This is a genomic window from Actinomycetes bacterium (genome assembly GCA_024222295.1).
Taxonomy (GTDB): domain Bacteria; phylum Actinomycetota; class Acidimicrobiia; order Acidimicrobiales; family Microtrichaceae; genus JAAEPF01.
On the sequence record JAAEPF010000023.1, the window covers coordinates 173015 to 230685 of the forward strand.

A 57671-nucleotide genomic window follows, 5' to 3' on the forward strand; every position below is an offset into this window, starting at 1 on the left:
AGTTGCAGGGCTTCGTCGCTCACGGGCAGTCCGTCAGGTGCCACGAGGGCGGTCACTCCCAGCACGCTCAGCAGATTGAACAGGTTGGAGCCGACAGCGTTTCCGACGGCGATGTCGCGCTCGCCCTTCGCAGCCGCGACGAGCGAGGTGGCCAGTTCCGGCGCGCTGGTACCGATCGCCACCACGGTGAGGCCGACCACGAGGTCTGACACACCCAGGTCGACTGCGATCTCGCGCGCCGAGTTGACCAGCCAGGTCGAGCCCAGCACGAGCGCTCCGACTCCCCCGAGCACGAAGAGGATGTCGACCCAGAGCGGTTCACCCCCCGACTCGCCGTACTCGTCCTCGTACTCAGCAACTACTGCAGCCGACGCCGTCCGGGCGCTGCGCACCGTCCACGTCACATAGGCGACAATCGCCAGGAACAACAGCCCGCCCTCGATCCTGCCGATCGAACCGTTGAGTGACATCAGCAGCACCGCGAACGAGGCGGCGATCATCAGAGGTACGTCGATCCGGACGATCTTTGCGGCCACGATCAGTCCGCCTCCTAGCGCGGCTGATGCGCCGAGCACCAACAGCACGTTGGCGATGTTGGAGCCGATCACGTTTCCGACAGCGAGCCCGGTCTGCCCCTTAAACGCGGAGCTGACCGACACCGCCAGCTCGGGTGCGCTGGTGCCGAACGCCACCACTGTGAGACCCACGACAATCGGAGACAGCCCGAAGCGCACCGCGACCCGGCCGGCTCCCCGCACGAGGAACTCCGCCCCGCCGATCAGCACGACGAAGCCCAGGATGAGCAGCACCCAGGTCATGGCTCATCACCCTGCCACGCTCGATGCCGGTCCACCCAGACCTCGAATGGCGTCGGAGCCTGCTCAGCAGGTGGCCGCGGCACCCGGCACGGTGATCGTGTCGCGCAAGCTTCCTTCGACGTAGAGGTCGAAGCGGTACTCGGTCGCCACGCATGAACGCGGAGTCTGGAAGGAAGCGCCGTCGCCGGATGTGGGCGGGCCGATGTAGTAGATCTCCTCGGGCTGCACCCAGCCGGCATCGCCGCCCGGGTTCTCGTACCCGGCGATCACGATCGTGTCCTGCTCATCGAGCCCTTCGAGCTGCACGTTGACCGAGGTGATGCCCTCGTCGTACGAGGCCGTCGCGCTGGCGATGCGGGCATCCGGCGAAGCGTCGGTGCCGGCGCGGTCGGAACGGTTCGCAGTGAGGGCAGCGACAAGGTCGCTGGTGAACTCCGCCGCCAGATCAGCTTGATCGGGCGTGGTTGCCGCAACGTGCTCGAGCAGGGTGATGTACTGCGCCGCCAGCGAGCGGCCGCGCTCGACTCCCACATCGCCGAAACGCGTCACGGCCTCCTCCAACCATTCTTCCGCCGCCTCGGCATCACCCTGCGCGACGGCCACGGCCGATCGCCACAGGTACAGCTCCGCGGCCAGCTCGTTGAGGGCGATGCCCTCCTCGATCCGCGTTGCCGCCTTGTCCCAGTCGGCTTCGCCGACCGCCGCGATCGAGGCTACGGCGAGCAACAGCGGGTCCTCATCGCCGCCGGCGGCCAGTGCAGCGGCGATGTCGGCCTCCACGGCATCGAATACTTCGGTCGAGGTGTCGGTGAACGCAAGCGTGGTGAGCAGGTCCGGGTTCGCAAGCGCCATCCGGGCGAGGGCGCGCGCCTGCAGGGCCTCGACGTAGTCCGGAGTGGCTTCGAGGGCCTCGTCGTACTCGTCGATGGCCTCCTGCGCGGCACCGGTGCCCAACAGGTACTGGCCCTTGGCTGTGGCGCTGATGGATTCGGCCGCGACCTCGGGGGTGGGCTTGTAGTAGATCTGCAGTGCCCAGCCGGCGCAGATGACGGCGAGGATGAGGCCCGGTACGGCAACGGGTGGCCGGAGCTTGCGGCCCAGCACGAGGGTGAAGCCCACCAGGAAGATCGCCACTGCCAGCACGGTCAGGACCGTCTCGTACTGGGACGCCTTCGCGTTCCAGCTCACGCGCTGCTCCACCGTGAGCTGTTGTTCGAGCGACAGCTCGTTGGCGCTGATCTCGAGCTCGGCCGCGACCGTGCCGTCGCCACCGAGAGCCTCTTCCAGGCTGTCCGCTGCTTGCTGTTGGCGTTGCGCCGCCCGGTCGGGGTCAGTGGCAACTCCGTATTCCTCGGTGACCGTTGCTGCGTCGCCGAACACCGGGCGGATCGTCAGCAGCTCCAGTTCCGCGTCGACCTGGTCGAGGCCGGTGTTGACGCCCTTTGACAGCACGTCAGCGGTCTGTGACTCCGAGGCCAGCCTCGTGGCCTGGCGGGCCGCGGTGGACTCGTTGGTTGCGGCGTTGGTGGCCAGCACCGCGATCCACGCCCCGAGTACCGCGAGGGTGGCCAGCGAGATGCCGATGCGTCGCTTGAATCGCCTCTCGGCCGGCGTGGCCTGTGGCTCCTGGTCGCCCGGCTGGTTCTGCTCGTCGTCGACCATCAGAACACCAGTGAGAACGTCGTGACCGACACGACGATGTAGATGACCGAACCGACGGCGAACATCGCCCGGCGGGTGACGATGCGGGGCGTCAGCTCCGCAACTGTGTAGGCGACCACGGCGAGCAGGAGCAGCAGGGCGGCCACGCGCAGCGACCGCACCTGCTTGCGTGTGGTGTCGGCCTGGGTGGCCCATCCGTCGGGGTCGAGCACTCCCGGTGAGGTGATCCCGGTGCTGACGGCGGCCTCGTTCTCGGTGAGGGCCTGGTCGAAGTCGAACGGCACCGGCTCGGTGGGGTCAGCGACGATCTGCGCGAGGAGTGTCTGGTCGCCGAACACGCCGACTGCCTGTGCCTCACCGGTGGCGGCGGTGCGTTCGTCGTCTGCTTGGTCCCGAAGGCGTGCAGCGACCTCGGCGAGACCTTGCTCCTCTGCCTCGGCCGCCAGGTCGTCGAGGGCGGCGGCCTCGGCGAAGTCGGCCACGTATGACACATACGCCACGGAGTCGTTGATGGTCGCGAGGCCTGCCTCGCTGACCTGCTGCTGCTGGGTGATCGTCTGGCCGACCGACTGGCGGTCCTCGAACGCTGCCGCTGACGCCAGCTGGCCGGCACGCCAGGTGACCACACCTGCGGTGATGGTGACGAGGCCGATCAGCAGTGGCACCAGCCACCCGGGGATCAGCCGTCGGTGTTCGTCGGGGGGTGTGTGTTCGTCTGGGGTGGGATCGTTGTCGTCGGGCATTGGCTCAGATGCTTGCGGGGTCCTGAGTCTGCCCCGAGCGGGTGTGGTACCACAACGACCCGGATGACCTGATACCCTAGGGGGTATAAATCAGCTTACTGCTTTCCGAGGTGTCATCCGACTGTTTCTGCTTGCGCTGGCTGGTTTTGCTCTCGTAGTCGCCGGCTGTTCGAGCGACGACGAATCGTCCGGCGCCGGGTCGGATGTGCCGTCGCCCGGGGTGCCGGCCGCAGAACAGGCGCTGGCCCAGGACCGCACCGTGATTGATGTGCGCACGCCGCAGGAGTACGCGGTTGCTCACGTCACCGACGCGGATCTGATCGATGTGCAGGACCCGACCTTCGCCGAACGCATTGCCGAACTCGACCCCAGCGGCGAGTACGTCGTGTACTGCCGCAGCGGCAACCGCTCTGCTGTTGCCGCTCAGTCGATGTCCGAGGCCGGACTCGACGTGTGGGACGGCGGCGGCCTGACCGACATGGAGGCCGCGGGCTGGCCGAGCACCTCCGGCTGAACGGCGCCGCCGGCCCTCAGACCGACGTCTTGGGCTGTGGGCGCACAAGCAGTCGACGCAGCACCCTCGGTGCCTTCGACGGCCGGGCCATGAGCGGCCCGATCACGGCAAGTACCAGCACGTAGGCAGCGGCCAGTGGGCCCAGGTCGGACTCGACCGCCTGAGCGGTTCCGAGCCCGGCGATCACTATCGAGAACTCACCGCGCGCGATGAGGGTGGTGCCTGCCCTCCATCGGCCGTCGATGCCCACACCCGCTCGCGCGGCCACCACCCAGCCGGTGGCCATCTTGGTGATCACACCCACCGCGGCCAGGGCGATGGCTGCGGGCAGCACGGGCGGGAGGGTCTCGGTGTCGATCCCGAGTGCGAACGCGAAGAAGAAGATCGCGGCGAAAAGGTCGCGCAGCGGGCTGATCACGTCGGCTGCGCGCCGTTGCGCGGGCCCGGATATGGCCACCCCCACGAGGAACGCCCCGACGGCCGCCGACACGTCCACCTGCTGGACGAGTCCGGCCACGAGCAACACGGCCCCGAACGTCGACAGCAGGACGACTTCGTCGCCCACCGACCCACTGCGCCGGTGGAGCAGCTCTCCGATGTCCTCGCCGAAGCGGCCCAGCACGATCAGGATCGTGGCAACGACGGCCAGGGCGACGGCAACGTCGAGAGCGCCCTCGCTCATCGACGTGCCGACCAGCAGCACGGCCACCACCGGCAGGTAGACAGCCATGACCAGGTCCTCGAGGACCAGGAGGGTCAGGACGTGGGGCGTCTCGCGGTTGCCGATCCGTCCGAGGTCGCCGACCAACTTGGCGATGACCCCCGAGGAGGAGATGTAGGTCACGCCACCCAGCAGGATCGCGGCTACTGGATCCCAGCCCAGCAGCAGCCCTGCGAGCACTCCGGGGACACCGTTGACGACGAGGTCGAACCCGCCACCAACGGCTCCGCGTCGCAGCGCCGAGGTCAGCTCGCGCGGTGTGTACTCCAGCCCGAGCATGAACAGCAGCAACAGCACCCCGATCTCGGCCCCGAGTGCGGCGAACTGCCCCGAGTCGTCGAGCGACAGCGGTCCGCCGATGCCGGCAAGGATTCCCGCGAGCAGGTAGAGAGGGATCGGGCTGATGTGAAGCTTGGCCGCGACGAAGGCGAGGGCAGCCAGCACGAGCAGGTTGAGACCCAACTCGAGGAACGAACTCGCGACCTCTGAGGTCGTGGCTGCGAGCATCAAGCGCCGAGGAGCTCCGCCAGCTGCTCGACCGCACCGGGTGTGCCCACAGCGACGACCTGGGCGCCGGCGGTGAGCACGGTGTCGGGGCCGGGGTCGGGCACCGAGTCCCCGCGATGCAGCACGGCGGCGATGCTCGCTCCCGTGCGGCTGCGGATTTCGGCCTCACCGATGGTCTTGCCCGCGAACTCCGAGCCGGCGTCGATGCCCACCCAGTCGATCGCGATTCCTTCGAGGTTTATGAGCGTCGACGCGGCGTCACTGACACCGCTGGTGGCGCCGAGCAGTTCCGCAAGCACGTCGGTGTCGCGCTCGTCAAGGGGAACGACCGTGCTGCACATGTCGGGGTCGTCGCTGTCATACAGCAGCAGGTCGTGCTTGCCGGTTCGGTTGGCGATGACACCCAGGCGCTTACCCCCACGGGTGGTGAACTCGCGCCTGATGCCAATCCCTGGCAGTTCGGTCTCGTCGATCTCGGTCATGGGTGGACCTCCGATGAGAAGATACGCCCACCTGGGCACCCGGGGTTGCCAACAAGCGTTACCAGGCCTCGCGGCCGCCCAGTCAGCTGATGTCGTCGACTATCGCGTTGAGCGTCGCGCTCGGGCGCATGACAGCGGTCGCGCGCCCTGGATCGGGGTAGAAGTATCCGTCGAGGTCGACCGGATCGCCCTGCACGGAGTTGAGCTCGTCGACGATCACCTGCTCGGCTTGCTCCATCGCTGAGGCGATCGGCGCGAAGCGCTCGGCGATCGCCTGATCGTCGCCCTGGTCGGCCAGAGCCCGGGCCCAGTACATGGCGAGGTAGAAGTGGCTGCCCCGATTGTCGAGCTCGTTGACCTTGCGCGACGGTGAGCGGCCTTCCTCCAGGAAGCGACCCGTCGCACCGTCGAGTGCGGCGCCGAGGACCCTGGCCACCGGGTTGCCGAACGACTCGGCGAGGTGCTCCAGGCTCGCGGCGAGGGCCAGGAACTCCCCGAGTGAGTCCCACCGAAGGTGGTTCTCGGCCACGAGCTGCTGCACGTGCTTCGGGGCCGAACCGCCCGCGCCGGTCTCGAACAGGCCGCCGCCGTTCATGAGAGGTACGACGGAGAGCATCTTGGCGCTGGTGCCCAGCTCGAGGATCGGGAACAGGTCGGTGAGGTAGTCGCGCAACACATTGCCGGTGACCGAGATCGTGTCCTCGCCGCGGCGGATCCGCTCGAGGGAGTACGCGGTTGCCTTGACCGGGGCCAACACCTCGATGGTGAGGCCATCGGTGTCGTGCTCGGGGAGGTAGGCGTTGACCTTCTCGATGAGCTGGGCGTCATGTGCGCGGGTGGAGTCGAGCCAGAACACCGCAGGTGACCCGGTGGCGCGGGCACGGCTGACCGCGAGGCGAACCCAGTCGCGGATGGGAGCGTCCTTCGTCTGGCAGGCCCGCCAGATGTCGCCCTCGTTCACATCGTGGGACATGAGCACGGTGCTCGACCCGTCCACCACCTGCACGGTGCCGGCGGCCCCGATCTCGAAGGTCTTGTCGTGGCTGCCGTACTCCTCGGCCTTCTGCGCCATGAGGCCCACGTTGGGCACAGAACCCATGGTGGTGGGGTCATAGGCGCCGTTGGCACGGCAGTCGTCGATGACGGCCTGGTACACACCGGCATAGCTGGAGTCGGGGATGACGGCGAGTGTGTCCTGCTGGTCGCCCTCTGCGTTCCACATCTGTCCGGACGTGCGGATCATCGCCGGCATGGAGGCATCGATGATCACGTCGCTCGGCACGTGCAGGTTGGTGATGCCACGGTCCGAGTCGACCATCGCGAGCGGCGGCGCTGCCTCGAGCGCGGCGGCGAGCGAGGCTTCGATCGGAGAGCGTTCCGCCTCGGTTAGGTCGGCGATCTTCGCTTCCAGGTCTCCGAGGCCGTTGTCGGGGTCGATGCCGAGGCGTTCGAAGGTGGCGGCGTGCTCGCGGTACACGTCGCCGCACACGGCCATGACTGCGTGGCCGAAGATGATCGGGTCGGAGACCTTCATCATCGTGGCCTTGAGGTGCACCGACAGCAGCACGCCGGACTGCCGCGCAGCTTCGACCTGTTCGGCGAGGAAGGAGCGCAGCGCGTCGACGCGCATCACGGTGGAGTCGACCACCTCGCCGGCAAGCACGGGCACCGACTCCTTGAGCACTGTGGTGCCCGAGTCGGTGACCAACTCGATGCGCAGTGTGTCATCGGCCTCGATGGTCACCGACTGCTCGCTGGAGCGGAAGTCGTCGGCGCCCATCGTGGCCACGTTGGTCCGCGAATCGCCGCTCCACTCGCCCATCGAATGCGGGTGGCTGCGTGCATATGACTTCACGGACCCGGGTGCGCGCCGGTCGGAGTTGCCCTCACGCAGCACGGGGTTGACGGCGCTGCCCTTCACCTTGTCGTAGCGGGCCTTGATGTCCTCTTCCTCGGCGGTCGAGGGCTCCTCGGGGTAGAGGGGCACGTCGTAGCCCTTCGAGCGAAGCTCCTCGATGGTTGCCACGAGCTGTGGGACCGAGGCGGAGATGTTGGGCAGCTTTATGACGTTGGCCTCGGGCTGCTTCACGAGCTCGCCCAGCTCGGCGAGGTCATCGGCGATGCGCTGCTCGTCGGTGAGCGCCTCGGGGAAGGTGGCGAGCACACGCCCGGCCAGGGAGATGTCACGGGTCTCGACCGACACGCCGGCCACCCCTGAAAAGGCCTCGATCACCGGTAGTAGCGACCGGGTTGCGAGGGCGGGGGCCTCGTCGGTGATGGTGTAGATGATCGTGCCGGCGGAGACGCTCATTGGGGTCCTCGGTGCTTTCGCGCAGTCGTGTCGGGGCGGCCGCCGTGGGACGCGGCTGCCGCTTTGCGGGCCGAGCCACTCTATGGCGCGCGGGCGCCGAACCCCGAGCCGGAGCGATCGCCCGGGGCGCCGAGCACCTGGGCGGCGAGTCGAGGACGAACGAGTTGATGGTCACCGTGATCGAGCCGCACCTGCCGCCGGTGCCTCCCGGAATCAGCTGACGCTGGGCGCGGTCTCACCAGTGTCTACAGTGCGGTGCTCCGTAGGGGGTTCGACAACATGGCGGCAAGAGACCGTTTCACGCGAAGAAGCGTGCTCGGCGCGGGAGCGGCGCTGAGCGGTGGCGTCCTTGCCGCCGCATGCGCGCCACCGCGGCCGGGTCCTGTCTCTCCTGATGCCACCCAGCGAAGCGAACGCAGGCGTGTGGTCGTGGTCGGAACCGGATTCGGCGGTGCCGTGACCGCCCTCCGCCTCGCACAGCGGGGCGTGGACGTGACGCTCGTGGAGCGCGGAAAGCGCTGGGCCAGTGGCACGCGTGGTGCCTTCCCCACGATGTTTGCTCCGGACCGCAGGGTCTCCTGGCTGAGCGAAGCCAACACCGCCACCGAGAAGCTGTTCCCGGCCCCTCCGTGGCAGCGCTACACCGGGCTGCTAGAGCGAATCCCGGGCGACGGAATGGACGTCATGTGCGCAGCCGCGGTTGGTGGCGGGTCCGTGCCGTACCACGGCATGTCGGTGCAACCGCGCAGTGACCTGTTCGACCGGGTGATGCCCGGTGCCCTCGACTACGACGAATTCGACCAGCGCTGGTATCCGATGGTGATCGACGCCCTCGGCGCGTCTCCGCTGCCCGACGACGTGCTCGCCTCAACCAGGTACTCCTCGAGCCGCCTGTTCATGGACATCGTGCGTGACGCCGGCCTGCCGGAAGCGACCCGAACGCCGATGCCGGTCGACTGGGACGTGGTCCGCCGCGAGCTGCGCGGCGAGCTGCCTGCGGTCATCTCGAGAGGCGACGTGATCTACGGCGCCAACGGTCCGGGCAAGAGGTCACTGGACACGAACTACATCCCCGCGGCCGAGGCAACCGGGCGGGTGGAACTGCTGGCGCAACACCAGGTCCAACGCGTCCAGCGCGGCGGCGACGGTACATGGGTCGTCTCGACCGACCGGCTGGACACCGACGGCGTGGTCCAGGAGTTCGTGGAGATCACGTCGGACGCCCTCTTCCTCTGCGCCGGTTCGGCCAACACGACGAAGCTCCTCGTGCGCGCCGCAGCACTGGGCGACATCCCGGACCTGCCCGACGACACGGGCGCCTGGTGGTCGACCAACGGCGACCTGTTGACCACCCAGATCCTCGACCAGCCCACCGGCACCTTCCAGGGTGGGCCCGCCAGCATCGCCAGCTACGACCTCGACGATCCCGAAGGACCGGTGGCGGTGCTGTTCGGCCCCATCCCGTTGCCATTCGAGGCCAACGCGATGGAGGTGGTCGGGATCTTCATCCCCGATGGCCACGGCCGGTTCACCTATGACCCCCGACGCGACGAGGCCCGCCTCAGGTTCCCACCGGAAGCACACGGCGCCTCCCTCGCAATGGCTCGACGCCGGATCGCCCGGTGGGGCAGAGCTGCGGGCACGCTCACATCGATCGACATGACTGCCCGGGACCCGGCGACCTACCACCCACTCGGAGGTGCGGTGATCGGAAAGGTGTGCGATGCGTACGGCCGGGTGATGGACCAACCCGGGCTCTACGTGAACGACGGTGCGCTCATCCCCGGATCGACCGCCTGTGCGAATCCGTCGCTCACCATCGCAGCGCTGGCGGAGCGCAACGCCGCCCACATCGTGGCCAACGACGTGGATGTGCTCTTCTGAGCCTCCACGAGCTGTAACCGGTGGCTGGGTGGTGCGCGAGGAGGGACTTGAACCCTCACGTCCTTGCGGACACAGGAACCTGAATCCTGCGCGTCTGCCAATTCCGCCACTCGCGCGAGTGGAGAGCCGAGGTTAGCGCGGGCCCTCTACGGCGCCCCAACCGCCTTGCGGTGCGACGGCGGGCTGCAGGCGGCCCACAGCTAACGTGTTCGTATGGGCATCCGTGGATTCGAGAACCGACTCGAACGCGCCGTCGAAGGCACCGTTTCGCGGATCTTCCGAGGCGGGCTGAAGCCGGTGGAGTTCGGCCGGAAGCTGGTCCGCGAGATGGACGGTCACCGGTCGGTTTCGGTCAGCGGTGCCACGATCGTGCCCAACGCCTACCGCTTCGGTGTGGCCGAGCAGGACCTCGAGCAGTTCGCCGACATCCAGCAAACCCTTGTTCGCGAGCTGGCCGACGCCGCCAGGGAACATGCCCGCGACGAGGGATATGGGTTCGTGGGCCCGGTCGAGGTCGCCATCGACGCCGACTCCACCGTGCGCAGCGGCGTACTCACCGTCGAGGGCCGGTTCGTCGAGGGCGAGGGCGCCACCCCGCCGGGTTCGCTGCTCCTGTCCACCGGCGACCGGGTCCCACTGGGCGAGTACGCAGTCACGATCGGCCGTCACCACGACTCGGTGATCGTGCTGGCCGACCCCAACGTGAGCCGCAACCACGCCGAGATCGCACCGTCGGGAGACGGCTTCGTGGTCACCGACCTGGGCTCCACCAACGGCACGCGGGTCAACGGAACGAAGATCGTCGGCCCGCACCAGCTCGTCGATGGAGACGAGGTGCGTTTCGGCAACACGGCCATGCACTTCGAGGCGTCGTAGGGTCTCGCGATGCCCGAGCAGCTGCTCACGGTCCTCAAGATCTGTCTCCTGGTCCTGTTGTACCTGTTCTTCCTCCGCGTGCTGCGCGCCGTGTGGGCAGAGGTGAGTCCGCCGAAGGTCGCGGCCGAGGTTCCCCAGCAGGCTGCGGTGCAACCGAAGCCGCTCGCCAGATCGCCCCGCGCGTCGCGCAAGTCGGTGGTGCCCACGAAGTTGGCCGTGATCGAGCCGGCGGACCGGGCTGGCACTGAGTTCCCGATCGGTCCCGAGACCACCATCGGTCGGTCGTCCGGTTGCACGATCCAGTTCGACGAGCAGTACGTGTCGCAGGTGCACACACGTGTGTTCCAGCGCGAGGGCCAGGTGTTCGCCGAAGACCTGGGCTCCACCAACGGCACGTGGGTCAACGGTGTGCGCGCCGTGGGCCAGATGCCGGCACGCCTGGGTGACCGCATCCAGATCGGCAACGTGATCCTGGAGCTGCGTTGATACGCCTCGACATCGGCTCGGCGTCGCTTGTCGGCCAGGTGCGCGCCGCCAACGAGGACTCGCTCCTCGCTGCCGACGGCCTGGCGGTCGTGGCCGACGGCATGGGCGGGCACCGGGGCGGAGCAGTGGCATCGGCGGACGCGGTCGGAGCTCTCGCCGAGGTGGAGGGCAGCCGGTCACTCGATGACCTGGTGCGCACCGTTCACTGGGCCAACCGCCAGATCTCCGAACGGGCTGACGTAGACCCGGAGCTGAGGGGGATGGGCACCACGGTATGCGTGGTCGGGCTCATCCGCCGCGACGATGCTGATGAGGTGGCTGTGCTCAACGTGGGCGACAGCCGGGTGTACCTGCTGGCTGCCGGCGAGATGAACCAGCTGACCGAAGACCACTCGTTGGTCGAGTCGCTGGTGCGTGAAGGCCAGATCACCGAGCAGGAGGCCCTTACCCATCCGCAGCGCAACGTTCTTACCCGGGCACTCGGGGTGGAACCCCTGGTGACCGTGGACGCCTGGCTGCTGTCGCCCCGAGACGGCGACCGACTGCTGCTCTGCAGCGACGGACTCACCAACGAGCTCGACGACGAGCGCATCGCCGAGCTTCTCGCGGAGGGCGAGCCGGCAGATGTGACCGCCCGCCGCCTCGCGGCCGAGGCCGACGCAGCCGGTGGGCGAGACAACACCACTGCCGTGGTGGTGGACGTGGTTGGCAGCGGCGCCGATGCTGCCGCCCTCGGCGACCGGTTCCGCAAGATCACCACGCCGGCAGTCGACCTGTCCGAAGAGGATCTCGGACCTCATACCGAAACAGTGATGGCCGTGATCGCATCGCCGGATGCGCAGGCCGACTCGGACCCGCAGACTGATCCGCCCCCGGAGGAGCTGCAGGGCGACGAGGGCATTGCGGCGTTGGCCACCGGCGAGTCCGAGGAGCTGATCGCTGCGCAGGCTGCCGCCGATGCGGCTGCAAGCCGGGCGGCACGCTGGCGTACAGCGGCGTTCGTGGTGGCGATCTTCGGGGTGATCGCGCTGGCCGTCGGTGCGATCTTCTTCACGGCCGGTCGCGGTTGGTACGTGGGCGAGGACGACGACGGCTACGTGGCGCTCTACCGGGGCACGCCCGTGCTGTGGTTGCAGCCCGAGTACGTGAAGAGCTCCGACAAGCTCGTGGCCGACCTCACCCCGGCCGCACAGAGCAAGGTGGAAGAAGGACTCACGTTCAGCGACGAGGCCGATGCAATCGCGCGAATCGACAGCCTCACGGTCACCACGACCACGACGACCACGACCACGACGACCACGACCACGACCACCACGACCACCACGGTGCCCGTCATGGCACCGGCCGGCGCCCCAGCGCCGCCGGCGACTGGCGGAGGGTAGTGACAGCCCCCACCGCAAAGGCCCCCGACGTGGTCGTCGACGCGCTCGCGAAGAGGCGTCGCACCACCGAGTTGGGCCTCCTGCTGCTGGCGTTCATGGTGGTCGGTGGTCTCTACGCGCTGGCGAGCCTGGGTCGCAACGCGTCGCTACCCGCCGACGTGGGCCCGTTCCTCGCGGGCGTGCTTCTGCTGGTGGTTATCGCCCACATCGTGACCCGCAAGGTGGCCCCTGCCGCCGACGCACTGCTGTTGCCGATCGCGGCGTTGCTCAACGGCATCGGCTACGTGTTCATCGCCCGCCTCGACAAGGACCTCGCCGCCCTGCAGGCCACGTGGACCTTCGTGGGCATCACCGGATTCGTCCTCACCCTCGTGCTGGTGCGCGACATCAAGGTGTTGCAGCGATACCGGTACACGTTCGGGCTCGTGGGCCTGCTGCTTCTGATGCTCCCGCTGCTGCCCGGCATCGGACGCAACATCAACGGCGCGCGCATCTGGGTCGAGATCGGCCCGGTCAGCTTCCAGCCCGGAGAGTTCGCCAAGATTGCGCTGGCCATCTTCTTTGCCGGCTACCTGATGGAGAAACGCGAGTTGCTCGGCGTCGCCACGTTCAGGCTCGGCCCGGTCAACATCCCCGACCCGCGGCACTTCTTTCCCATCCTCGGAGCGTGGGGCGTGGCCCTCGTGGTGATGATCTTCGAGCGCGACCTCGGATCTGCGCTGCTGTTCTTCGTGTTGTTCGTGGTGATGCTCTGGGTGGCGACCGGCCGGGTCAGCTACCTCGTCGCCGGCGGGGGCCTGTTCGCAATCGGCGCGTGGCTCAGCTGGTCGCGGTTCGACCACGTGAAGACGCGTGTCGACATATGGCTCGACCCGTGGGCCGACCCCTCCGGGTCCGGCTACCAGATCGTGCAGGCCGCCTACGCGCTCGCGTGGGGTGGCACCACCGGAACGGGCCCAGGCCTCGGCATCGCGGGTCGCATCCCGTTCGAGGAGACCGATTTCATCTTCGCGATCATCGCGGAGGAACTGGGCGTGCTCGGCTCCACAGCGATCCTGTGCGCGTTCCTGCTGTTGGCCGGCAGCGGTCTACGCATCGCACGCAGGTGCAGTGACGGGTTCATGGCCCTGCTGGCGGTCGGCCTCACGACCCTGATCGCGGTGCAGGCTTTCATCATCATCGCCGGTGTGATCCGCCTGCTGCCGCTCACCGGCATCACGCTGCCGTTCGTCTCCTACGGCGGTTCCTCCCTCGTGGCCAACTATGTGTTGTTGGCGCTGCTCATGCGCATCTCCGACCAGGCATCGCGGCGGATAGCGCAGCCGGCGGTGGCGCAGTGAAGGCGACCCAACCCGAGGGCGACCGGTGAACCGCCAGATCCGTCGGCTCGGAATAGCGTTCGTGGTGCTCTACCTGGCGCTGTTCCTGAAGCTCAACCAGGTGCAGGTGTTCCAGGCCACGGCACTCAACGACCGCCCGGAGAACACCCGGGTGCTCCAGCGCGACTTCAACGAGCCGCGGGGCGACATAATCTCCGCCGACGGCGCAGTACTCGCCACCTCCGAGGAGCGCCGCGCAGCTTTGCGGTTCCAGCGGGTGTACCCCGACGGGGAACTGTTCGCGCATGTCACCGGCTACTACTCGTTCTCCCTCGGAGCCAGTGGTGTGGAGCGCCAGTACAACGACGAGCTGGCCGGCCGTACCGCAGCGCTCGAATTCAAGCAGTTCAGCGACTTCTTCAGCGCCGAGTCGTCCGAGGGCGACGTGCTGTTGACCGTCCGCAAGGACCTCCAGACCGTTGCCCGCGACGCACTCGCCGGCCAGCGGGGCTCGGTCGTCGCAATCGACCCCCGCGACGGAGCGATCCTCGCCATGTACTCCAACCCGAGCTATGACCCGAACCTGATATCGGACAACGAGACACAGCGCGCCGCGGACGTGAAGGGCCTCTACGACATCGCTGAGGGCAAGCCACTGCTCGCCCACACCTACCAGGAGCGCTACTTCCCGGGATCCACCTACAAAGTGCTGACCGCCGGCGCCGGACTCGCGACCGGCACCGTCACGGTGGACTCACCCGACTACGAAGTCGTCACCGAGTACACGCCGCCGCTCACCAGGCGGCCTATCCGCAACTTCGGCGGACAGCCCTGTGGCGGCACACTGCTCACGATCATGGCCCGCTCGTGCAACACGTCGTTCGCCCAGATGGGTGTCGAGCAGGTCGGGGCGACGCCGATGATCGAGCAGGCCGAGGCAGCGGGGTTCAACGCCGAGGTGCCCATCGACATGCCCAACCCCGCGGAGTCGTTCTACCCGACCGACTTCGGCGACATCGTGTCGAGGCCCGATGGACTAGCCCCCGTCAACGAAGACGCCCCGAAGCTCGCCCAGACGGCGATCGGCCAGAACGACGTGGCGGCCACACCGCTGCAGATGGCGATGGTGGCCGGTGCGGTCGCCAACCGGGGCGAGGTGATGGTGCCGCACGTGATGTCGACCGTGCGCGCACGCGACGGCTCGGTGGTGTCGACGTACGAGCCGGCCACCTGGCGTCGGGCCTTCACCGATGGCAACGCCGCCACGCTCTCGGAGGCAATGATCGGAGTGGTGCAGGGCGGCACTGCCAGGGTGCTGCAGATTCCCGGTGCGGATGTGGGTGCCAAGACCGGCACAGCCCAGCTCGGTACCGACCCCGCCACTTCACACGCCTGGATGATCGCCTTCGCGGGTCCGGAGGGCCAGGACCCGACTGTGGCGGTGGCCGTGGTGGTCAACAACGTGAGTGGCGCCAGCAACCAGACCGGTGGCCGTGTCGCGGGGCCGATCGCCCGTGACGTGCTGGCAAACGCCCTGCTGGTGAGGTGAATGCTGTGTATGCGCGAAGCATTCAGCGGCCGTGGTCTGCGGGCGGCGCCATTGCGGGCTCTACTGTGGGGTTCCGATGAGCGAGCAGGACTTGCGCGTCCTCGGTGACCGCTACGAGATCCACCGCCGCCTGGCGCGCGGCGGAATGGCACAGGTGTACCTCGCGCGCGACCGTAGCCTCGACCGGCCGGTGGCGATCAAGGAACTCGTGTCCGAGTTCGCGACCGACCCGTCCTTCGTGGAGCGCTTCCGGCGGGAGGCGCAGGCGGCCGCGAACCTGGCGCACCCCAACATCGTGGGCGTGTACGACTGGGGTACCCAGGACGGCACCTATTTCATCGTTATGGAGTACGTCGACGGCCCCTCGTTGTCCCAGGTGATCCGCCGCGACGGTCCGCTGCATCCGCGTCGCGCAGCCGAGTTGGCGTCCGAGGTTGCAGCAGCTCTCGGATTCGCCCACTCGCGGGGCGTGGTGCACCGCGACGTGAAACCCGGCAACGTGCTGCTCACCGGCAGCGGCCAGTCGAAGGTCACCGATTTCGGCATCGCCAGGGCGCTCTCGTCCTCCGACGAAGACCTCACCCAGGCCGGATCGGTGATGGGCACCGCCACCTACTTCTCTCCGGAGCAGGCCCAGGGCCTGCCCGTCGATCCACGGTCGGACCTCTACTCTCTCGGCGTCGTGCTCTACGAGATGGTCAGCGGTCGCACGCCATTCACGGGCGACACGCCGCTGGCCATCGCCTACAAGCACGTCCAGGACCAACCCGAGCCGCCGAGCACGGTGATCACCGACATGCCGGCCGGCATGGATGCAGTGGTCATGAAGCTGCTGTCCAAGAAGCCGGAGGATCGCTACGCCTCGGCGGAGGAACTGCGCGCCGACCTGCGTCGGTTCCTCGAGGGCGAGGAGACCAACGCTGAGGCCGCCCTTGCAGCGGCAGGATTGGCTGCCGGTGCGGTCGCCGGCGCAGCGGTCGCAGGTGCCGCTGCCGACCCGGGGGCCACCGCCGTTCAGCCTGCAGCGACAGGGGCCGCAGCGGCGGGTGCCGCGATGGTTGCCGACGAGCCGGATGGGGGCGGCAAGTCGCGCACCGGGCTGTTCCTGGGCGCAATGGTGGTGCTGCTCGCCCTCGTGGCCGGCGGCCTGTTCTGGTGGGCCAGCGGGCTCAGCAGCGATGTCGAGGTGCCCCAGGTCGTTGGTTCGCGCCTGGAGGACGCCCAGGCCCAGCTCGAGGACCTGGGCCTCGAGGTCGAGGTCGTCGAGGAGGCCAACGACCAGGTGGATCCCGGCCGGGTATCGGAACAGGATCCCGAAGCGGGCCAGACGCTCCAGAAGGGCGACACGGTTCAGCTCACGGTCAGCACCGGTACGGCGATGGTCGAGGTGCCCAACGTGATCGGCATGACGCTCGAGGACGCGCGCGCGGCGCTCGAGAGCCGAGGCTTCACCGTCGCATCCGACAGCGCCGAGAGCGAGGACGCCGAACCCGGCACCGTGATCCTGCAGGATCCCGGACCGGCGACCGAGGCCGAGGAGGGTTCTCAGGTCGGGGTCGTGGTCTCCAAGGGTCCGGGTGAAGAGATCGTGCCGGATGTGTCGGGCCAGAGCTTCTCGGCGGCCCAGGCGGAGCTGGAAGCCGCTGGCTTCCGCGTTGCCGGCCCCGAGGAACAGGCGAGCGATTCGGTCCCCTCGGGCCAGGTGATCGGAACCGATCCGGCCACCGGCACCAGCGCCGAGAGGAACACGCGCATCACGGTGATCGTCTCCAGCGGCAAGGAGCAGGTGACGGTCCCCAACGTCGTCAACCAGTCCGAGTCCAACGCCACTGCAACGCTGCAGGGCAAGGGCTTCGACGTGGCCGTGAGCACCACGGTCGTGCCGTCCGGCGACCCGTCGGTGGGTCGGGTCGTCAGCCAGAGCCCGAGCGGCCAGTCGAGGGCCGACAAGGGGTCGACGGTGACCATCACGGTCGGTGTGGCGTCCACCACGACGTCCACGTCGAGTACCTCCTCGAGCACGACGACTTCCACCACCTCACCCTGACATGGGATGGGCGCGCGGCGCCGCAGTTGTGGCGGTGACCCTTGCTGTGGCGCTGTTCGGAGCGTGGCTTCTGGGTTGGTCGTCGAACCTCGACCCGGTCGGGGCCGTCAAGGGTGAGCCTCCGGTGGTGGAGGTGCCTGACCTCGATGGCCTGGCCCGCCCCCGCGCGCTGGCTGACATCGAGTCGGCCGACCTCGTGGCTGATGTGGAGACGTCGTTCAGCCTGTCGGCACCGCGGGGAGCCGTCATGGGCCAGGACCCCGCGGCCGGCCAGCTGGTCCCGGCCGGAAGCACGGTGACCGTCGTTGTCAGCCGTGGTCTCACCAGGGTCGAGATGCCCGAGGCGGTCGGCCGCCCGATCGAGGAGGTCACGCTGCCTTTCGACGAGGTGGGGGTCGAGTACCTCGTTCAGAGCGAGGCAAGCGAGACCGTCGCGTCCGGATTGGTGATCTCCCAGAATCCCGAACCGGGAGTACGGGTGACCGAGGCGGACCAGGTCACCTTCGTGGTGTCGACCGGACCCGATCCAAGACCGGTCCCCGAGGTTGCGGGGCTCTCCGAGGACGGCGCTGCCTTCGCCCTCGGGTCCTTCGGATTCCTGGTGGGCGAGGTGGAGCTCCGCGAGGAGGCCGGCGTACCCGTTGGCGCGGTCGTGTCGACCGACCCGGCAGCAGGCACGGTGTCGCCCCGCGACACGCCTGTCAGCGTCGTGGTGTCGAGCGGACCACCGCCGGTGGCTGTGCCGCAGTTGCTCAACAGCTCCGTCGGTCAGGCCGTGGCGGCGCTCGAGTCGGTGGGACTCGTGGCCAATGTGTTCGGCGGCGGGGCGAGCCCCGGCAACGTCTCACGGCAGTCACCGGAGCCGGGCACGATGCTGCTGCCCGGTTCCCTCGTGTCGGTGGAGCTGACCGGTGGCTGAGCGCCCCCGTGTCACCGAGATAGGCGGATGGGAGACCATCGACCGGCGCAGGCATCCGCTGGCCGCTGCGATCGCGATGGGGGTGATCATCGCGGTGTTCGCCGTCGCGCTCGTGGGCCTCGGCGTGGCGATAGAGCGCGGCGACAAGCGTGTCGAGGTGGTCGACATAGTGGTGCCGTCGATCGTGGGCCTGTCCGAGGACGAAGCGCGGAGCCTGCTGGAGACCGCGGGCCTGATCATGGTCGTGGACGAATCACCGAACGAGGTCGTGGGCACCGGAGCCGTGTTCGAACAGGAGCCGATCGCCGGCGCGAAGCTCGAGGAGGGTTCCCCGGTCACAGCCGTTGTGTCGACGGGCCCGGCCGGCACGATCGTGCCCGAGACAGTCGGCCAGCAGGCCAGCGATGCAGAAGCGCTGCTGGCCACCATCGGCCTCACTTCCCAACCCGTGCCCGTGTTCGATGAGGATGTGCGCCCGGGAGAGGTGCTGGGAAGCGACCCTGCTGCCGGTCGGAGGGCACCAGCGGATCGGGTGGTGCTTCTCAGGGTCTCCAACGGTCCAGCGCCGCGCACGGTGCCCGAGATCGCCGATCGTCGCGCGGTGGATGTGCTGGCCGAGTTGGGCCGGCTGAACCTGATCCCGGACGACATCACTACCGAGACCGGCACCGACCTACCCGGCGGCGCCGTCCTGTCGATCGATCCTGTCTCCGGCACGGAGGTGCCGAGGGGGTCACGGGTCAACCTGGTCGTGGCCGGGTCACAAGAGGATCGTCCAACCGTGATGCCGTCGCTCGCGGGGCTGTTGGAGTCGACGGCATCACAAGCCGCATCCGCCGCTGGGGTGCGGGTTTCGTTCCGAACCGTGGACCTCCCGGTCGGTGACAGCCGTGACGGTCGGGTGATCCGCCAGGGAGTGGTGGCAGGTGCCGAGCTACCCGACACCGTCGTGGTTGAGGTCGTGGTCGGACTGGCCCCGCCGCCGCCCACCACCACGGCACCCCCCGAGGTTGATGACTCGGACGAGACGGACGACCCGTAGGGGTGAGGCGCAGCTCGACGCCGGTGCTCAGGTGCAGGACCGAAGGAAGTTGGCGACGAGGTCGTGGCCGCCGGCGGTGAGGACCGACTCAGGGTGGAACTGGACCCCTTCGATCGGTAGCTCCCTGTGGCGCAGCCCCATCACCAGTCCGTCATGGGTGGAGGCGGTGATCTCGAGCACGTCGGGCACCGAGTTTCGGTCCACGATCAGAGAGTGGTACCTGGTGGCCTCGAGGGGGTCGGGCAGGCCTTCGAAGACGCCCTCGCCGTCGTGGCGTATGAGCGAGGTCTTGCCGTGGACGACCTCGGGAGCCCGCACGACGGAGCCGCCGAAGGCCTCACCGATGCACTGTTGACCGAGACACACCCCGAACACGGGCACGCGTTGACCCCAGGTGGTGATCACGTCGTTGGAGAGCCCGGCATCGACCGGGGTGCCCGGGCCGGGGCTGATGAGGATCCCGTCGGGCTTGATCGACTCAACCCCTGCGAGGTCGAGCTCGTCGTGTCGGGCGACCGTGGGGTCGCCGCCCAGCTCGCCGATGTACTGCACGAGGTTGTAGACGAACGAGTCGTAGTTGTCGATCACCAGGATGCGGGAGCCCACGGCGCCAGAGTAGGAGCCGCCCGTGCCGCGCGGTAAAGGGATTGCGGCGGTCGTCGCCCTTCGTGTCGCCTCGGGGGCTCAGATACTGTGGCGATATGGGCAAGGACGCCGACACGACCAGCGCTGGCGACGAGGAGAGCAAGCCGAAGGCCGACAAGCCGCTGCCGCCCTCCGCCAAGCGGAAGAAGAAGACGGTTTCGCCCTCCGCGGGCAGTGCCGGATCGACCGACGCCGGTGGGCGTTACACGGCCCCCGTGCCTGCGTCGAAGAGGGGCCCCAGCCCGCGCTGGGTCCCGGTCCTGATGTTCGCCCTCTGGGTCGTGGGTCTGGCCATGATCCTGCTCAACTACATGGGGCTGCTGCCCGGAACCGAGGACGCCGGCAACGGTTTCTACCTGGTCGGCGGGCTGACGCTCATCCTCGGCGGAATCGTCACTGCAACCCAGTACCGCTGACCCGTCGTCAGCCCGTCAGGCCGGCAGAGTTATCCACAGAGCTGGGGAGAAGTCGTTGTCGGCTTGCGCGGCCCATGAGACCGCAATCATGGCGGATGTCACATTCGTGACGCTGAATGTGCCTCAGTATTCACTCGATGTGAATCGAAAATGTCGGTTGGGTGAAGTTGTGTGTACCAAACGTGACAACTACCAGTCTTCTCCACAGGTTGTGGAGACTTCACGGTGAGTGCCGAAACAGCCCCGTTCATGGTGCGGATATCCACAACTGGCCGCGAACCGTGGTCAACACCCGCGGTACCGTGGTTTCGTGACTGACGACGCGACCCCACCGCAAGCGGCTGGGGATCCCGACGGTCACGACCAGCCCGAGCGGTCACACGACGATCGTCCGGAGGCCGGCGCTGATCCCGTGGCTCAGCCACGCAAGCCCCTGCCCAGGGGAATCCGGACCGTCGCGTGGCTGCTCGCCATGCTGGTTGCAGCTTCACTGTTGTTCGCGCTCACCGACGCGCAGGCCTTCACCGTCATCGGAGCGGTGCTGCTGTGCGCGGTGATCCTGAGGGTCGGCTGGTTCTTCCTGCAGCAGTTCGCCACACCGCCGCCTCCGCCTCCGGACCCCGGAACGTTGCGCCGCGTGCGGCTCACCTTCCGCTGTGAGACATGTGGCGCCGAGGTGCGGATGACATCGGCGGCCACCGAGGATCCCGAGCCGCCACGGCACTGCATGGAAGACATGGAGCTCGTCGGTTCCGAGGAGTGACGCGAAGCGGGAAGGGCCGAAGCCCTCCCCGCTGCTCGCTCGCATGTCGTATCGCCGTTGTGCTGGCGCTGTATCACCTCAGTGGTGATCCAGCGCCAACGAAACCGTGTTGGTCAGCCCAGGCGCTCGATGATCGTGGCGTTCGCCATGCCGCCGCCCTCGCACATGGTCTGCAGTCCGAAGCGGCCGCCCGTGCGCTCGAGTTCGTTGACCATGGTGGCCATCAGCTTGGTACCGGAGCAACCAAGCGGGTGGCCCAGTGCGATGGCGCCGCCGTTGGGGTTGACCTTGTCCCAGTCGGGATCGTGGGCCTTCTTCCATGCCAGCACGACCGAGGCGAACGCCTCGTTGACCTCGAAGTGGTCCATCTCGCCGATCGACAGGCCGCTGCGCTCCAACACCTTCGTGGTCGCGGGGATCGGGCCGGTGAGCATGCGCACCGGGTCGACGCCCGCGAGGGCGAAGGTATGGAAGCGGGCCCGCGGGGTGAGGCCGAGCTCGGCCGCCTTCTCCGGGGTCATGATCAGCGCGGCCGAGGCGCCGTCGGTGATCTGGGAGCTGTTGCCGGCGGTCACCTTGCCGTCGGGCACGAAGGCGGGCTTCAGCTTGGCCAGGGAGTCCATCGACGTGTCGGGCCTGATGCCTTCGTCGCGGGTCACCATCTCGCCATCGAGGACCTTGACCTCGCCGGTCTCTTTGTCCTTGATCTTGGACACCACCGGGATGATCTCGTTGTCGAAGCGGCCTTCCTCGGCTGCCCGGGTGGCGAGGCTCTGTGAGCGCACGCCGAACTCGTCCAGGTCGTCACGGGTGAGGTCGTTCTCGTTGGCGATGATCTCCGCAGAGATGCCCTGGCCCACCAGGCCCTTCTGGCCCGGGTAGAGCTCGACGTCCGCATAGCGCTCGAACGCGGATCCGAACGGGAATCCGACACCGGAGCCGATCGAGGCGCCCATCGGAACGAGGCTCATCACCTCGACGCCGGCGGCAATCACGACGTCGTAGGCGCCGGCCATCACGCCCTGGGCGGCGAAGTGAGCTGCCTGCTGGGAGGACCCACACTGGCGGTCGACCGTGGTCGAGGGAACCGTCTCGGGCCAATCGGCGGCGAGCACGGCATTGCGGCCCACGTTGAGCGCCTGGGCGCCGGCCTGCATGACGCAGCCCATGATGACGTCCTCGACGACCTCGGGATCGAGGTTGTTGCGCTCGGCGAGCGCCTTGAGGGTCTCTGCTGCGAGATCGACCGGATGCCATCCGGAGAGGGCGCCGTTGCGCCTCCCGCCGGCGGTCCTGACGATGTCGACGATCACTGCTTCGGGCATGTCCCGCTCCCTTGTTGGGCCACGAATGGCTGCTCTGGGTGTTGGTTGTTGGGTTGTGGGTGAGTGCTGTTCCGGACAACCGCAACGCTGCGGCAATCACTCCCGGTCCCCCCGGAGACCGGACAAACTAGACCGATCGGTCAAGAGTCTGTGCCGCTGTGGTGCGTCCGGTCAATGTGACACATTCCGGCGGCGTTGTCGCCGGGCCGGTCCTCTGCACCCGGGCACCCTTGTGTGGCCCGGCCGCCGGCCGTCGGCAAGGTCGGGGACACCCACCGTCGCATGGGCGTTACAGTGACGGGGTTCACAACCACCGGGGGCGGTCCTGTGGCCGCGACCGGGAGTCGACAGGGGAGCACACAGTGAGCGAGCTGACAGCTGAAGACATCAACGCACAGATCGAGGGCCAGACCGTGGCTTCCGCGTTTCTCGAGTTGGCGGCTGCGAACGCCTCCAAGACCGCACTGCGTTCGATGGTCGGTGAGGACGAGTGGGAGCAAGTCACCTTCGAGCAGCTGCTCGACAACGTGGCGCGCGCGGCCAACGGCCTGAAGTCCCTCGGGGTCGGCCCCGGTGACCGGGTCGTGCTCATGATGCGCAACATCCCCCAGTTCCACTGGCTCGACCTGGCCGCGCTGTTCCTCGGCGCCACGCCGGTGTCGATCTACAACTCGTCGGCCCCCGACCAGGTCGAGTACCTGGCGGGCCACTGCGCTGCGAAGGTTGCGATCGTCGAGAACGAGGGCTTCCTCAACAACTTCCTGAAGGTGCGCGACGACCTGCCTGCGCTCGAGACGATCGTGGTGCTGGTGGCGCCCGACATCCTCCCCGAGGGAGTGCATGGGTACGAGGTGCTGAGTGAGGCCGAGCCCCTCGACCTCGAGGAAGCCGCCAAGACCGGCAGCCCTGACGACCTGGCCACGATCATCTACACCTCCGGTACGACCGGCAACCCCAAGGGGGTGATGATCTCCAACCGCAACGTCTTGTTCACGTTCGTCTCGCTGCTCAGCACCTACGGGTGGACGAGGGAGGAGATCGCCGGCAAGCGGGTCGTGTCGTACCTGCCGATGGCACACATCGCAGAACGCATGGTCTCGCACTACTCGCTGTTGCTCGCCGGACTCGAGGTGACCACCTGTCCCGAGACCTCCCTGCTCACCGCATACCTGGGCCAGACCCACCCCAACATCGCATTCGGTGTGCCGCGGGTGTGGGAGAAGGTCAACGCAGGCGTCACGGCCCTGCTCGCGGGCGATCCCGAGGGTGCAGAGAAGTTCAACGCAGCCGTGGACGAGGCCATGCCGTTGCGCGAGAAGATCGACTGGGATCGTGCGACACCCGAGGAGATCGAGCGGTACAACACCCTCGATGCCGAGAACTTCGCTCTCGTGCGTGCCCTGCTGGGCCTCGACGAGCTCGAGCTCGCAGTCACAGGTGCAGCGCCGATTCGGGCAGACCTGATCCGCTGGTTCCGCACAGTCGGCATCCCCATCGCAGAGGTCTACGGGATGAGCGAGAACACCGGCCCCATGACCTTCGAACGATTCAAGGTCAAGCCAGGAACGGTGGGCAAGGCGGTACCCGGTGTCGAAGTGAAGATCTTCGACGACGGGGAGGTCTGCTGCCGGGGCGGAATCGTGTGCCAGGGCTACCTCAACGACCCGGAGAAGACCGCCGAGACGATCGACGAGGACGGCTGGCTGCACTCCGGCGACATCGGCGAGATCGATGACGAGGGCTACCTGCGCATTGTCGACCGGAAGAAGGAACTGATCATCACCGCAGGCGGCAAGAACCTGTCGCCCGCCAACCTCGAGACGGCCCTCAAGTCGGTGCCGCTGATCGGCCAAGCGGCTGCCATCGGCGACAACCGGCCGTTCGTCTCTGCCCTCGTGGTGATCGACGGCGAGGTGGCTCCCGGCTGGGCAGCGAAGAACGGTATCGACTTCACGAGCCTTGCCGAGTTCGCCAAGCTGCCACAGGTGGTCAAGGCGATCAACGACGGCGTCGACGAGGTGATGTCGGAATTCAACAACGCGGAGCGCGTGAAGAAGATCAAGATCCTCACCGAGGAGTGGATGCCCGACTCCGACCTGCTGACGCCCACATCGAAGCTGAAGCGCCGGGGCGTCAACGCGGTGTTCGAACAGGAGATCGAGGACCTCTACAACTGAGGCCGTGCTTCGCCGGCTGTTCCGGCCGGCCGCTTCGGTGGTCGGCCGGCGAGTTGGTCAGTCGTAGAACTCAGGCGGGATCTCGACGCCGATGGTGTCCAGGAACTCCTTGAAGCCCGGTGCGTCGTTGTTGAGAAGAGCCACCGCCGCGAGGCCCCCTACCGCGCCATAGATGGCGTTGGGGTCATTGAACGTCTGGGGAGCAATTAGTTCCCCGAGGCCCGGGATCAGCAGCAGTGCCGATCCGAGCGAGGTGGCGACCACTTCGGGGTCCTGGAAGGCCTCTTCGAACAGTGCGCCCACGGCGGGGCGCTCGAGCAGGCCGATCGCCGCACCGATGCCCCGGATCGCGAACGGTCCGAGTATCCGCGTGATGTTGTTGAGCCGGTCGACCAGCTCCGGGCGCAAGGTCGTTGCCAGGTTTGCCACCCAGGTCAGCAGGCCGCGGAATCGAGGATCGAGGTCGCCGGCGTTGGCGAGCTGTCCAAGTGCGACGGGGTCCCGCCCGAGAAGGGCACCCGTGAGAACCGCGAGCACCGAGAGTGCGCCGTTGTCTTCGGAGAGCTGGCCGAGTCCGTTGGGGTCGATGATCTCGAGGAGGGTGCCGAGCTGTGAGTTGACTGAATCAGGCACCGTCACGGCGGTGGCGACCAGGGCAGCGAGTGTGACCGGATCGATGTTGAGCGTGCCGAGCAGGGCCGCCGCCTCATCGGTCAGCTCGCCTGTGCTCGTGAGCAGTTCACCACCGCCGGCGGCGAGCAAGGCCGCGGTCTCGGGGTCGATCGCGTCTTCCTCGTCGGCGCCGATCTGGTTGAGCACGCCGCCGAGGGCTGCCACGGTCGCCGGGGTGATTCCGAGGGTGCCGAGTTCGTCGGACTGCAGGCCGGTCAGTTCCTCGAGCTGTTCGGGTGTGAGGTCCTCGAGGTTGTCGAGGATGCCAGGGTTCTCCGCGATCGCAGTGAGGAGGTTCTCGGTGGCTGCCGCACGCCGGCCGCCTGGAAGGGCACCGTTGAGGGCGCTGTTGCCATCGAGGTCCGGAATGGTGGTGCTCGTTTCGAGCGAAGCCCCGTAGCGGCCCGAGGCAGCGGACACCTCACCGGTGTCTGCGACGGACGCGCACGAAGCGGCAAGCACCGCAAATGCGACCACCGAGGCCACCGCTGTGGGAACCGCCCTACTTCGCCTCAACAGGTCCCTCCGAGTCCCCGTCCGCCCTTGCGCGCACCCGGATCCACCGGGGCGTGACAACAAGGCTACGAACTGGGGCCCCCGGCGGCAAGGTGTGCCACCCGCCACGGGAGGATCTACCCAGAGCCCGGACGGTCCCGGTAGGGATCGTGCACCACGTACCTGGGGTCGATCTCGCCCGGACGAAGGGGTCGCATCAACACGTCGATCGCCGTCCAAAGCATCCTGCTGGGGGGAAAGAACACCACGGGTCCCAGAACTGCGATGCCGATGGCCACCCAGAGCATCCATGGCCCGGGTGGATCCGGGTACGAGATCAGGTAGCTGGAGATCAACACGATGAAGAGAACTCCGAACACCGCCACCGTGTTGGTGCCGATCGAGCCGATCCAGTGGCCCTCCACCCGCTCGAATCGGAGCGTGCAGGTCGGGCACCGGTGGACCATCGTGAACCAGCGTCTGAAGAGATGGCCACCGCCACAGGCCGGGCAGCGCCCGAACAGTCCGCGTAGCAGGATCCTCGTGGGCCGCAGCCCGAGTTGCGTGGCGCTCGGGATCTCGCGTCGGGGCCTCCCGCCGCTGGTGGGGCCCCTTGGCCGGGGCGGCGGATGAGTCACGGCTTCAGGATCCCATTTCGCCCATCATCAAGTCGATCGCGGCCAGGTCGCGATCGCGGGCACCCGGCAACAGATTCGACGGGAACTGCATCGGCCCGGCGCCGAGCACGACCCTGCGCTTGCCGTCGTCGGTCTCCATCTCGTAGGTCCGCCAAGGCCCCCGCCTCACCCGGACGGCGGCCACCGCCTCCTGTCGCGTGCGGAACACCACCTTCCAGGCCACGACGTCACGCATCTCCCCGTCCGACAGGACCACGCGGCACCCCCGGGCGGCTGTGAACGCCCCGAACGCCAACGCGCCCGCGACTGCGAGTGTGACCCAGGCCGAGCCGCCCGGGTCGGTTCCCGAGCCGAACGCCCAGATGACTGTGTAGACGGCGATCGCAGCAGCGATGACCCCGAACAGAGTGAACGGTGCCGACACGAGGGTGGAGCCTCGCAGTACTGCCTTGTCGCTCTGGTCGTTGCCTGCCGGCTCGCTCACGCAATGACAGTAGGGGAGCGCCTGCCCCGAGGACTCAACGGCGCCGATGGCTTGCCGGCTGCTCAGGATGACGGCCATGTGCGTGCCCACCGCCCCTACCGTGGTCAACGTGAACGGCAGTCCGACCACCGAGCAGTCGCCGCGCATCCTCGTGGGTGACGACGACCGTGCGATCCGCGAGTCGCTGGGCAGGTTGCTAGAGATGCAGGGCTACGAGAGCGAGACGGTCCCCAACGGTGCCGAGGTGCTCGAGTCGCTGCGCACGTCACCCGCTGACCTGTTGGTACTCGATCTCATGATGCCCGGCGTTGACGGGCTGTCGGTCTGCCGTGTGCTGCGATCGGAGGGTGAGCGCATCCCGATCCTCATGCTGACCGCGCGCACCGAGACTTCTGACCGCGTGGCCGGCCTGGATGCAGGCGCTGATGACTACCTGCCGAAACCGTTCGACCCCGAGGAGCTCCTGGCGCGGGTACGAGCGCTGTTGCGGCGGACCTCGGCGGGTGAGCCGAATGAGTCCGACGCCCTGGTGGTCGCCGACCTGAAGGTCGATCCGGCTGCGCGGCGTGCGTGGCGGGGCGATGACGAGATCGAGTTGTCCAAGACGGAGTTCGACCTGCTCGAGTACATGGCCTCCAATGCCGGCATAGTGCTCGACCGGGGTGCGATCTACGACCACATCTGGGGCTATGACTTCGGACCCGACTCGAAGAACCTCGCGGTCTATGTCGGCTACCTGCGCCGCAAGCTCGACGACGGACACGATCCGAAGCTCATCCACACGGTGCGCGGGGTGGGCTACACGTTGCGCGTCGAGGGCGAGAGGTGACGCGCTGATGACGGCCGCCACCCTGTTGTGGGGAGTCGGACGATGAGCCTGCGCACGAAGCTCGTACTCGCCCTGGTGGTCTGTACGTCGCTGGCGGCCGGTGCGGTCGGATACCTCAGCTACCGGGCCACCGAACTCCGGCTCGTGGGCGAGATCGATGCGTCGCTCGAAACAGCGGTGCGGGCGCTCCAGGTCGATCTGCAGCGACGTGGTCCCGATGGTGTGGGCCGCGGCCTGTTCGGCCCTCGCGAGCTGGACGTGCAGTACGTGTCGCCGGCCGGCGAGGTTCGCTCCAGGCCGGACAATCGGCCGATTCCGGTGTCCGACGCCGACATCGAGATAGCCGGCGAGGAACAGGCCGGCGTTGGTGATTTCAGCGAGCACACGGTCGACGGGGAGCCGCTGCGGGTGCTCACACAGTCGATCGGCGGCGCCAGGGGAGCGTTCCAGGCATCGCGCAGTCTCGATGAGACCCAGAACGTCCTTTCGGCGCTGCGGAGCCGGATCCTGGTCGTGTCGCTGGCCGTCGCTGCGGTGTCGGGAATCGCAGGCTGGGTCATCGCGAGGCAGGTGACCAGGCGCCTGACGGCCGTCACCGGCGCGGCCGAGCAAGTGGCCGCCACCGGTGCGCTCGACGTGGCCGTACCTGTCGCGGGCCAAGATGAGGCGGCCCGGCTGGGCACTGCATTCAACGAGATGATGGCTGCCCTGTCGCAGTCGAGGACTGATCAGCAGCGACTCGTGCAGGACGCGGGTCACGAACTGCGCACCCCGATGACCAGTCTGCGCACCAACCTCTACACGTTGCGCAGCTTCGACTCGATGGACGCGGAGAGGCGCGGCGCCGTGCTGGGTGACATCGAGTCCGAGACTGAGGAGCTGAGCGGCCTGATCGACGAGGTCGTGGAGCTGGCCACCGACCGCCGCGGCGATGAGCCGCTGGCCGAGGTCGACGTGGTGCAGGTTGCACACCGCAGCGCGGAGCGCGCCTCGCAACGGTGGAACCGCGAGGTCACCGTCGAGGCCACCACTGCCGGACGAATCGTGGGCCGCCCGGAGTCGCTGGCCAGGGCGGTGCGCAACCTGGTGGAGAACGCGTGCAAGTTCGACCACTCGGGTCTGCCGATCGAGTTGATGGTGCAGCAAGTGCCTCCGCCGGAGTCGGGGGGAGGCCCGGCCGACCCACCGTGGCTCGAAGTCGTCGTACTCGATCGTGGTCCCGGGATTCCCGCAGGTGACCTGGCGCATGTGTTCGAGCGCTTCTACCGGTCGGACTCCGCGCGCGCCGAGCCCGGAAGCGGCCTCGGGTTGTCGATCGTGGCCGAGATCGCAGCTGCACACGGTGGAACGTGTGGGGCGGCCAACCGTGCGGGGGGCGGAGCAGCAGTGTCGTTCCGGATCCCGCCGGAGCCCCCATCGGACGGGGTCTGAACCGACCGTCGCCGGCTGTCGCCCGCCTCCGCATCCTGGCCCGCGCTTCACACCCGGTCCTTACCTTTGTCCCGTATTCATCTAACCGGTGCCCGCCACAGTGGTTCCTGCGACGACACAGACCCCCACCGGGGAAGGACAAGGAGACAGTGATGGAGATACACAAGAAGCTGGCAATCGCAGGAATCACCGCAGGCCTGGTCGGTGGTGGCGCCGCGGGTGCCGTACTCACCAGCGCCGGGGTGAGCGGTGCCGAGCCCGCCTCGGTCACCCAGGACGAGGGCGAACAAGCGCCCGAGGAAGGGGCGCGGCCCGACAAGGGCGACTTCCTCGCCGAAGCCCTGGCCCCGCTGGTCGCGGACGGCACGATCAACCAGTCGCAGGCCGATGCGGTGATCGAGGCCCTGAAGGAGGCCCGTCCCGAGGGCCGCAAGGGTCATGGCCACAAGGGCATCAAGGGTGGCGAAGCCGCCGCTGAGGCTCTCGGCATCACGACCCAGGAACTGCGCCAGGCGCTGCGCGACGGTGCCACGATCGCGGAGGTCGCCGCGCTGCAGGGCGTTGACGTGCAGACCGTTGTCGACGCGATGGTCGCCGAGGCACAGGAGCGGCTGGCTGCTGCGGTTGCTGACGGCAAGCTCACCCAGGAGGAGGCCGACGAGAAGGCCGCCGAGCTGACCGAGAGGATCACCGACGTGGTCAACAACGGCCGGCCAGAGGGCGAGCGCGGTCCCCGTGGGCCTCGTGGACCCGGGGGTCAGGGCGGTCCCGGCAGCCAGGACGCACCCGCCGAGGGTGAAGGCGAGAGCTGAACCCCGGACGAGACCAAGAAGATCCAACCTCCAGGAACGGAAAGGGGCCGGGCACCAGCGCGGTCCCTTTCCGCGTTCGCACCCTCGGCGGGCCGCGGGGCGGCGGGGTCCGTCGCCCACCTGTTTTGTTGGCGCTGGATCACGCCAGGCGTGATCCAGCGCGAACAGAACACCGGGTGACATGCCATCCGGGTGACACACGACATAGTTAGCCTAGGTAATTAGTCTGCTATACTGTTCGCATGGCTAAGGAATCAGCGGCTGAACACAACGAGAAGCCTCACGAAGACTTCGACGATGCCTACCGCCTGCAGCTTGCGATCACCCGGCTGGCACGAATGCTGCGCCAGGAAGTCGACGCCGGGCTCACGCAGAGCCAGATCTCGGCGCTGTCCACCATCCGCCGCGACGGCCCGATGACCCTCGGCGACCTGGCCGAGGCCGAACGCGTGGCCCCACCGAGCATCACCCGGATGGTCGACCGCCTGGAGGCCGAGGGCTATATCGACCGCATCCCCGATTCGACCGACCGCAGGGTGTGTCGGGTACACGTGACCGAGCTCGCCGAGAAGATGGTTGCCGAGGCCCGCCGCACCAAGACCGCATGGCTTCTCGAGCAGATGGCGGACCTGCCCGTGCGCCAGCGCCGCGCACTGCTCTCGGCCGTCGACGCGGTCGAGGGACTGGCAGGCCTGCAATGACCCGGGTGCTGCGAGCTGTGCGCAACTCGGACTTCGCCACAACGACTTTCGCATCCATGCGCGTACGCAACTTCAGGTTGTTCTTCGTCGGCCAGGGCCTTTCCCAGATCGGCAACTGGATGACTTTGGTGGCCCAGACGCTGCTCGTGCTGCATCTGACCGACTCGGGTGTTGCCCTGGGCGTGCTGGCTGCGGCGCAGTTCGGGCCCGTGCTGCTGCTGGGCCCGTGGGCTGGTCTCGTGGCCGACCGCAGCGACAAGAAGAGGCTGCTGATGCTCGTGCAGTCGGTGTCCATGGTCCAGTCACTCGGCCTCGCGGCGTTGGTCTTCGCCGGCACTCCGCCGGTGTGGGCCGTGTACGCACTCGCCTCTGTGGGAGGCATCACCATCGCCTTCGACAATCCGGCCCGCCGTGCATTCGTCGTGGAGATGGTCGACGACGCCCGCGTGGCCAACGCCGTGGGGCTCAACACCACGATGATGACGGCGTCGCGCATCGTGGGTCCGGCAGCCGCTGGTCTGCTCGTCGCCACTGCCGGATTCGGTTGGGCCTTCCTCGTCGACGGGCTCTCGTATGTGGCAGTGCTTGCCAGCCTCGCGATGATCCGGCGCTCCGAGCTACGCCCGGTGCCGCAGACGCCCAAGGGTCGCGGACAGGTCCGCGAAGGGCTTCGCTACGTGCGTGGCGAACCAGCGCTGTTCGTGCCTCTGGTGATGATGGCCGTGGTCGGCACGCTCGCGTTCAACTTCTCGACCGTGTTGCCGCTGTTCGCCACGCGGGACATGGGGGGCGACGACGGCACCTACACATTGCTGTTCACGGTGCTCAGCGTCGGTGCACTCGTAGGTGCGCTGATTGCAGCCCGTAGGGCGACGGTGACTGTGCGAACGGTTGGCTGGTCGGCCGTGTCTTTCGGCATTGCGTTGTTCGCCCTCGCGCTGGCTCCGGGCATGTGGGCCGCCATACCGGTCGCCCTGGTCGTCGGTGCAGCCAGCGTCGGGTTCCTCACCTCGTCAACGGCAATCGTCCAGCTCGAGGCGGTGGCCACGATGCGCGGCAGGGTGCTTGCGTTGCAGGCCATGCTGTTCCTGGGGTCCACCCCGATCGGCGGCCCGGTCGTGGGTTGGTTGAGCGAGGAGCTCGGCGCACGTGCAGGGATCCTCGTGGGTGCCGCAGGCACGTTGCTCGCCGGTGCGTGGGGGCTAGCCATGGCGGCCCGCCCGCCCGCAGAGCCGACGGCAGCCGAGCCGGCCTTGCTGGAGGCCGGAGCTGCCACCTGACCGGTTCGCTCCTTGATCCATGGGAGCATCCTCGTGTGGCATTCCCCGACGATGACCTGGCTCCCGCAGTGGGGTCGGCTCTCGGCTCCGAGGTCGCGCATGTGAGGCGCCTCGGTGGCGGCGATGTGGCGGAGAGCTTCCGGATGGATCTCTCCGACGGCTTCACCGTGTTCGCCAAGACCCACCGCAACCCACCCCCGGGGTTCTTCACCACGGAGGCGACCGGCCTCGGCTGGCTTCGCGAGACGGGTACGGCCAACGTGCCCGAGGTGCTTGCTGTCCTGGACGGCACCGACGAGGAGCCGCCGATGTTGGTGCTCGAGTGGATCGATGTGGGCGGCCGAGCCGGAGATACCGAGGCCGGATTGGGTCGCGAGTTGGCGGCGCTTCACTCGACGCCGTGGAGCTGCTTCGGTCGACCCGATGGCCGGACCACCGGCTCGCGGGGATTGCCCAACGACGTCCATGGCACCTGGGCCGAGTCGTACCGGTCCAACCGCTTGTTGCCGCTCGCTCGGCTGAGTCGCGACAGCGGCGTGCTGACGGAGTCCGTGGTGGCCGACCTGGAAGGTGTGGCCGGTCGGCTCGAGGAGCTCGCTGGTGAGGCGGAGCCGCCATCGCTCCTGCACGGTGACCTCTGGGCAGGGAACCGGCTCGTCGATGCCGACGGCCGCAGCTGGCTGATCGACCCGGCTGCCCACGGTGGCCACCGCGAGTTCGACCTCGCGATGATGCGGCTGTTCGGCGGGTTCGGTGCTGACTGCTTCGATGCCTACGAGGAGGCGTTCCCGCTGGCGGATGGCTGGCGGGAACGAGTGGAACTGCACCAGCTCGCTCCGCTGGTGGTGCACGCCATTAAGTTCGGCGGCAGCTACGTGCCTGCCGCCACCACCGCCGTGCGGCGCTACTGCTGACCGCTGCGAGCTCACAGTGATTTTGGCCGACCGACGGGTATCCTCTCACGCACATGACCCGTCCTGCACCTGGTGTTCGCCGCCCTCTCCTGTTGTTCGTGTCCGTGGTGTTGGTGCTTGCTTCCGCCTGCGGCGGGGACGGAGGCGATGGCGAAGCGGAGCGCGGTGATCGTTCTGACTTCGAGATCGTCACCTACAACGCCGGTCTCGCCCGCGGATTCGTGGACTACGCCGTCGACAGGTCCCCCGAGGTGGACGAGGAGCTGTCGGACCTGCAGGCGCAGGTGATCGCTGTGCAGGAGGTCTGGGACCCCGAGGATGTGCAGTCCCTGGTCGATGCCACAGCCGACACGCATCCGCATTCGCTCTTCCTCGATCCCATGCCGGAGCTGACCGAGCAGGAGCAGGCGCGCACGGAGGCGTCCGGAGCGACCGGGCCGGCCTGTCCGCAGAACGAGGCGGTGCCGCTGGAGGAATGTGCCAGGCAGAACTGTGACGGGGTTCCCGACGACCAGTTGTCGGACTGCGTGTTGAGCAGCTGTGGATCGGAGTTCGCCGGCACCTGCCCGGAGTGCCAGACCTGCCTGGCGGCCAACATCGGCGGCAGCCTCGAGGAGATTCTCTCCGCCTGTGCGGGTGACGGTGGTGGCGGTTCCTACGCGTACGATGGTGCGTTCGGGGTCGGGATCCTCTCCAGTGAGCCGTTCGTGGAGCAGGACTCCGTGGTGCTCGAGTCCAGCCTGACCCGCCGCGCCGTGCTGTACGTCCAGATCGAGGACCCCGTGCTTGGAACCGTCGACGTATTCAACACCCACCTGACCGCCAACCTGGACCTCGGCGAGACGCCGGTGCCGTACCCGGGGGAGGGCACGTGGGCCGAGGAGCAGGCAGCGCAGATCGAGGTGATCGGCGAGTGGATCGACGAACGGACCAGCGACGACCGTGTCGCGATCCTCGCTGGCGACCTGAACACCAGTCCCGAGGGCGACGACCACACCTCGGAGACACCGCAGAACTTTGAGCTGCTGGTGTCGTCCGGCGGTTGGGACGACGCCTACACCGACGACCCCGATGCGGAGTGCACCTACTGTGCGGACAACCTGCTGGTGGGCGGCGAGGGTGAAACGGGCCCCGTGCTCGACCACATCCTCGTGCGCAACTTCGACGGTGAGGTCAATGTCGAGCGGATCTTCACCGACCCGCTGCAGATCGAGGTGGACGGTGAGTCGGTGGAGACGAGCCTCTCCGACCACTACGGGCTGGCCGCGACGCTGGTGCCCAGCTGAGCCGGACTCACCTACCGGGGTGTGCAGGAGGTGGGACTGCAGCCCTGAGCTCGGCTGTTCATTGACCCAGCGACACTGCCAGTCGTCGCAGTATGCGTCGGTACAGACGCCGATCCTGCGCTAATCGAGCGCCTGGGACAGCGAGGCACGCCATGACGCAGAGAGGCCAGACCCCTTGGGAATACTGGCCTCTCAGGTGGTGGAGCTGATGGGAATCGAACCCACGACCCCCTGCTTGCAAAGCAGGTGCTCTAGCCAGCTGAGCTACAGCCCCGAGGAATGACGATGGTAGCGCCCGGTCGGCGCCGTGCTTCAGTCGAGATCCGGGAACGGCAGCACCGCGCTGACCGGGCCGGTGCGTGCGAGGGACCTGTAGTGCCGTGTCGCGAACCACCAGCGCCCCTGGATGCGGCGGTAGGTGTCGCGGTAGAGCCCGAAGGCGCTGGTCCACTCGCTCGGTTCGCCGGACCCAGCTGCTCCGTGGCGGTCCTCGCGGATCCACAGGCGGGCGGTCGCCTCGTCAGGATTGCCCCGTGGGTACAGCTCGGTCACTGCGTTGAGCGGGGTGAACTCGAAGAAGTCGAACCTCGAGACCGCCGTTGCCAGGAACTCGCCGATCTGGTCGGGTCCCGCCATGTGCCTTGGCTCGCTGTCGACCAGATCCAGTTCGAGGGGCATGTCGGGCACGAACAGCTCTGCCAGTTCGTCCCAGGCCCGGCGGGTGACGACGTCGCCGTAGCGGGCGTGCAAGTCGCGGACTTCCTGCCGGTCGAGCGCGGCGGCCAGCCGGCTGGCATCGATGGCGCCGTCGTCGGTGTGCACGAGGGCTCAGCTGCGGGCGAGTGAGGAGAGCAGTGTGACGGTTCGGTCGAGGTCCTCGCCGACCCCGAAAGGAGCTGCGGCGAACTCGGTCACGCCGATGTCCGCCAGATGCTGGATCTGTGCGGTGACCTCACGCTCGTCGCCCACGATGGCCACGCCGGCCGGCCCGTCGACTCCCTCGCGCTCGAGCATTGCCTGGTAGCTGGGCAGCATCCCGTACATGGCGAACACCTCGGCGGCCCGTGCGCGGGCTGCGTCGGCATCGTCGCTGACCAACACCGGGAGTCCCACCGACACGCGCGGCGCGGGCCGGCCGGCCTCGTCGGCCGCAGCGGTGATTCTCGGGATGATGTGTGACTCGAGCGTGGATGGTCCGGTCATCCAGGTGATCGTGCCGTCGGCCATCGTGCCGGCCATGCGGAGCATCCGCGGGCCGAGCGCGGCCACCAGCACCGTGGGTGCCGGGGCATCGACCTCGATCGGGCCCATCGTGGCGGCGGTGATCGTGTCGCCGTGGAAGTCGACCTGCTCGCCGTGAAGGAGAGGCATCAGCGCTGAGAGGTACTCCTCCATGTGGCTACCGGGCTTGTCGAAGCTGTAGCCGAACATCCCCTCGATCACGATCTGGTGACTGAGCCCGATGCCGAGCACCAGCCGCCCGCCGGTGGCGGCCGAAGTCGTGAGCGCTTGCGCGGCCAGCATGATCGGATGGCGGGGATACGTGGGCACCACGCCCACGAACAACTCGATGTCGGGCACCTCGCGGCCGACCACGGCCAGCAGCGTGAGGGCGTCGTAGCCGAAGATCTGCGGCATGCCCGCAGTGGCGAAGCCAGCGTCTCTCGCGGCGCGGGCGTCGGCGACCACCGCGTCGATCGGCTTGTTGGAATCCAGCATGAGTCCGATGTCCATGCGGGAAAGCTAACGCTGATCCGGGTCGGGACGCGGCCGGTCTCAGGACTCGGCGCGCAGCTCGCCCTCGGCCACCAGCCGGTCGAGGGTCAACTCGGGTTGTTCGCCTTCGAGCCGCTCGAGCCAGTAGATCGACTCGAATAGCGCCAGAAGCAACCCGTCGGAGCGCTCGAGCACGTCCACGCCCTGCATGGCGCGCAGTGCGGTGCGGGACTCCTCGTCGGTGCGCCGCGCTACGCGGTAGCCGGTCATGGTGAGCTCCACCGGCGCCTTGAACTCCGTTTCGAGGCGGTGGGTGGCGACCTCGAACTGGAGAGCGCCAACTGCGGCCATCACGGGGGCCTGGTCGCCGAAGTCGGGGTCGCGCAGCACCTGAACCACGCCCTCCTCGTCGAGCTGCTGGATGCCGCTGCGGAACTGCTTCGACTTGGACACGTCCTTCACCCGCACCGTGGCGAAGTGCTCGGGCGCGAACGAAGGAATTGTCGGGAACTCGACGGCCTCGTCGACGTACAGCGAGTCGCCCACGCGCACGTCGTTGGCGTTGACGAGGCCCACGACGTCGCCGGGGAACGCCTCCTCGAGGGTGTCGCGTTCGGCACCGAACACCGAGTGCGCGTACTTCGTGGCAAACGGCTTGCCGGTACGACCGTGGGTCACAACCATGCCGCGCTCGAAGCGGCCGGAGTTGACCCGGATGTAGGCGATTCGGTCGCGGTGTGCCTTGTCCATGTTGGCCTGCACCTTGAACGCGAATCCCGAGAACGGCGCGTCCAGCTGTCGGCGCTCGCCCTCGGCGTCCGGCCGTGCCGCGGGGGCCGGCACCTCGTCGATGACGGCGTCCAGCAACAGGCGTACGCCGAAGTTGGTGATGGCGGATCCGAAGAACATCGGGCTCGACTCGCCCTCGAGGAACAGCTCGGTGTCGTGCTCGGCGCCTTCGAGCAGTTCCAGCTCATCGGCGCAGTCGGTCCAGGCCTCGCCTTCCTCTTCTTCGGCCCGTTGCGCGTCGATGATCTCCTCGGGAGCCTCGGTGGCGCCCCGGGCGGTGCGGGTGAAGCGCACGAACTCACCACTTCGCCGGTCGACCACGCCGCGGAAGTCGCCTGCGATGCCTACGGGCCACGACACGGGGGTGCAGATCAGCGACAGGTGCGACTCGATGTCGTCGATCAGTTCCAGTGGTGACAGCCCGGGGCGGTCCCACTTGTTGACGAACGTGATGATCGGCAGGCCCCTGTCGCGGCACACCTCGAACAACTTGAGCGTCTGGGCCTCGATGCCCTTGGCGGCATCGAGCACCATCACCGCTGCGTCGCACGCCGTGAGCACGCGGTAGGTGTCCTCGGAGAAGTCACGGTGCCCGGGCGTATCGAGCAAGTTGACGACCTTGTCGCGGTAGGGGAACTGCAGCACGGTCGAGGTGATCGAGATGCCGCGCTGCTGTTCGAGTTCCATCCAGTCCGACGTGGCGGAGCGACGGTCTGATTTCGCCTTCACCGAGCCGGCCTCGCGACCGAGCGCGCCGCCGTACAGGAGCAGCTTCTCGGTGAGGGTGGTCTTGCCGGCGTCGGGATGCGAGATGATTCCGAACGTGCGGCGTCGGGCGGCCTCGGCCGCTGGTTCAGCCATTCGCAGTGCTCAGTCCACCAGCTTGTCGACGCAGCCGAGCAGGTCCGCGGTGCGCGGGTCGCCCGCCAGCCCGAAGTGCATCTTGTTCATCACGTAGCCGCCGGCGAGGCCGCGGTCGGGATCTGCGAAGCCGACGGAACCGCCGGCGCCGTAGTGGCCGAACGACCGGCCGCCGACAAGCGGGGAGAAGTCAGAGTGACCCATGAATCCGAGGGCGAACGGGATGGCGAACATCAGTACGCTGTCGGGGCCTTCGACCTGCGGCTCGATGGCTCGCTCGATCGTTTCGGCTGACAGGAGGCGCTTGCCGTCGACCTCACCGATGATCGACGCGTAGAGCCTCGCCATCGACGCTGCGTTGGTGACACCGTTGGCGGCCGGTATCTCAGCGGACCGCAGCGCCGGCTCGTTCCACACCGACTCGGCGGCGAACGCTCCACCGGGTGCGGAGAGGGCCCGCCCGATCAGGTTGTCGGGTCCGAGCAGCGACTCGAGCATCTCGAGCAGGCCTGAGGGGGCGTCGTCGGAGCCGTCGCCCTCCTCTGCCATCATCATCGGCGGGTGGTCGCCGCCGCCCATCGGGATCAGTGGCGCGACGCGTGACTGCTCCTCGTCGGGCAGGCCGATCCAGAAGTCAAGGCCGAGCGGCTCGGCGAACTCCTGGTTGAAGAACGAGCCGAGGCTCATGCCGGTCACGCGGCGGACCACTTCGCCGACCAGCCAGCCATAGGTCACGGCGTGGTAGCCGTGGGCCGTGCCCGGCTCCCAGGCCGGAGTTGATTCGGCCAGCGCCGAGGTGACGGTGTCCCAGTCGAGACCCTGCTCGAGGGTCATCCTCGCGTCGGTGTCGATCAAGCCGGACTTGTGGCAGAGAAGCCAGCCGACCGGGATGGATTCCTTTCCGCCCACGCCGAACTCGGGCCAGTACTTCGCCACGGGTGCGTGCAGGTCGAGCTCACCACGCTCCACCAGCAGGTGAGCACACATGGCGGTCGCCCCCTTGGTGGAGGAGAACACGAGCTGCAGCGTGTCCTCGTCATAGGGGTTGCCGTCGGAGTCGGCCACCCCGCCTGTGAGGTCGACGACCTTCTCGCCGTGCAGGTAGACGGCGAAGCCGGCACCCACCTCGCCGTGCTCGGCGAAGTTGCGCTCGAAGACCCCGCGTACTTCTTCGAATCCGGCTGCGGTCGTACCCCGGATGTCCACCATGTCTGTACCCCCGGGCTCCGGCCCTGTCGTGGTCGATCGAACACGGAAGGCTAGGTCAGTGCGAGGTGGCACCCAAGGCCGCCGCCTGCCGGTGGCCCTGGCGATCGGGTTTCAGGGCCCTTCTCGGATCTCCGAGGTGCCGAGCACGCTTGGCGGGACGGTCTGCGGGGTCGTGTCGCCAGTGGAGTCGGTCGGCGGCGACTCCTGCTCGGGAGCCGGCTCGACGACCTGGGTGTCGCGCCCGGCCGGCTCGTCCTCGATCACCCGCAGGGCAGCGGGTGTGGCGACCGCCACGGCGACCGCCGCTGAAACCGCCACGGCAACTGCAGCGCGGCGGAACCGGGAGGCGTCCCCATTGCGCGCAGTCCCCGGTTCCATACCCTTCATCATGGTTCAGTCTCGTCCTGTGAGCCCCACGGGCGGAATGAGCAAAAACCCGTGTATGTCTCAGCCGGCGTCCACTTCCTCTTCGGTCGGTCCGAGGTTGATGATCCCCAGGCGCACCGCCGACAGCACAGCATGGGTGAGGCTCTGGGTGTCGAGACGCCTGTAGGTGGCGTTGAGGTGGTTGTGGACCGTCTTCTGCGTGATTCCCAGCTCTCGGGCCGCCTGCTTGGTGGACAGGCCGTCGGCGATCATCTGCAGGATCTCCTGTTGCCGGTCACTCAACAGGTCCGCTGCCTCTGAGCTCGGTCCTGCTGTCTCCAGCATCATTGCGGCGAGTTTCGGGCTCAGCACCTCCTCGCCGGCCTCCACGCGTTCGAGTGTGTCGAACACCTCGTCGAACGACGTGCCCTTGGTGAGGTAGGCGATCGCGCCGGCATGCAGGGCGGCGCGGGTGCGGTCCGGGTCGTCGTGCATAGTGAGCACGACCACCATGGTCTCGGGCAACTCGGCAACGATCCGTTCCGTGGCGGCCACGCCATCGAGCACCGGCATGGACAGGTCCATCAGCACGATGTCGGGTGTGGTCTGCAGGGCCAACTCGATGGCCTCCTCACCGTTGTCGGCCTCGCCGACCACGGTGGCTCCGGCTGACTCGAGTCCACGCCGCACGCCATCGCGCAGGATCTGGTGGTCATCGGCGAGCAGCACTCTCATTCTTGGTCTCCAGGTTCGGTGTCGATTTGGTTCTCGCCGACGCGCCCCGCGCTGACTCGCAGACAGGTTCCCACACCGGGCCGGGACGAGAGGTCGAAACTGGCGCCGATCACCTCGGCGCGTTCGCGCATGCCGACCACGCCGTAGGAGCGCTCGCGAATCGCGCGGTCGATGTCGAAGCCACGGCCGTCGTCGGTGACGACGAGTTCGTAGTTGCCACCGTCGACGCGCCAGTCGACCTCGACGTGATCGGCCTTTGCGTGGCGGTCGACGTTGTTGAGCGCTTCCTGCAGGATGCGCAGCAGTTCATTCTCCACCGGCACCGGCAGTCGCTGGTCGGGGTGGGCAACCCTGAATCGAGCCGCCACGTCGGTCCGGTCGGCAAAGCGGGTCACGAGGTCGTGGCCGAGCACTGCGAGCGGTCGATCGTCGCTCACGCCGGAGCGCAATTGGCGCAGGGTCTCGCGGAGCTCGTCCAGAGCCTCTTCAGCGTCGTTGTTCAGTCGGTCCAGTTGCTCGCGGTCGACCTCGCTCGCGGCCGACATCTGCTCCAGTTCCAGCTTGATGTAGGTCATCCACTGGCCGAGGCGATCGTGGATGTCGCGTGCGACCCGCACGCGCTCCTCCTCCGCGCCCAGGCTCCGCAGTCGTCCGAACCAGCGGGCGTTGTCGACGGTGAGGGCCACCACATCGGCGAGGCCGTCGCGCAGCAACGGGTCGATGTCGTCGAAGTGTCCGGGATCCGGATGCTCCAGGGCCAGCACGCCGATGTTGCGGTCGCGCGCCCGCAGCACCATGTAGACGCCGCTGCGGGAATCGTCGCTCAGCGCATCCTGCGCAGCGAGTTCGGGCACGTAGATCGGGGAGCCGTCGCCGGCGAGCACCCTGGCGAGTGGCCCGGGCAGGTCGCCCAGGGGGTATGCGGCCCGCATCGCACAACGGTCGGTGATCTTCGGCGTCCACTCGTCGTTGTGCTCGTCGAGGGTGAGAAGTGCAATCACCCAGGGTTGCATGTAGGTGGTGAGCAACGTGCGGGTGCGGTCGAGAGCCTCGCGCAGGGTGAAGGCACCCGGCAGCGTGAGCGCTACGTCGGACAACTCACCCAGGAGGTCGTTCGCGGCTCGCAGCCGGGCCAGTTCGCCTCCGGCTGCCCGCGACTTGCGAGCAGCGTCGAGCAGGCGGTTGCGCAGGAACACCCCGCCGGCGGCGGTGACCGCCACGCTGATCACGGCAAACAGGTCGTTGGTCTCCGCCACGATGCTGGTCAGGTCCGCACCCGACACCTCGAAGAAGACAGTCACGATCGCCACGGAGACCGCACCACTGGTGAGAGCCGTCGATGGGCCCCAACCGAAGGCAGCCACAGCGACGGCCGTCAGCAGGCAGAGCAACCATGGCGACTCGGTCGCCCCGGTCCAGCCCACGGCCACGGAGAACACCGCCACGTCGATCAGGGGCACGGTCGCCGGCCAGCGGCGGTGGTCCCCGAGCGCAAGAGGCATCATGGTGCGCAGCGTCGTCATGAACACACATACCGCGAGCAGGACCACGTCGGTCCAGCCAGACTCGGCCCGTTGAGGGGCCAGCGCCACCAGCCCGTAGCCGACCGCACCCCAGCGCATGACGGTTATCGCCGGCTGCACGGCCGCGCGCAACCAGACCGCACCATCGGAGTCGGGTGATGCGGCGCCGCTGTGGGCCCTGTCCTGGCCGAGGAGTGTTCGCAGTTGGCTCGTGCAACCAATCTACCGGCGACTTCCGGCGGACCGGGTGAGACGAGTCGGCTTGGGGGAGCCGCGGGTCGGGGAGGGGGCCGCAGGCACCGCTCCCTAGGATGGCGCCGTGAAGGATCCAGCGGCTGCGGAGCCGCCCGACGAACCCGGTGCCGGCGGCACCACGATCGACGTGGCGCGTGCCTACCCGGGGGCGCGTCGCCCCGATCGCCGCAGGACGGTCGACTCGGGCGGTGTGGGCCTGGCTGTGTCGGAGTGGGGCGACGAAGGCGCGCCCCCTCTCGTGCTCGCGCACGGCGGGTTCGACTTCGCCGGCACCTTCGATGTGTTCGCCCCGATGCTGGCCGACGCCGGCTGGCGGGTGGTGGCATGGGACCAGCGGGGCCATGGGGATTCGGACAGGGCCCACCTCTACAGCTGGGAGGCCGACCTGCGCGACGCGGCGGCTGTGATCGGCACCTTGCCGCCGGGCAGGTTGCCGTTCGTCGGCCACTCCAAGGGCGGCAACCTCGTCACCCACCTGGCCAACGCGTTGCCACACAGGATCTCGGCGCTGGTGAACCTCGACGGGCTGCCATCACACAGGGCGATGTCGGACATGTCCGACCACGAGCGGGCGCGGCGGATCCGCGAAGAGATCGACAACTGGCTCGCACACCGCCGTTCGCTGGTGGGCAAGCAGCGCAGGCCGGGCACCATCGACGAGTTGGCCGAGCGCCGTGGCCGGATGAATCCGCGGATGTCGCGCGAGTGGCTCCGCTACCTGGTGACCGTCGGCGCGAACGAGGCGGAGGACGGTTGGCGTTGGAAGATCGACCCCACAATGCGCATGGGAGGGTTTGGTCCGTGGAGGCCGCAGTGGTCGTTGCTGCAGCTCCCCGGTGTCGGCGTGCCGGTGCTCGGCGTGCTCGGCCTCGAACTCGAAGTGATGGGCTGGGGCACGCAGCCCGACGAAGTGCTGCCCTACCTGCCGGCAGGCGCCAGGTTCGAAGGCCTTGAGGGTGTGGGCCATTTCGTGCACATCGAACAGCCCGGGCTGGTGGCGGACCTGATCACGGAGTTCCTCCAGTGAACGCCCAGCCGGCGCCCCTCACCGCCACGGTCCGCCACAACCGGGTCGACCTGGCGTTGCACCGGCTGGCGGAGGATTCCTCCGGCGCGTCGGTGCATCCACTGCTACGGCTACACGGCCTGGGTGAGAGCACGCTCCCCGAAGCGGCTGAACCGGTCGTCTGGCCGGGCGCGGTGTACGGGCTCGACTTCACCGGCCATGGCGCGTCGACGCTGCCGGTCGGGGGTGGCTACACGAGCGAGATCCTCGTGGGCGACGTAGATGCCGCGCTGCAACACCTGGATTCTCCCGTCACGATCCTCGGGCGCGGCCTCGGCGCGTACATCGGCATGCTGGCAGCCGCGGCGCGCCCTGATGTGGTCATGGGCGTGGTGCTGGCCGACGGCCCCGGCCTCGCCGGAGGCGGTGTGCATCCGGGTTCGCCGGCGCTGGTGCGCCCTGCTGAACGCACCGGCACGCCCGTCCCCTACGCGCTGCTGGAGCTTGCCCGCGACGTGCGGCCGGCCGACTATGCACGCAACTTCGCCGGCTACGCGATGGAGGGCAGTGATCTCGACCTGCCTCTCTGGGTCGCAACCGTGGTGCGCCCGGCATGGCTCGAGGCGATCGTGGGGGAGCCGGGCGTGGGCGAGGGCAGCATCGAACGCGGGCTCGCCACCTACGCCTCGCCCGGTGTCTGAGCGAGGTCCGCCCGAGCGAACCGCACCTGCACCGGGGTCAGCTGGCCGGTGGGTCCTTGAGCCCGGCGAGCGTCACAGTGATCACGTCCTCGATCAGCTCGTTCGCATTGTCGAGCAACATCACCTCACCGCCGGAGCTACCGAGCAACAACACGGTCGCAAGGCCGTGGGTGGTGGTCCACAGCGTCATCGCCGTGAGCAGCGGATCGCGGTCGGGGTGGATCTCGCCCCGCTGCATCGCTTCGGCGATTGCGCGGCCGGGCTTGTCGAATGCGACTGTCGCCGCGGCCAGCTCGTTGTCCGCTTCGGGGATCGGGATCTCGCCAGGGCGGAATACGAACATCACCCGGAACATGCCGGGGTCGGTGATCGCCTGGCGTACGTAGGCGTGACCGTACGCGTGGAGGCGTTCCATGGGCTCCACCGCGTCGACCTGGTCGAAAGCTTCCATCAGCTCCGCGAACCCCTGTTCCGCCACGGCGGCGAGCAGGTCACCCTTGTGCTCCACATGGGCATACAGGGCCGGGGCGGTCACCCCGAGTGAAGCGGCGAGGCGCCGCAGGGACAGGGAGTCGAGGTCGGTGTCGGAGAGGAGCTGGCGCGCCGCATCCACGATCTCCTCGCGCCGCAGCGGAGTCGATCTCTTCGAGGTGGATCGGGCCATGCGGGAAACCTACCTGCCTGCGCCCGGGCGGTTTCAGTTCGCCGGCTCGCCGACCCCGCGATCAGTCGTCGTCTTCCTCGTCGTCGGCGAGCTCCAGACGCGGGAGCACATCGTCCAGGCGCATGCGCGTCTCGCCGAGGCAGTTCTTGCACCACTCGACCAGCTCGGCCGCTCGCTCAACGGAGGCCGAAAGATGGTCGACGTCGATCGCGTCGGTCTCGAGGCCCCGCACGATCGAGTCGAGCTCCTCCAGACAGCCGTTGAAGCCGAGCTCCCCGGGCGGTGTGGATGCCGGTGACCCGGCGTCTTGTTCGCTCACTCGGAGCCTCCTTCGGTGACCACGGAGCTGATCCTGCCATCTGCGACGGTGGTGACGAGTTCCGTGCCTGCTTCGAGGCCGAGAGCGCTACTCACAATGGCACCGGTGGCGTCACGGGTGATCGACCAGCCCCTCTTCAGCAACAGCGCCGGGTCACGTGCCGCCACGAGCCCTTCGAGGTTGCCCAGCCTGGTGCCGGCTGACTCGAGGGCCCGCGTCGCGGCCGGCTCCACCCGGGCGGCCAGCGAGTCGACCCGGGCGGCGAGCCGGCCCGCCGACAGCGGGGCCGCAGAGGCCACGCGTGCGAGTCGGGAGTCAAGCCCTGCCGATTCGCGGTTGAGGTGACCCCGCGATGCGATCGCAACGCTGCGGGTCTGTGAGTCGAGCAGGTTGCCGGCGCGCGCGAGCCGACCCTCCGCGGCGCTGCGCAGTGATGCGGTTGTCGCACCCAGCTGCTCGTGAGCCGATTCCGCGCGCTCCACCACCGACGCCGCCGCTGCGGTCGGGGTCTTGAAGGCGCTGTGGGCAACCTCGTCGGCAACCGTGCGGTCGGTTTCGTGGCCGATGCCGGTGAACACCGCCACGCCCAACGTCGCGATGGCCCGGCCGAGGCGTTCGCCGTCGAAGGTGGCGAGGTCGGTGGAGGCCCCACCGCCGCGCACCAGCAGCACCACGTCGACCTTCAACTCGGCGGCCGTGCGCAGGGCCGCCACGATGGTCGCCTCGGCCTCGGCGCCCTGGGTGCGGGCATCTATACGGCTCACGCTGAGCCCCACCCTGCTGCGCTCGAGTTCGTGGAGTGTGTCGGCCTCGGCCGCACTGCCCCGCGACGTCACAATGGCCACTCTCAACGGTGGGTGGGGCACTTCGACGAGGGCGTTGGCATCCAGCAGGCCCGCGTTGGCAAGCGCAGCAAGGGCACGGTCCCGCTTCTGCTGGGCGACGGCAAGCGTGTAGCTCGGGTCGATGCCCGTCATCATCAGCTGCAGCCGGCTCTGCGCCGGGTAGGTCTGCAACTCGCCCGAGATTCGCAGAACCGTGCCTTCCTCGATGCGTACGCCTCCGCCGCGCTTGGTGACGATGGCGTTGACCCGGTTGCGGTACCCGCTGAACAGGGTCACCGACAACCGCGCAGCGTTGTGCGTGCCATCGGTTCCCGGCTCCACGAGGTCGAAGTAGCTGTGGCCCGCGGCGCTGCGGTGCAGCGACCGCAGCTCACCGGTAACCCAGACCGGGCTGCCGAAGGCGTGGTCGATCAGGCCGTTGACGGCATCGTGGAGTTCGGTCACCGACCAGGTGGCGGCACGCGAGGCGTCGCGCCCGTCGCCGGACTCGGTTGTCTCCGCCTCAGGCGGTTCCCCCACGGCGATGCCCGTCGGCTCAGTCGCCGGCGGCGTCCTCGTGGCGGAGCACGAGCACGGGGCGCGTCGAGTGGCGTACCACGTACTCCGACACGGAGCCGATCAGCACCCTGGAGATGAAGCCATGGCCATGCGAGCCCACCACGATCACGTCGACGTCGGCCTCGTCGGCCTCGTGGATGATCATCTGCCCGGAGCTGCCTTCGACGACCTTGGTGTCGACGACGGACTTGTCGAGCCCGAGGGCGGCTGCCGTGTCTGCCAGCTCGGTCGAACCCTCGCTGAGGATCGCGTCGCGTGCCCGCTCAGACTCCTCGGGCGACAGCAGGTTGCCTTCGAACCCGCCCGCTCCCGAGTCGTCCGCTATCGAGGTGTCGGCCACAGTGAGCAGCGTCACCTTGTCGGGGTTCAGCAGCGCCACGCCCTTGCGGGCGGCGTCGATTGAAACCTCGGATCCGTCTGTTGCGATCAGCGCGTGCACTTCAGCTCCTGTTCAACGGGCCTCTCGAAGCCCGGTCCGCAACAGACTACCGGCGCAACCCCCAGCACCGTGCGGTCAGGATTCCTCGGCGACGAGGGTGCGGTACAGCTCGGCGTAGAGGCCGCCGGCCGACAGGAGTTCGTGGTGGGTGCCGGTCTGCACGACGCGCCCGTCATCGAGGACCACGATCGAGTCGGCGCCGGTGATGGTGGACAGGCGGTGGGCGATCACCACCGCCGTGCGCCCCTCGAGGGCCTGGGCGAGCGCCTGCTGGATCGCCTGTTCGTTCTCGGCGTCGAGACTCGAGGTTGCCTCGTCGAGCACCACGACGCACGGATCCTTGAGCAGCATCCGGGCGATTGCGAGGCGCTGCTTCTCACCACCGGACAGCCGGTAGCCGCGTTCGCCGACCATCGTGTCGAACCCGTCCGGCAGGGCCTGGACGACGTCGAGGATGCGCGCCGCTGCGCATGCGTCGCGCAGTTCGTCATCGGTGGCGTCCGGTCGGGCGTAGAGCAGGTTCTCGCGCACGGTGGCGTGGAACAGGTGCGGGTCCTGGGCGACCACACCGATGTTGCGGCGGAGGTCGGCCAGGCTCACTTCCCGCACGTCGTGGCCATCCACGGTCACGCTGCCAGAAACCACGTCGTACAGACGCGGGATCAGCGAGGCGACTGTGGACTTGCCTGCTCCTGAGGGGCCGACGAGGGCGACCGTGCTGCCGGCGGGGATGTCGATCGATACGTCGTGCAGAACGATCGGCGGTCCGCCGGGTAGTTCGCGTTCGACCGGGCCGGTCTCGAGGCTCTCGACCGAGGACTCGCTGCCGGAGGGGTATGCAAAGGTCACGTCGCGCAGCTGCACGTCGCCCCGCACGGCGTCGAGGGCCACCGGGTCGTCGGGGTCGACGATCGGGTTGGGGGCATCGAGCACCTCGAACACGCGCTCGAAGCTCACGAAGGCACTCATCACGTCCACCCGGGCGTTGGTGAGGCTCACCAGGGGCTCGTAGATGCGCACCACCAGAGTCGCGAGGGCCACGAGCGATCCGGCGGTGATCGCCCCGGAGATCACCTGGCGGCCGCCGATGAAGTAGACCGCCGCCACGCCGATCGCGCCCACGAGGGTCATGGAAGCCATGAACACCCGGGTCAGCAAGGCTGACTTCACCCCCACGTCGCGCACGCCACCTGCACGGCCGGAGAACGTGTCGGTCTCCTCGGTGTGGCGGCCGAACAGCTTCACGAGCAGGGCGCCGGCCACGCCGAACCGTTCGGTCATCTGGGCGTTCATCTCGGCGTTGAGCTCCATGCCGCGCCGGGTGTACTTCTGCAGCCGCTTGCCCACTCGCTTGGCCGGAATGAGGAACACCGGCAACAACAGCACCGAGATGATCGTGACCCGCCAGTCGAGGGCGATCATCGCAACGAGTGTGGTGACCAGCGTGACCACGTTGGATGCGACCGTGCCGAGTGTGCCTGTCACGGCGCGCTGGGCGCCGATCACGTCATTGTTGAGTCGGCTCACGAGCGCCCCGGTCTGCGAGCGGGTGAAGAACTGGATCGGCATGCGCTGCACGTGGTCGAACAGCGCGACGCGCAGGTCATAGATGAGGCCTTCGCCGATGCGTGCCGACCACAGTCGCTCGAGCAGCGAGGCCACCATCGCCACGACTGCCGCACCCACCACGGCCAGTGACAGCCATGCGAGCTGGTTCGAGTCGCCGTTGGGCAGGGTTTCGTCGATGATCGTCTTGAACACCAGTGGCGGCACGAGTGCGAGCAACGACGCGGCCACGATCGCGATCAGGAAGCCGATCAGCTGGGCCTTGTATGGGGCGGCCCACGAGGCCACCCGTCGGACCAGGCCCCGGTCGAGGGTTGCACCCTCGGCCTTGGAGGGATCCTGGTGGATCATTCTCATCATCGTCATGGACACAGTCCGCGACGGTACCGGTGCGCAGGGTTGTGGGGTTGACGCCACCCGCCGGGCATGATGGCTCGGTGACCGCTGCCACACGCCACCGGCCGACAAGTCGCTCGACCCTTCTGAGGCCGCGCGGACACCGCCGCAGCGGTTCGGGGCCCATGTTGGCCGGACCGCTGCCGGTGGCGTCGACCGCCGTGGTTCGCCTGTTCGGTCTGCTGTCGCTGATCCTGGCGGCGATGTGGGCGCTGCCGGGTCCGGTGGGCGCAGCGGTGCGCGACGCGACCGCGGTGGTCCAGACCACGGCCGAGTCGGCGATGACGTGGTGGAAGGCCGCGATCCTCGGCACGGTCGAGGGCCTCACCGAGTACATCCCCGTTTCCTCGACCGGTCACCTGCTGGTGGTGTCGCAGTTGCTGGGTCTCGGGGAGACCGAGGCCGACCAGGCCGCGGCCAACACCTACGCGATCGCCATCCAGTTCGGTGCCATCGCCGCGGTGGCGGGGCTTTTCTGGAAGCGCTTCCGCGACATGGTCCTGGGCCTGTTCGGCCGCAGCGAGCCCGGCCGCCACCTGCTCCTCGTCACGATCATCGCCTTCGTGCCGGCGGCGGGGATCGGCTTCCTGTTCGATGATGCGATTGAGGACAAGCTGTTCGGGCCCTGGCCGATCGTGGGTGCCTGGGTGGTGGGTGGCCTGCTGATCCTCGGTCTCGAGTGGGCGGGATTGATCCCGAGGCGCGGCGAGAAGGTCGAAGGCGACCACGACCCGGTGCTCGACATCACCTATCGCCAGGCGCTGATCATCGGCATCGCCCAGGTGGCCGCGCTGTGGCCGGGAACCAGCCGTTCACTCGCCACGATCCTCGGAGCGCTGCTGGCCGGTGTCGGCATGGCGGCTGCGGTCGAGTTCAGCTTCATCCTCGGCTTCGTGACCCTGACCGCCGCCACCGTCTACTCACTGTTGCGTGACGGCGGCGACCTGTTCGAGCAGTTCGGAGTGATCGACCCGTTGATCGGGCTGTTGTTCGCGTTCCTGTCCGCCGTGGTGGCGATCAAGTGGATGATCCGCTACCTCGAGACGAACAGTCTCGCAATCTTCGGCTGGTACCGGCTCGTCGTCGCGGCGATCACCGTCGCCCTCATCGCGGGCGACGTTCTGTAGCCGGCCCATCGCCTCCATCAGGACGGGATTCCTGCCGGCCATGTCCGCCGCACAACGCACCCACATCGGCGATCCCCGCCACCGGGACGGAGACGGGTCCGATCGGACTCGCTGGTGGGTCCGGTTCCTCGAGAAGCTCGTGGGGTACTCGGGATGCCTGAGACCTCAGCGGCGGTCCGGCGCATGGGCACGGGCTTCGAACCCTCTGCCTGGCTGCCCTCGGTCAACCGTTGAGCGAGCCGAAGTTCGGCGGGTTGGTTGCGAGAACCCTGTCGATGAAGTCATCGACAAGGTCGTTGGCGGTTCCGGGGTCCAGCGTCGGGACGTGGCCCTCATTCAGTGCGTGAACCTCGTGTGGTGAATCGACCTGGGAGTCCACCGCTGCTTCGAGGTCAGCGAAGAAGTACTCGCAGTTGGTCAGTCCCGCGGCAGAGGCTTCGGGTATCGGAGCCATGTCGCCACCACAGAACACATCCATGAGGCCGTACACGAAGAACACCGGCACCGAACGAAAATCCTGGTTGGCGATCTGGGCCTCGGGCAATGACGGGCTCTGGGGATCGGCGAAGTACCCGATCTTGTCGGTAACTCCTTGCGTCTCGAACTCGGCGCCGAACGGGAAGCCGGGTGTTCCCTTGAGAGCGTCGATGAGATCGACCAGTCGGGGGGACATGATGGTTGAGTCGGCGACGACCCCGGTCAGGGCAGTGCCCTCCTGGCCGTAGCTACTGGCAAGCGACCACACGCCCGTGGAGCCGGCGCTGGTGCCGTGTGCCCACACCTGGGTGGTCGGATAGTTTGCCGCTACGTAGTCGATCGCCGCCATGGTCGCCTGCAGGCCGTTTACTTGCGCGTTCGGGTTGGTCGGATGGTTGGTGTAGCTAGTGCCGAGGCCGGAGTACTGGTCGTGGTCGCAGTAGCTCACGACAAGCACTCGATACCCGTCCTCGATTCGACGAACCAGCGTTTGGTCCTCGGGCTGGCCGTCGCCGGCGAATACCCGCTCCTCGACGATTCCGATCAGAGCGTCGAAGGACTCCTGATGGTTCCACGCGTTCTCGTCCTGGAAGGTGAGCGCGACATAGTCGCCCTCATCGCCGTAGTAGCCGACGCCGCCGCCATGGAGATACACCCACAGGGGAGCGTTTGCATCCGGTGCGCCGGCCGGATTCATCACGAAGAACGAGTAATTGCCCGACAGTCCGCACTCGTAGGCGTTGTTGACGTAGTAGTCGAGCTCCGAAGTCAATTCGAACGCGTTGTAGCTCCGCTCCTCGTCGAGCACGATCTGGCTCGTATCGCGGAGCACGAACTGACCCGAGCCACCGGGGGCGCCACCAGAGGTGCACGCTGCCCCGACCAGCGCGACCCCCATGGCCGCACAGACCCACCGTCTCATGAGTGTCCTCATCGACCCCACCGCCAACCTCGTATCTGGAATGAACTCCGCACCCGCCCAGGTTTCGCCAAGCTACGGCGGTGGTTTCGAGGCGTCAACGCGGTCAGCTCCACACCGCTACGAGCGCCCCCACGGCCCACTTCCCGCAGACACGAAGAACCCCGCCGCCTGGTGCAGGCGACGGGGTTCGCACGAGCTTCGTGCTCTCACGGGTGGCGGAGAGTGAGGGATTCGAACCCTCGGAGGCCTTGCGACCTCAACGGTTTTCGAGACCGTCCCATTCGTCCGCTCTGGCAACTCTCCGCCAACGACGGTAGCGGTCGCAGCGGGGCCGGGGCCATCCGGAGGTGCCCCGTGGCGCCGGCTCAGCGCCGGGACGCGAAGAACTCCGAGAGCTGCGCGGCGCACTGCTCTGCAGCCACGCCGCCGCGGGTGGGGAACTCGTGGTTGAGCCTCGGGTCCTGGCCCAGGTGGTAGAGCGATCCGAGGGCGCCGGCGTCGTCGTTGGCAGCGCCCCAAACCACCCCCGCGATGCGCGACGCCCAGAGGGCACCGGCACACATCGGGCAGGGCTCGAGGGTGACGACGAGCACACAATCATCGAGCCGCCAACGACCGAGGACATCAGCAGCATCACGCAGCGCCAGAACCTCCGCATGGGCGGTCGGATCGCCGCTGGCCTCGCGCTCGTTGTGACGGGCGGCGACCACCGAAGCGGATCCGCCCGGGCTGTCCTGCACCACGACCGCCCCGATCGGGACTTCGCCCAGAGCACCGGCCGTGGCGGCGAGCGCGAGGGCCTGCTGCATCCACTCGTCGTGATTGGGGTCGCCTTCGAGAGTGTGTGCCACCGGTCCTCCGCACCCCCATCATTGCGCGCCGAGCCGCAGCGTCCGGCAACGCAGGTTGACAACAGCGGCGCGCAACGCCGTGCCAGCGGGCAAGCTTGTGTCGTGAGCTCGCCCGACGACCCCGGATCCCAGCGAGCAACTGGGGACGCAGCCGACCAGCCCATCGAGATGGACGTGCTGCCCGAGGGATCCGACGCCGACGTGGTGGATCCGCCGACGGCGGAGGTGCGCAGGGTGGCGGAGCTCGCAGACAACATCGGGCTGGCACGAGCTCGGTACGACCGTGAGACCTTGCTGCGAAAGGCCGGTCTGGAGGGAGTCGACACCCGGCAGTGGTGGCGGGCGATGGGCCTGGTCGAGGTGCCAGACGGCGTGGTCGCCTTCGGCAACGACGACCTGGCGATGGTGCGCGCGCTGCGCGTCGTGCTCGGCCTGGACGGCGACGGCGACGGCGACGACAGCGACGACGGCGATGACGACCTCGAGGCGCCGGGCGCCAGTGCCTCGGAGCACGTCTTCCGCCTGGCGCGGCTGCTCGGTGGCAGCTTCTCGCGAATCGCAGAAGCTCAGACCGAGGTGCTCGAGGACATGCTCGTGCAGATGGGCTCCGTGGGGTCCCTCGACTCGCCTGCCGAGCGCGCTGCCGCGCTCAACTCATCGGACTCCGAGGTCCTGCTCGAGCTGTTCGAACAGGCGATGACCTATGTGTGGCGTCGACACATGTTCGCGTCCCTCGGTCGCTGGATCGGTGCCGACCCCGACGAGTCCACGGCCGCTGTCGGCTTCATCGACATCTCGGGGTTCTCCCAGATGTCGAAGCGGGTCGATGCCGACGTGCTTGCGGAGGTCATCGAGCGCTTCGAGTCCGAGGCTGTCGACGTGGTGTCACACCACGGCGGGCGGGTCGTGAAGTTCATCGGCGACGAGGCCTTCTTCGTGGTCGACGACGTCCCGGCTGCGGTGGACGTGGCACTCGAGGTCGCCCGGCGCATGGCCGATGCCGAGCCCAAGGTGGCGTTGCACACCGGCATAGCTGCAGGGCCGATGGTCTCGATCGCCGGCGACGTGTTCGGCCACACCGTCAACCTCGCCAAGCGGCTCACCGACGTGGCACGCAAGGGCAAGGTGGTGCTGCCCAAGGACGACGTCGCGGCCCTCGAGGGCCGCGACGACCTCGTGGTGCGACGGGTGGCCCGCGTGTTCGAGCTCAAGGGAGTGGGGCGCACCTCCGCGGTGAGCATCAGCCGCCGCAAGACCGAGGACTGACCGAGGCCCGTCGGCGCTGCAGGTGTGATCGCTCGCTGTCGAACCTCGTCGGTCTCTGCGAAGGGGCCGCAGGGAACCACAAGGATCCGGCCTTTCGAGGCGCCCCGACCCTGTTGTCGGCGGTGGCAGCGTCGGTGGCGTCCAGAGGTGGGACCCGGTGGCGGAGAGGGTGGGATTCGAACCCACGGTGACGTTACCGCCACAAACGCTTTCCAAGCGTTCCGATTCGGCCGCTCTCGCACCTCTCCTGGTGCTTCCGGAGCTGTTGCTCCGGCAGTTGTCCACTGTGGCCGAGCACATCTCGTTGGGACAACTCGGCGCAGGACAAGGTATCGTATGGCCTCCGATCGCGCCCTCGGGTGGCGGCCGGGTCCTGTGCAACCACAGACCGTGAACCGGGTCAGGGCCGGAAGGCAGCAGCTCTCAGCGGATCCTGCGGGGTGCCGCAGATCGCCTGGCCGCCTCCCGAGGGCGTGGTCGTTCCCATCGCGGCGGACACCGTCGAGGAGGGTGCGTAGGATCGGCACCCGTGGCCCAGCAATCGCTCTACCGCCGTTACCGCCCCCGCCGTTTCGCGGAGATCAAGGGCCAGGAGCACGTGGTGCGGGCCCTGCGCAACGCAGTGGCACAGGAGTCCGAGGGTCACGCCTACCTGTTCTCGGGTCCGCGCGGCACGGGCAAGACCTCGACCGCGAGGATCCTCGCGAAGGCGCTCAACTGCACCAACCTCAGCGACGGCGAGCCGTGTTGTGAGTGCGAGTCGTGCGAGGCGATAGAGAGCGGCCGCAGCTTCGACCTGTTCGAGCTCGACGCTGCTTCCAACAACGGTGTCGATGCGGTGCGCGACCTGGTGGAGCGTTCGGCGGTCAGCTCGCCCGGGCGCACCAAGGTGTACATCCTCGACGAGGTCCACATGCTCACCGCAGCAGCCTCCAACGCACTGCTGAAGACACTCGAGGAGCCGCCTGACCACGTGCGGTTCGTGCTGGCCACGACCGACCCGCAGAAGGTGCTGCCCACGATCCGCAGCCGCACCCAGCACTTCGAATTCAACCTGCTGTCCGCCGAGGAGCTCGCCGACCACGTGCGCTGGGTCGCGGCCGACGCCGGGCTGGACATCGACGACGAAGCGGTCGCCCACTCCGTTCGCCAGGGCCGTGGCTCGGTTCGCGACACGCTTTCGGCCCTCGACCAGATAGTCGCCGCCGGGGGAGTGCTGGTGCGTTCCGAGCCGGTGGAGCAGCTGTTCGAGGCGTTGGCGGCCTCGGACGCGGGGGTCGCGATCATGGCAGTGGCCGACGCCCTGGCGCAGGGTCACGACCCGCGGGTGCTGGGTGAGGCGTTCCTGGGTGCGCTGCGCGATGCGTTCCTGTTGTCGCTCGAGGTCGACACACCGCACCTGGTCGACACCGACCGCGAGCGGCTGGGTCGGTGGGCCGGCGAGGTCGGCACCAAGGGCCTCACCACGGCGATGGAACTCGTCGGGCAGGCGCTGGTCGACATGCGCAACGCAGCCGACCCCCGCGTACCGCTCGAGGTCGCACTGGTGCACCTGACCGCCGGCAGCACTGTCGCCACGGACACGGCGGCTTCCTCTGCGCCGACAGGCGAGGCGCCCTCGTCGACCGATCTCGACGGCATCCGTTCGCGGCTCGACCGCATCGAGGCGAAACTCCGCAAGGGAGGTGGCAGCACCGCCGAGCCGACGCCGGATGAGCCGAAGCGGGCGGCCCCTGCTCCCCAGCCCCAGCGCGCGGCTGAGCGCGGCAGGGCTCCGGAGCCCGCAGAGGCTCCCGCGCCCGCAGAGGCTCCCGCGCCGACGAGTGAGCAGGGTGCGCCCCAGGCGTCCAAGGGTGCCCGGGCACCGCGACGGTCGGCTCCTCCGCCTCCGCCGCCGCGAAGGCGCGGTGGTGCGCCCAAGGCTGCAACTCCGCGACAGGAGCAGCCGGCCGATAGCCAGCGGGCCGCCCGGGAGCCGTCCCAGCCGCAGCAACCGGCTCGGCAACCCGACGCTGCGCAACTGCAAGGACCCGAGCCAGCAGCCGCACCCCAGCCACAGGCCGATCCGGCTCGGGCCGGTTCCATGCCCGACCGCGATGCGATCGTGATGGCGTTCGGCGATGCGGTGGTGCCACAGCTCAAGGGAGTGGCCAAGGCGATCTACTCCGCTGGGCGCTTCGTGGCGGTTGCCGACGGAGTCGCCGTGTTCTCCCTGGATAACGCGCCCACCCGCGACCGCGCCGAGAAGTACCGCGCGCAGGTGGAGCAGATGCTCGCTGACCGTTTCGGATCTCCTGTGCCGCTGCGCCTGGTGACCGAGGCCGACGCCGACGCATACGCAGGCGGTGCCGGCCCCGCAGCCTCGTCCCATGCGGACCCTGCTGCCGGGGCTGGATCCCACCAGGGCGATCCAGCGCCGTCGGTTGCAGAGGCCGACTCGGCACGCCGCACCGGGCGTGGCGCCGAGCCGCCGCCTGAAGCTGCGAAGCCGGCGGCACCAGAGCCAGGGCAGGCCGCGCCGGCGGAACCCGAAGCAAGCCGGTCAGCAGAGGCCTCACCCGCCGAGGCCCCGGTGGCGGCCGAGGCCGAGGACGAAGTCGAGCTGATCGCACAGGTCGATCAGCTCGAAGACGCAGACGTGGCAACCAACAGCGTCGACAAGGTCACAGCAGCGTTTCCCGGTGCGCAGCTGATCGATACGGAGGACACGAACACATGAGCGGATCGGCAGACGACGACAAGTTGCCAGAGGTGGTTGAGGGCGAGTTGGTCGGCGAAGGCGGAGCCGATGCTGCGGATCCACTGGCGGCCCTCGGGGGCGGCAGCGGTGGCCTCGACCTCGGCGCCATGATGGAGATGGCCCAGGACATGACCTCCAAGATGGGCGAGGCACAGTCCCAGCTGGCCGAGGCCCGGGTGGAGGGGTCGGCAGGTGGTGAGCTGGTGAAGGTCACTCTGAATGGCCACCTGCACCTGGTTGGGCTGAGTATCGACCCGGCCGCGTTCGACCCCGACGACCCCACGATCCTCGAGGATCTCGTGCTGGCAGCATGGAAGGACGCCCACGACGACGTTGCCGAGCTCCAGGCGCAGTCTGATCCGCTCGGCGGCCTTGGTGGTCTCGGCGGCGGCCTCGGCGACCTGCTCGGGGGAGGCTGAGCCCACATGTCGACCGCACAGGCTTCCTCGGTCCAGGACCTGATCGACGCGCTCGGCCGCTTGCCCGGCATCGGCCCCAAGTCGGCGCAGCGCATCGCCTACCACTTGCTCAAGTCCGACGCGGAGGAGACGCGGCGCCTTGCCGAGGCGATCGTGGGCGCCAAGGAGAAGGTCGGTTTCTGCACCCGTTGCTTCAACCTGAGCGAAGGCGAACTGTGCCCGGTCTGTTCGGATGACCGCCGCGACTCACACGTGGTGTGTGTGGTCGAGGAGCCCCGCGACGTCATCGCGGTGGAGCGCACGCGGGAGTTCAAGGGGCGGTACCACGTACTTGGCGGCGCGATCGACCACCTGCAGGGCATCGGGCCGGAGCAGTTGCGGATCCGCGAGCTGCTGGCTCGCATCGAGTCTGAGGGGATCACCGAGGTGATCATCTGCACCAACCCCAACCTCGAGGGCGAGGCCACGGCGCTCTACCTGAGTCGTGTGCTCAGCATGCCCGGCCTGACCGTCAGCCGGATCGCCAGTGGTCTGCCCGTAGGTGGCGACCTCGAGTACGCGGATGAGCTCACCCTCGGCCGGGCTCTCGAGGGCCGCCGGGTAGTGGGCGAGCAGGCGGAGCCCGCCCCGTCTGACTGACCGCCCGACGCGACCGACCCCCGACCGGAGGCCGAGGGTCGGTTCGTTCGTTGGTTTCGTTCGAGCTGAATCACCCGTGGGGTGATTCAGCTCGAGCAGAGCAACTCATCAGGAGGAAGGATCGATCAGAGGGCCTTGACGATCAGAGGGCCTTGACGATCAGGGCCTCACCCTGGCCGCCACCACCGCACAGGGCGGCAGCGCCGGTGCCACCGCCGCGACGGCGCAGCTCGTTGATGAGCGTGAAGGTCACCCGGGTGCCGGAAGCACCGAGAGGGTGGCCCTTGGCGATGGCGCCACCGTTGACATTGACGACGTCGCTCTCGATGCCGAGGTCCTGCATCGAGGCGATGCCAACTGCTGCGAAGGCCTCGTTGAGCTCGAAGAGGTCGATGTCGCCGAGCGACATGCCTGCGCTGGCGAGGGCCTTGTTGATGGCCCGGCTCGGCTGGGTGAGCAGCGACGCGTCGGGCCCGGCGACCTCACCGGATGCGAGGATCTCGGCGATGGGCGTTGCGCCGAGGCGGTCCGCTGCGTCCTTGGAGGCCACGATCACGGCCGCGCCTCCATCTGAGATCTGCGAGGCGTTGCCGGCGGTGATGTTGCCGGCCTTGTCGAACGCCGGGCGCAGGCCACCGAGCGACTCGGCGGTGGTGCCACCGCGCACGCCCTCGTCTTCGGTGAACTCGACCGGGTCGCCCTTGCGCTGGGGGATCTCGACGGTGATGATCTCGTCGTCGAAGAAACCGTCCTTCTGGGCACGGGCTGCCCGCTCGTGGGAGTCGGCCGCCACCTGGTCCTGGATGTCACGGGGCAGGCCGAGAGAAGCGGCGTACTTCTCGGTGCCGGCACCCATTGCGCACTGGTCGAAGGCGCAGAAGAGGCCGTCGTACATCATCGAGTCGACCACGGACTTGTCGCCCATCCGCATGCCCGCACGGGCGTCGGGAAGCAGGTACGGAGCGTTGGTCATCGACTCCATGCCGCCGGCCACGACAACATCGGCGATGCCGGCGTTGATGATCAGGTCGGCGAGGTGGATGGCGTTCATGCCGGACAGGCAGACCTTGTTGACGGTCATCGCCGGGACGTCCATGCCGATGCCGGCGTTGACCGCGGCCTGGCGGGCCGTGATCTGACCGGTACCGGCCT

The 57671-nt window shown here is 68.1% G+C and carries 53 protein-coding genes, 4 tRNA genes and 1 other RNA gene (2 of these 58 running past the window's edge); 28 read left to right on the forward strand and 30 right to left on the reverse strand.

The window, feature by feature from the left end:
- The 3 genes from GY812_06630 to GY812_06640 form a co-directional block, all read right to left on the reverse strand.
- Positions 1-818, reverse strand: the 5' portion of a protein-coding gene (locus GY812_06630) for a calcium/sodium antiporter (protein MCP4435162.1). It extends 274 nt beyond the left edge of the window; the window shows 818 of its 1092 coding nt (coding positions 1-818); it begins with the start codon at positions 816-818; its stop codon lies off the left edge, out of view.
- Between the two features lie 63 nt (positions 819-881).
- Positions 882-2480: a hypothetical protein gene (locus tag GY812_06635; GenBank protein MCP4435163.1), complete on the reverse strand. Its 1599-nt coding sequence runs from the start codon at positions 2478-2480 to the stop codon at positions 882-884.
- Positions 2480-3223, reverse strand: a complete 744-nt coding sequence (locus tag GY812_06640; GenBank protein ID MCP4435164.1) for a hypothetical protein — start codon at positions 3221-3223, stop codon at positions 2480-2482. Before GY812_06640 ends, GY812_06635 begins: the two co-directional genes overlap by 1 nt.
- 85 nt (positions 3224-3308) lie before the next feature.
- Here GY812_06640 and GY812_06645 point away from each other — a divergent pair, with 85 nt between their 5' ends.
- On the forward strand, positions 3309-3737 hold the full coding sequence (locus GY812_06645) for a rhodanese-like domain-containing protein (GenBank protein ID MCP4435165.1): 429 nt from the start codon (positions 3309-3311) through the stop codon (positions 3735-3737).
- 16 nt (positions 3738-3753) lie between these two features.
- Here the strand turns inward: GY812_06645 and GY812_06650 are convergent, their stop codons facing one another.
- From GY812_06650 to GY812_06660, 3 genes are all read right to left on the reverse strand, one after another.
- Positions 3754-4965: a cation:proton antiporter gene (locus tag GY812_06650; GenBank protein ID MCP4435166.1), complete on the reverse strand. Its 1212-nt coding sequence runs from the start codon at positions 4963-4965 to the stop codon at positions 3754-3756.
- A complete protein-coding gene (locus tag GY812_06655) occupies positions 4965-5447 on the reverse strand; it encodes a cation:proton antiporter regulatory subunit (GenBank protein MCP4435167.1) in 483 nt (160 codons plus the stop codon). The genes GY812_06650 and GY812_06655 overlap by 1 nt, the downstream gene beginning before the upstream one ends.
- A gap of 82 nt (positions 5448-5529) precedes the next feature.
- Positions 5530-7758, reverse strand: a complete 2229-nt coding sequence (locus GY812_06660) for an NADP-dependent isocitrate dehydrogenase (protein MCP4435168.1) — start codon at positions 7756-7758, stop codon at positions 5530-5532.
- Positions 7759-8037: 279 nt separating this feature from the next.
- Between GY812_06660 and GY812_06665 the strand changes: the two genes are divergently transcribed.
- Complete coding sequence (locus GY812_06665) at positions 8038-9642, forward strand: GMC family oxidoreductase (GenBank protein ID MCP4435169.1); 1605 nt, start codon at positions 8038-8040, stop codon at positions 9640-9642.
- Positions 9643-9671: 29 nt separating this feature from the next.
- Here GY812_06665 and GY812_06670 read toward each other — a convergent pair.
- Positions 9672-9758, reverse strand: a tRNA-Leu gene (locus GY812_06670).
- Positions 9759-9855: 97 nt separating this feature from the next.
- Here GY812_06670 and GY812_06675 point away from each other — a divergent pair.
- The 8 genes from GY812_06675 (at position 9856) to GY812_06710 (ending at position 19262) form a co-directional block, all read left to right on the forward strand.
- The gene (locus tag GY812_06675) at positions 9856-10518 is read left to right on the forward strand and encodes a DUF3662 domain-containing protein (protein ID MCP4435170.1); all 663 of its coding nucleotides are present in this window, start codon (positions 9856-9858) and stop codon (positions 10516-10518) included.
- A gap of 9 nt (positions 10519-10527) precedes the next feature.
- The gene (locus GY812_06680) at positions 10528-11004 is read left to right on the forward strand and encodes an FHA domain-containing protein (protein ID MCP4435171.1); all 477 of its coding nucleotides are present in this window, start codon (positions 10528-10530) and stop codon (positions 11002-11004) included.
- Positions 11001-12386 (forward strand): serine/threonine-protein phosphatase, encoded by a 1386-nt coding sequence (locus tag GY812_06685; GenBank protein MCP4435172.1) that lies wholly within the window; start codon positions 11001-11003, stop codon positions 12384-12386. Before GY812_06680 ends, GY812_06685 begins: the two co-directional genes overlap by 4 nt.
- 95 nt (positions 12387-12481) lie before the next feature.
- Entirely contained in the window at positions 12482-13726 is a 1245-nt protein-coding gene (locus GY812_06690; protein ID MCP4435173.1) for an FtsW/RodA/SpoVE family cell cycle protein, read from the forward strand.
- Positions 13727-13751: 25 nt separating this feature from the next.
- The gene (locus GY812_06695; protein ID MCP4435174.1) at positions 13752-15254 is read left to right on the forward strand and encodes a penicillin-binding protein 2; all 1503 of its coding nucleotides are present in this window, start codon (positions 13752-13754) and stop codon (positions 15252-15254) included.
- 76 nt (positions 15255-15330) lie between these two features.
- Entirely contained in the window at positions 15331-17301 is a 1971-nt protein-coding gene (pknB, locus tag GY812_06700; protein ID MCP4435175.1) for a Stk1 family PASTA domain-containing Ser/Thr kinase, read from the forward strand.
- A gap of 1 nt (position 17302) precedes the next feature.
- Positions 17303-18220, forward strand: a complete 918-nt coding sequence (locus GY812_06705) for a PASTA domain-containing protein (GenBank protein MCP4435176.1) — start codon at positions 17303-17305, stop codon at positions 18218-18220.
- On the forward strand, positions 18213-19262 hold the full coding sequence (locus GY812_06710; GenBank protein MCP4435177.1) for a PASTA domain-containing protein: 1050 nt from the start codon (positions 18213-18215) through the stop codon (positions 19260-19262). Before GY812_06705 ends, GY812_06710 begins: the two co-directional genes overlap by 8 nt.
- Before the next feature lie 27 nt (positions 19263-19289).
- Here the strand turns inward: GY812_06710 and GY812_06715 are convergent, their stop codons facing one another.
- Positions 19290-19868, reverse strand: a complete 579-nt coding sequence (locus GY812_06715) for an aminodeoxychorismate/anthranilate synthase component II (protein MCP4435178.1) — start codon at positions 19866-19868, stop codon at positions 19290-19292.
- A 95-nt stretch (positions 19869-19963) separates the two neighbouring features.
- Here GY812_06715 and GY812_06720 point away from each other — a divergent pair, with 95 nt between their 5' ends.
- Together GY812_06720 and GY812_06725 are read left to right on the forward strand one after the other, a co-directional pair.
- Positions 19964-20323: a cell division protein CrgA gene (locus GY812_06720; protein ID MCP4435179.1), complete on the forward strand. Its 360-nt coding sequence runs from the start codon at positions 19964-19966 to the stop codon at positions 20321-20323.
- A gap of 310 nt (positions 20324-20633) precedes the next feature.
- Entirely contained in the window at positions 20634-21086 is a 453-nt protein-coding gene (locus GY812_06725; protein ID MCP4435180.1) for a hypothetical protein, read from the forward strand.
- A 113-nt stretch (positions 21087-21199) separates the two neighbouring features.
- Here the strand turns inward: GY812_06725 and GY812_06730 are convergent, their stop codons facing one another.
- On the reverse strand, positions 21200-22411 hold the full coding sequence (locus GY812_06730; GenBank protein ID MCP4435181.1) for a thiolase family protein: 1212 nt from the start codon (positions 22409-22411) through the stop codon (positions 21200-21202).
- 362 nt (positions 22412-22773) lie between these two features.
- On the opposite strand from GY812_06730, the gene GY812_06735 reads away from it, so the two are divergent.
- A complete protein-coding gene (locus tag GY812_06735) occupies positions 22774-24588 on the forward strand; it encodes a long-chain fatty acid--CoA ligase (protein ID MCP4435182.1) in 1815 nt (604 codons plus the stop codon).
- A 57-nt stretch (positions 24589-24645) separates the two neighbouring features.
- Here GY812_06735 and GY812_06740 read toward each other — a convergent pair whose 3' ends face one another.
- The 3 genes from GY812_06740 to GY812_06750 form a co-directional block, all read right to left on the reverse strand.
- Positions 24646-25776 (reverse strand): hypothetical protein, encoded by a 1131-nt coding sequence (locus GY812_06740; GenBank protein MCP4435183.1) that lies wholly within the window; start codon positions 25774-25776, stop codon positions 24646-24648.
- Positions 25777-25892: 116 nt separating this feature from the next.
- Positions 25893-26222 carry a hypothetical protein gene (locus GY812_06745; GenBank protein ID MCP4435184.1) on the reverse strand — a complete coding sequence of 110 codons (330 nt, stop codon included), beginning with the start codon at positions 26220-26222 and terminating at the stop codon, positions 25893-25895.
- Positions 26223-26397: 175 nt separating this feature from the next.
- Positions 26398-26877 (reverse strand): hypothetical protein, encoded by a 480-nt coding sequence (locus GY812_06750; protein ID MCP4435185.1) that lies wholly within the window; start codon positions 26875-26877, stop codon positions 26398-26400.
- 76 nt (positions 26878-26953) lie between these two features.
- Here GY812_06750 and GY812_06755 point away from each other — a divergent pair, with 76 nt between their 5' ends.
- The 7 genes from GY812_06755 to GY812_06785 all read left to right on the forward strand — a co-directional run bounded on the left by GY812_06755 (position 26954) and on the right by GY812_06785 (position 34130).
- Positions 26954-27706, forward strand: a complete 753-nt coding sequence (locus GY812_06755; GenBank protein ID MCP4435186.1) for a response regulator transcription factor — start codon at positions 26954-26956, stop codon at positions 27704-27706.
- A gap of 42 nt (positions 27707-27748) precedes the next feature.
- Complete coding sequence (locus GY812_06760) at positions 27749-29137, forward strand: HAMP domain-containing histidine kinase (GenBank protein MCP4435187.1); 1389 nt, start codon at positions 27749-27751, stop codon at positions 29135-29137.
- Between the two features lie 152 nt (positions 29138-29289).
- On the forward strand, positions 29290-29949 hold the full coding sequence (locus GY812_06765) for a hypothetical protein (GenBank protein ID MCP4435188.1): 660 nt from the start codon (positions 29290-29292) through the stop codon (positions 29947-29949).
- A 242-nt stretch (positions 29950-30191) separates the two neighbouring features.
- Complete coding sequence (locus GY812_06770; protein ID MCP4435189.1) at positions 30192-30650, forward strand: MarR family transcriptional regulator; 459 nt, start codon at positions 30192-30194, stop codon at positions 30648-30650.
- The gene (locus tag GY812_06775) at positions 30647-31930 is read left to right on the forward strand and encodes an MFS transporter (protein ID MCP4435190.1); all 1284 of its coding nucleotides are present in this window, start codon (positions 30647-30649) and stop codon (positions 31928-31930) included. The genes GY812_06770 and GY812_06775 overlap by 4 nt, the downstream gene beginning before the upstream one ends.
- 56 nt (positions 31931-31986) lie before the next feature.
- Entirely contained in the window at positions 31987-32844 is an 858-nt protein-coding gene (locus GY812_06780) for a fructosamine kinase family protein (protein ID MCP4435191.1), read from the forward strand.
- Positions 32845-32897: 53 nt separating this feature from the next.
- A complete protein-coding gene (locus GY812_06785) occupies positions 32898-34130 on the forward strand; it encodes a hypothetical protein (GenBank protein MCP4435192.1) in 1233 nt (410 codons plus the stop codon).
- A gap of 197 nt (positions 34131-34327) precedes the next feature.
- On the opposite strand, the gene GY812_06790 is transcribed toward GY812_06785, so the two are convergent.
- From GY812_06790 to GY812_06825, 8 genes are all read right to left on the reverse strand, one after another.
- Positions 34328-34404, reverse strand: a tRNA-Ala gene (locus tag GY812_06790).
- A gap of 38 nt (positions 34405-34442) precedes the next feature.
- On the reverse strand, positions 34443-34952 hold the full coding sequence (locus GY812_06795) for a nuclear transport factor 2 family protein (GenBank protein ID MCP4435193.1): 510 nt from the start codon (positions 34950-34952) through the stop codon (positions 34443-34445).
- 6 nt (positions 34953-34958) lie between these two features.
- Positions 34959-35864 carry a TIGR03564 family F420-dependent LLM class oxidoreductase gene (locus GY812_06800; GenBank protein ID MCP4435194.1) on the reverse strand — a complete coding sequence of 302 codons (906 nt, stop codon included), beginning with the start codon at positions 35862-35864 and terminating at the stop codon, positions 34959-34961.
- A gap of 42 nt (positions 35865-35906) precedes the next feature.
- A complete protein-coding gene (locus tag GY812_06805; GenBank protein ID MCP4435195.1) occupies positions 35907-37496 on the reverse strand; it encodes a peptide chain release factor 3 in 1590 nt (529 codons plus the stop codon).
- A gap of 9 nt (positions 37497-37505) precedes the next feature.
- A complete protein-coding gene (locus tag GY812_06810) occupies positions 37506-38705 on the reverse strand; it encodes a beta-lactamase family protein (protein ID MCP4435196.1) in 1200 nt (399 codons plus the stop codon).
- Between the two features lie 111 nt (positions 38706-38816).
- Positions 38817-39083, reverse strand: a complete 267-nt coding sequence (locus GY812_06815) for a hypothetical protein (protein ID MCP4435197.1) — start codon at positions 39081-39083, stop codon at positions 38817-38819.
- Positions 39084-39152: 69 nt separating this feature from the next.
- Positions 39153-39806: a response regulator transcription factor gene (locus tag GY812_06820; GenBank protein ID MCP4435198.1), complete on the reverse strand. Its 654-nt coding sequence runs from the start codon at positions 39804-39806 to the stop codon at positions 39153-39155.
- Positions 39803-41461, reverse strand: coding sequence for a GAF domain-containing sensor histidine kinase (locus GY812_06825; protein MCP4435199.1), 1659 nt, complete (start codon positions 41459-41461; stop codon positions 39803-39805). The genes GY812_06820 and GY812_06825 overlap by 4 nt, the downstream gene beginning before the upstream one ends.
- Positions 41462-41648: 187 nt before the next feature.
- Between GY812_06825 and GY812_06830 the strand changes: the two genes are divergently transcribed.
- Positions 41649-42611 (forward strand): alpha/beta hydrolase, encoded by a 963-nt coding sequence (locus tag GY812_06830; protein MCP4435200.1) that lies wholly within the window; start codon positions 41649-41651, stop codon positions 42609-42611.
- Positions 42608-43291 (forward strand): alpha/beta hydrolase, encoded by a 684-nt coding sequence (locus GY812_06835; protein ID MCP4435201.1) that lies wholly within the window; start codon positions 42608-42610, stop codon positions 43289-43291. Before GY812_06830 ends, GY812_06835 begins: the two co-directional genes overlap by 4 nt.
- Positions 43292-43328: 37 nt before the next feature.
- On the opposite strand, the gene GY812_06840 is transcribed toward GY812_06835, so the two are convergent.
- The 5 genes from GY812_06840 to GY812_06860 all read right to left on the reverse strand — a co-directional run bounded on the left by GY812_06840 (position 43329) and on the right by GY812_06860 (position 48033).
- Positions 43329-43955 carry a TetR/AcrR family transcriptional regulator gene (locus GY812_06840; GenBank protein MCP4435202.1) on the reverse strand — a complete coding sequence of 209 codons (627 nt, stop codon included), beginning with the start codon at positions 43953-43955 and terminating at the stop codon, positions 43329-43331.
- Positions 43956-44016: 61 nt separating this feature from the next.
- Complete coding sequence (locus tag GY812_06845; GenBank protein MCP4435203.1) at positions 44017-44208, reverse strand: exodeoxyribonuclease VII small subunit; 192 nt, start codon at positions 44206-44208, stop codon at positions 44017-44019.
- Between the two features lie 62 nt (positions 44209-44270).
- Positions 44271-45638, reverse strand: a complete 1368-nt coding sequence (xseA, locus tag GY812_06850; GenBank protein MCP4435204.1) for an exodeoxyribonuclease VII large subunit — start codon at positions 45636-45638, stop codon at positions 44271-44273.
- 16 nt (positions 45639-45654) lie between these two features.
- The gene (locus GY812_06855; GenBank protein ID MCP4435205.1) at positions 45655-46116 is read right to left on the reverse strand and encodes a universal stress protein; all 462 of its coding nucleotides are present in this window, start codon (positions 46114-46116) and stop codon (positions 45655-45657) included.
- A gap of 75 nt (positions 46117-46191) precedes the next feature.
- Complete coding sequence (locus tag GY812_06860) at positions 46192-48033, reverse strand: ABC transporter ATP-binding protein (protein MCP4435206.1); 1842 nt, start codon at positions 48031-48033, stop codon at positions 46192-46194.
- 326 nt (positions 48034-48359) lie between these two features.
- Between GY812_06860 and GY812_06865 the strand changes: the two genes are divergently transcribed.
- Positions 48360-49205 carry an undecaprenyl-diphosphate phosphatase gene (locus tag GY812_06865; protein MCP4435207.1) on the forward strand — a complete coding sequence of 282 codons (846 nt, stop codon included), beginning with the start codon at positions 48360-48362 and terminating at the stop codon, positions 49203-49205.
- Positions 49206-49428: 223 nt separating this feature from the next.
- On the opposite strand, the gene GY812_06870 is transcribed toward GY812_06865, so the two are convergent.
- The 3 genes from GY812_06870 to GY812_06880 form a co-directional block, all read right to left on the reverse strand.
- Positions 49429-50604 carry a hypothetical protein gene (locus tag GY812_06870; protein ID MCP4435208.1) on the reverse strand — a complete coding sequence of 392 codons (1176 nt, stop codon included), beginning with the start codon at positions 50602-50604 and terminating at the stop codon, positions 49429-49431.
- A gap of 213 nt (positions 50605-50817) precedes the next feature.
- Positions 50818-50907, reverse strand: a tRNA-Ser gene (locus GY812_06875).
- A gap of 62 nt (positions 50908-50969) precedes the next feature.
- Complete coding sequence (locus tag GY812_06880; GenBank protein MCP4435209.1) at positions 50970-51413, reverse strand: nucleoside deaminase; 444 nt, start codon at positions 51411-51413, stop codon at positions 50970-50972.
- Between the two features lie 144 nt (positions 51414-51557).
- On the opposite strand from GY812_06880, the gene GY812_06885 reads away from it, so the two are divergent.
- Complete coding sequence (locus GY812_06885) at positions 51558-52721, forward strand: adenylate/guanylate cyclase domain-containing protein (GenBank protein ID MCP4435210.1); 1164 nt, start codon at positions 51558-51560, stop codon at positions 52719-52721.
- A gap of 158 nt (positions 52722-52879) precedes the next feature.
- Here GY812_06885 and GY812_06890 read toward each other — a convergent pair.
- Positions 52880-52969: transfer RNA gene (locus GY812_06890), tRNA-Ser, on the reverse strand.
- A 116-nt stretch (positions 52970-53085) separates the two neighbouring features.
- Here GY812_06890 and ffs point away from each other — a divergent pair.
- From ffs to recR, 4 genes are all read left to right on the forward strand, one after another.
- Positions 53086-53184: signal recognition particle sRNA small type (ffs, locus tag GY812_06895), an RNA gene on the forward strand.
- 66 nt (positions 53185-53250) lie between these two features.
- Positions 53251-55440, forward strand: a complete 2190-nt coding sequence (gene dnaX, locus GY812_06900; GenBank protein MCP4435211.1) for a DNA polymerase III subunit gamma/tau — start codon at positions 53251-53253, stop codon at positions 55438-55440.
- Positions 55437-55880: a YbaB/EbfC family nucleoid-associated protein gene (locus tag GY812_06905; protein MCP4435212.1), complete on the forward strand. Its 444-nt coding sequence runs from the start codon at positions 55437-55439 to the stop codon at positions 55878-55880. Before dnaX ends, GY812_06905 begins: the two co-directional genes overlap by 4 nt.
- Before the next feature lie 6 nt (positions 55881-55886).
- Entirely contained in the window at positions 55887-56519 is a 633-nt protein-coding gene (gene recR / locus GY812_06910) for a recombination protein RecR (GenBank protein ID MCP4435213.1), read from the forward strand.
- 142 nt (positions 56520-56661) lie between these two features.
- Here recR and GY812_06915 read toward each other — a convergent pair whose 3' ends face one another.
- Positions 56662-57671: the 3' portion of an acetyl-CoA C-acetyltransferase gene (locus tag GY812_06915; protein ID MCP4435214.1), read on the reverse strand. The gene runs 172 nt beyond the window's last position; 1010 of the gene's 1182 nt are visible here — the last part of the coding sequence; the start codon falls outside the window, past its right edge — the gene reads right to left on this strand; the stop codon is at positions 56662-56664.

What these genes read in the sequence shown, in the direction of transcription:
- GY812_06775 (MCP4435190.1), top strand. Translation starts at nt 30,647, where the DNA reads ATGACCCGGGTGCTGCGAGCTGTGCGCAACTCGGACTTCGCCACAACG.
- GY812_06720 (MCP4435179.1), top strand. Translation starts at nt 19,964, where the DNA reads ATGGGCAAGGACGCCGACACGACCAGCGCTGGCGACGAGGAGAGCAAG.
- GY812_06820 (MCP4435198.1), bottom strand. Translation starts at nt 39,806, where the DNA reads ATGAGAGTGCTGCTCGCCGATGACCACCAGATCCTGCGCGATGGCGTG.
- GY812_06785 (MCP4435192.1), top strand. Translation starts at nt 32,898, where the DNA reads ATGACCCGTCCTGCACCTGGTGTTCGCCGCCCTCTCCTGTTGTTCGTG.
- GY812_06745 (MCP4435184.1), bottom strand. Translation starts at nt 26,222, where the DNA reads ATGGTCCACCGGTGCCCGACCTGCACGCTCCGATTCGAGCGGGTGGAG.
- GY812_06870 (MCP4435208.1), bottom strand. Translation starts at nt 50,604, where the DNA reads ATGAGACGGTGGGTCTGTGCGGCCATGGGGGTCGCGCTGGTCGGGGCA.
- GY812_06860 (MCP4435206.1), bottom strand. Translation starts at nt 48,033, where the DNA reads ATGATCCACCAGGATCCCTCCAAGGCCGAGGGTGCAACCCTCGACCGG.
- GY812_06730 (MCP4435181.1), bottom strand. Translation starts at nt 22,411, where the DNA reads ATGCCCGAAGCAGTGATCGTCGACATCGTCAGGACCGCCGGCGGGAGG.
- GY812_06635 (MCP4435163.1), bottom strand. Translation starts at nt 2,480, where the DNA reads ATGGTCGACGACGAGCAGAACCAGCCGGGCGACCAGGAGCCACAGGCC.
- GY812_06770 (MCP4435189.1), top strand. Translation starts at nt 30,192, where the DNA reads ATGGCTAAGGAATCAGCGGCTGAACACAACGAGAAGCCTCACGAAGAC.
- GY812_06865 (MCP4435207.1), top strand. Translation starts at nt 48,360, where the DNA reads ATGACGTGGTGGAAGGCCGCGATCCTCGGCACGGTCGAGGGCCTCACC.
- GY812_06640 (MCP4435164.1), bottom strand. Translation starts at nt 3,223, where the DNA reads ATGCCCGACGACAACGATCCCACCCCAGACGAACACACACCCCCCGAC.
- GY812_06760 (MCP4435187.1), top strand. Translation starts at nt 27,749, where the DNA reads ATGAGCCTGCGCACGAAGCTCGTACTCGCCCTGGTGGTCTGTACGTCG.
- GY812_06810 (MCP4435196.1), bottom strand. Translation starts at nt 38,705, where the DNA reads ATGGTGGACATCCGGGGTACGACCGCAGCCGGATTCGAAGAAGTACGC.
- GY812_06675 (MCP4435170.1), top strand. Translation starts at nt 9,856, where the DNA reads ATGGGCATCCGTGGATTCGAGAACCGACTCGAACGCGCCGTCGAAGGC.
- GY812_06650 (MCP4435166.1), bottom strand. Translation starts at nt 4,965, where the DNA reads ATGCTCGCAGCCACGACCTCAGAGGTCGCGAGTTCGTTCCTCGAGTTG.
- recR (MCP4435213.1), top strand. Translation starts at nt 55,887, where the DNA reads ATGTCGACCGCACAGGCTTCCTCGGTCCAGGACCTGATCGACGCGCTC.
- GY812_06905 (MCP4435212.1), top strand. Translation starts at nt 55,437, where the DNA reads ATGAGCGGATCGGCAGACGACGACAAGTTGCCAGAGGTGGTTGAGGGC.
- GY812_06800 (MCP4435194.1), bottom strand. Translation starts at nt 35,864, where the DNA reads ATGGACATCGGACTCATGCTGGATTCCAACAAGCCGATCGACGCGGTG.
- GY812_06705 (MCP4435176.1), top strand. Translation starts at nt 17,303, where the DNA reads ATGGGATGGGCGCGCGGCGCCGCAGTTGTGGCGGTGACCCTTGCTGTG.
- GY812_06660 (MCP4435168.1), bottom strand. Translation starts at nt 7,758, where the DNA reads ATGAGCGTCTCCGCCGGCACGATCATCTACACCATCACCGACGAGGCC.
- pknB (MCP4435175.1), top strand. Translation starts at nt 15,331, where the DNA reads ATGAGCGAGCAGGACTTGCGCGTCCTCGGTGACCGCTACGAGATCCAC.
- GY812_06805 (MCP4435195.1), bottom strand. Translation starts at nt 37,496, where the DNA reads ATGGCTGAACCAGCGGCCGAGGCCGCCCGACGCCGCACGTTCGGAATC.
- GY812_06765 (MCP4435188.1), top strand. Translation starts at nt 29,290, where the DNA reads ATGGAGATACACAAGAAGCTGGCAATCGCAGGAATCACCGCAGGCCTG.
- GY812_06815 (MCP4435197.1), bottom strand. Translation starts at nt 39,083, where the DNA reads ATGGAACCGGGGACTGCGCGCAATGGGGACGCCTCCCGGTTCCGCCGC.
- GY812_06880 (MCP4435209.1), bottom strand. Translation starts at nt 51,413, where the DNA reads ATGCAGCAGGCCCTCGCGCTCGCCGCCACGGCCGGTGCTCTGGGCGAA.
- GY812_06655 (MCP4435167.1), bottom strand. Translation starts at nt 5,447, where the DNA reads ATGACCGAGATCGACGAGACCGAACTGCCAGGGATTGGCATCAGGCGC.
- GY812_06840 (MCP4435202.1), bottom strand. Translation starts at nt 43,955, where the DNA reads ATGGCCCGATCCACCTCGAAGAGATCGACTCCGCTGCGGCGCGAGGAG.
- GY812_06680 (MCP4435171.1), top strand. Translation starts at nt 10,528, where the DNA reads ATGCCCGAGCAGCTGCTCACGGTCCTCAAGATCTGTCTCCTGGTCCTG.
- GY812_06755 (MCP4435186.1), top strand. Translation starts at nt 26,954, where the DNA reads ATGTGCGTGCCCACCGCCCCTACCGTGGTCAACGTGAACGGCAGTCCG.
- GY812_06665 (MCP4435169.1), top strand. Translation starts at nt 8,038, where the DNA reads ATGGCGGCAAGAGACCGTTTCACGCGAAGAAGCGTGCTCGGCGCGGGA.
- GY812_06690 (MCP4435173.1), top strand. Translation starts at nt 12,482, where the DNA reads ATGGTGGTCGGTGGTCTCTACGCGCTGGCGAGCCTGGGTCGCAACGCG.